The 57,671-nt window shown below is 29.8% G+C and carries 59 protein-coding genes (2 of these 59 cut by a window edge); 25 read left to right on the top strand and 34 right to left on the bottom strand.

Annotation, left to right across the window (positions count from 1 at the left end; all coding sequences use genetic code 11):
* From CHB63_RS11730 to tsaB, 6 genes are all read left to right on the top strand, one after another.
* Positions 1–548, top strand: the 3' portion of a protein-coding gene (locus CHB63_RS11730; protein ID WP_089378672.1) for a hypothetical protein. The gene continues 100 nt to the left of window position 1, outside the view; the window shows 548 of its 648 coding nt (coding positions 101–648); its start codon lies off the left edge, out of view; its stop codon occupies positions 546–548.
* A 5-nt stretch (positions 549–553) separates the two neighbouring features.
* Positions 554–1,180: an SCO family protein gene (locus CHB63_RS11725; protein ID WP_089378671.1), complete on the top strand. Its 627-nt coding sequence runs from the start codon at positions 554–556 to the stop codon at positions 1,178–1,180.
* Positions 1,180–1,695, top strand: a complete 516-nt coding sequence (locus CHB63_RS11720; protein WP_089378670.1) for a DUF420 domain-containing protein — start codon at positions 1,180–1,182, stop codon at positions 1,693–1,695. Before CHB63_RS11725 ends, CHB63_RS11720 begins: the two co-directional genes overlap by 1 nt.
* A 1-nt stretch (position 1,696) precedes the next feature.
* Positions 1,697–1,906, top strand: a complete 210-nt coding sequence (locus tag CHB63_RS11715; protein WP_089378669.1) for a hypothetical protein — start codon at positions 1,697–1,699, stop codon at positions 1,904–1,906.
* Between the two features lie 169 nt (positions 1,907–2,075).
* Positions 2,076–3,404 carry a TolC family protein gene (locus tag CHB63_RS11710; RefSeq protein ID WP_089378668.1) on the top strand — a complete coding sequence of 443 codons (1,329 nt, stop codon included), beginning with the start codon at positions 2,076–2,078 and terminating at the stop codon, positions 3,402–3,404.
* A gap of 97 nt (positions 3,405–3,501) precedes the next feature.
* Complete coding sequence (gene tsaB, locus CHB63_RS11705; protein WP_089378667.1) at positions 3,502–4,176, top strand: tRNA (adenosine(37)-N6)-threonylcarbamoyltransferase complex dimerization subunit type 1 TsaB; 675 nt, start codon at positions 3,502–3,504, stop codon at positions 4,174–4,176.
* A 9-nt stretch (positions 4,177–4,185) separates the two neighbouring features.
* Here the strand turns inward: tsaB and CHB63_RS11700 are convergent, their stop codons facing one another.
* The 4 genes from CHB63_RS11700 to CHB63_RS11685 form a co-directional block, all read right to left on the bottom strand.
* Entirely contained in the window at positions 4,186–4,992 is an 807-nt protein-coding gene (locus CHB63_RS11700) for a mechanosensitive ion channel family protein (RefSeq protein ID WP_089378666.1), read from the bottom strand.
* 3 nt (positions 4,993–4,995) lie between these two features.
* Entirely contained in the window at positions 4,996–5,358 is a 363-nt protein-coding gene (locus CHB63_RS11695) for a DUF1304 domain-containing protein (protein ID WP_089378665.1), read from the bottom strand.
* A gap of 2 nt (positions 5,359–5,360) precedes the next feature.
* Positions 5,361–7,406 carry a thioredoxin domain-containing protein gene (locus CHB63_RS11690; RefSeq protein WP_245856940.1) on the bottom strand — a complete coding sequence of 682 codons (2,046 nt, stop codon included), beginning with the start codon at positions 7,404–7,406 and terminating at the stop codon, positions 5,361–5,363.
* Positions 7,407–7,561: 155 nt separating this feature from the next.
* A complete protein-coding gene (locus CHB63_RS11685) occupies positions 7,562–7,762 on the bottom strand; it encodes a dodecin family protein (RefSeq protein WP_089378663.1) in 201 nt (66 codons plus the stop codon).
* 109 nt (positions 7,763–7,871) lie between these two features.
* Here CHB63_RS11685 and CHB63_RS11680 point away from each other — a divergent pair, with 109 nt between their 5' ends.
* The gene (locus tag CHB63_RS11680; protein ID WP_089378662.1) at positions 7,872–8,372 is read left to right on the top strand and encodes a DUF2490 domain-containing protein; all 501 of its coding nucleotides are present in this window, start codon (positions 7,872–7,874) and stop codon (positions 8,370–8,372) included.
* 275 nt (positions 8,373–8,647) lie between these two features.
* On the opposite strand, the gene CHB63_RS11675 is transcribed toward CHB63_RS11680, so the two are convergent.
* The 5 genes from CHB63_RS11675 to CHB63_RS11655 all read right to left on the bottom strand — a co-directional run bounded on the left by CHB63_RS11675 (position 8,648) and on the right by CHB63_RS11655 (position 13,748).
* Positions 8,648–9,100, bottom strand: a complete 453-nt coding sequence (locus tag CHB63_RS11675; RefSeq protein ID WP_089378661.1) for a GNAT family N-acetyltransferase — start codon at positions 9,098–9,100, stop codon at positions 8,648–8,650.
* A gap of 11 nt (positions 9,101–9,111) precedes the next feature.
* A complete protein-coding gene (locus tag CHB63_RS11670; protein WP_089378940.1) occupies positions 9,112–10,401 on the bottom strand; it encodes a phosphoribosylamine--glycine ligase in 1,290 nt (429 codons plus the stop codon).
* Positions 10,402–10,627: 226 nt separating this feature from the next.
* Positions 10,628–10,939, bottom strand: coding sequence for a hypothetical protein (locus CHB63_RS11665; protein ID WP_141107304.1), 312 nt, complete (start codon positions 10,937–10,939; stop codon positions 10,628–10,630).
* A 511-nt stretch (positions 10,940–11,450) separates the two neighbouring features.
* Positions 11,451–12,638 (bottom strand): pyridoxal phosphate-dependent aminotransferase, encoded by a 1,188-nt coding sequence (locus tag CHB63_RS11660; RefSeq protein WP_176420357.1) that lies wholly within the window; start codon positions 12,636–12,638, stop codon positions 11,451–11,453.
* A 12-nt stretch (positions 12,639–12,650) separates the two neighbouring features.
* Positions 12,651–13,748, bottom strand: coding sequence for a fatty acid desaturase family protein (locus tag CHB63_RS11655; protein WP_089378659.1), 1,098 nt, complete (start codon positions 13,746–13,748; stop codon positions 12,651–12,653).
* 149 nt (positions 13,749–13,897) lie between these two features.
* Between CHB63_RS11655 and rsmG the strand changes: the two genes are divergently transcribed.
* Positions 13,898–14,524 (top strand): 16S rRNA (guanine(527)-N(7))-methyltransferase RsmG, encoded by a 627-nt coding sequence (gene rsmG / locus CHB63_RS11650; protein WP_217898411.1) that lies wholly within the window; start codon positions 13,898–13,900, stop codon positions 14,522–14,524.
* A gap of 61 nt (positions 14,525–14,585) precedes the next feature.
* Positions 14,586–14,765 carry a hypothetical protein gene (locus tag CHB63_RS11645; RefSeq protein WP_089378657.1) on the top strand — a complete coding sequence of 60 codons (180 nt, stop codon included), beginning with the start codon at positions 14,586–14,588 and terminating at the stop codon, positions 14,763–14,765.
* A gap of 365 nt (positions 14,766–15,130) precedes the next feature.
* On the opposite strand, the gene pruA is transcribed toward CHB63_RS11645, so the two are convergent.
* Positions 15,131–16,756: an L-glutamate gamma-semialdehyde dehydrogenase gene (gene pruA / locus CHB63_RS11640; protein WP_089378656.1), complete on the bottom strand. Its 1,626-nt coding sequence runs from the start codon at positions 16,754–16,756 to the stop codon at positions 15,131–15,133.
* Positions 16,757–16,863: 107 nt separating this feature from the next.
* Between pruA and CHB63_RS11635 the strand changes: the two genes are divergently transcribed.
* Positions 16,864–17,574: an NRDE family protein gene (locus CHB63_RS11635; RefSeq protein WP_089378655.1), complete on the top strand. Its 711-nt coding sequence runs from the start codon at positions 16,864–16,866 to the stop codon at positions 17,572–17,574.
* Here CHB63_RS11635 and CHB63_RS11630 read toward each other — a convergent pair.
* The 12 genes from CHB63_RS11630 to CHB63_RS11575 all read right to left on the bottom strand — a co-directional run bounded on the left by CHB63_RS11630 (position 17,554) and on the right by CHB63_RS11575 (position 30,402).
* Complete coding sequence (locus CHB63_RS11630) at positions 17,554–18,720, bottom strand: DUF3667 domain-containing protein (RefSeq protein ID WP_089378654.1); 1,167 nt, start codon at positions 18,718–18,720, stop codon at positions 17,554–17,556. The two genes, CHB63_RS11635 and CHB63_RS11630, sit on opposite strands and share 21 nt — an antisense overlap.
* A gap of 3 nt (positions 18,721–18,723) precedes the next feature.
* Positions 18,724–19,110, bottom strand: a complete 387-nt coding sequence (gene apaG / locus CHB63_RS11625; protein ID WP_089378653.1) for a Co2+/Mg2+ efflux protein ApaG — start codon at positions 19,108–19,110, stop codon at positions 18,724–18,726.
* Between the two features lie 178 nt (positions 19,111–19,288).
* Positions 19,289–20,353: a ribosome small subunit-dependent GTPase A gene (gene rsgA / locus CHB63_RS11620; RefSeq protein WP_089378652.1), complete on the bottom strand. Its 1,065-nt coding sequence runs from the start codon at positions 20,351–20,353 to the stop codon at positions 19,289–19,291.
* 107 nt (positions 20,354–20,460) lie between these two features.
* The gene (locus CHB63_RS11615; protein WP_217898410.1) at positions 20,461–22,089 is read right to left on the bottom strand and encodes a glycoside hydrolase family 43 protein; all 1,629 of its coding nucleotides are present in this window, start codon (positions 22,087–22,089) and stop codon (positions 20,461–20,463) included.
* Positions 22,090–22,164: 75 nt separating this feature from the next.
* Positions 22,165–22,542: a PH domain-containing protein gene (locus CHB63_RS11610; RefSeq protein ID WP_089378651.1), complete on the bottom strand. Its 378-nt coding sequence runs from the start codon at positions 22,540–22,542 to the stop codon at positions 22,165–22,167.
* A gap of 142 nt (positions 22,543–22,684) precedes the next feature.
* Positions 22,685–23,140, bottom strand: coding sequence for a GNAT family N-acetyltransferase (locus CHB63_RS11605; protein WP_089378650.1), 456 nt, complete (start codon positions 23,138–23,140; stop codon positions 22,685–22,687).
* 101 nt (positions 23,141–23,241) lie between these two features.
* On the bottom strand, positions 23,242–23,838 hold the full coding sequence (locus tag CHB63_RS11600; protein ID WP_089378649.1) for a TPR end-of-group domain-containing protein: 597 nt from the start codon (positions 23,836–23,838) through the stop codon (positions 23,242–23,244).
* A 109-nt stretch (positions 23,839–23,947) separates the two neighbouring features.
* Positions 23,948–24,367: an MFS transporter gene (locus tag CHB63_RS11595; RefSeq protein WP_089378648.1), complete on the bottom strand. Its 420-nt coding sequence runs from the start codon at positions 24,365–24,367 to the stop codon at positions 23,948–23,950.
* A gap of 72 nt (positions 24,368–24,439) precedes the next feature.
* Positions 24,440–26,488, bottom strand: coding sequence for a hypothetical protein (locus CHB63_RS11590; protein WP_089378647.1), 2,049 nt, complete (start codon positions 26,486–26,488; stop codon positions 24,440–24,442).
* A gap of 165 nt (positions 26,489–26,653) precedes the next feature.
* The gene (locus CHB63_RS11585; RefSeq protein WP_089378646.1) at positions 26,654–27,775 is read right to left on the bottom strand and encodes a PDDEXK-like family protein; all 1,122 of its coding nucleotides are present in this window, start codon (positions 27,773–27,775) and stop codon (positions 26,654–26,656) included.
* 154 nt (positions 27,776–27,929) lie between these two features.
* Positions 27,930–28,712, bottom strand: coding sequence for a hypothetical protein (locus CHB63_RS11580; protein ID WP_089378645.1), 783 nt, complete (start codon positions 28,710–28,712; stop codon positions 27,930–27,932).
* A 445-nt stretch (positions 28,713–29,157) separates the two neighbouring features.
* On the bottom strand, positions 29,158–30,402 hold the full coding sequence (locus tag CHB63_RS11575) for a type IX secretion system plug protein (RefSeq protein WP_176420355.1): 1,245 nt from the start codon (positions 30,400–30,402) through the stop codon (positions 29,158–29,160).
* Positions 30,403–30,591: 189 nt separating this feature from the next.
* On the opposite strand from CHB63_RS11575, the gene CHB63_RS11570 reads away from it, so the two are divergent.
* The 8 genes from CHB63_RS11570 to CHB63_RS11535 all read left to right on the top strand — a co-directional run bounded on the left by CHB63_RS11570 (position 30,592) and on the right by CHB63_RS11535 (position 40,087).
* The gene (locus CHB63_RS11570) at positions 30,592–31,941 is read left to right on the top strand and encodes a Na(+)-translocating NADH-quinone reductase subunit A (RefSeq protein WP_089378643.1); all 1,350 of its coding nucleotides are present in this window, start codon (positions 30,592–30,594) and stop codon (positions 31,939–31,941) included.
* Positions 31,942–31,943: 2 nt separating this feature from the next.
* Positions 31,944–33,167: an NADH:ubiquinone reductase (Na(+)-transporting) subunit B gene (locus CHB63_RS11565; RefSeq protein WP_089378642.1), complete on the top strand. Its 1,224-nt coding sequence runs from the start codon at positions 31,944–31,946 to the stop codon at positions 33,165–33,167.
* 2 nt (positions 33,168–33,169) lie between these two features.
* Entirely contained in the window at positions 33,170–33,916 is a 747-nt protein-coding gene (locus CHB63_RS11560; RefSeq protein ID WP_089378641.1) for a Na(+)-translocating NADH-quinone reductase subunit C, read from the top strand.
* A gap of 3 nt (positions 33,917–33,919) precedes the next feature.
* A complete protein-coding gene (locus CHB63_RS11555; RefSeq protein ID WP_089378640.1) occupies positions 33,920–34,567 on the top strand; it encodes an NADH:ubiquinone reductase (Na(+)-transporting) subunit D in 648 nt (215 codons plus the stop codon).
* Between the two features lie 5 nt (positions 34,568–34,572).
* Entirely contained in the window at positions 34,573–35,283 is a 711-nt protein-coding gene (gene nqrE, locus CHB63_RS11550) for an NADH:ubiquinone reductase (Na(+)-transporting) subunit E (RefSeq protein WP_089378639.1), read from the top strand.
* Between the two features lie 2 nt (positions 35,284–35,285).
* A complete protein-coding gene (gene nqrF, locus CHB63_RS11545; RefSeq protein ID WP_089378937.1) occupies positions 35,286–36,596 on the top strand; it encodes an NADH:ubiquinone reductase (Na(+)-transporting) subunit F in 1,311 nt (436 codons plus the stop codon).
* Between the two features lie 90 nt (positions 36,597–36,686).
* A complete protein-coding gene (locus CHB63_RS11540) occupies positions 36,687–39,638 on the top strand; it encodes a T9SS-dependent choice-of-anchor J family protein (RefSeq protein ID WP_089378638.1) in 2,952 nt (983 codons plus the stop codon).
* A 71-nt stretch (positions 39,639–39,709) separates the two neighbouring features.
* On the top strand, positions 39,710–40,087 hold the full coding sequence (locus tag CHB63_RS11535; RefSeq protein WP_089378637.1) for a Na(+)-translocating NADH-quinone reductase subunit F: 378 nt from the start codon (positions 39,710–39,712) through the stop codon (positions 40,085–40,087).
* A gap of 72 nt (positions 40,088–40,159) precedes the next feature.
* Here CHB63_RS11535 and CHB63_RS11530 read toward each other — a convergent pair whose 3' ends face one another.
* The gene (locus CHB63_RS11530; protein ID WP_089378636.1) at positions 40,160–40,999 is read right to left on the bottom strand and encodes an OmpA/MotB family protein; all 840 of its coding nucleotides are present in this window, start codon (positions 40,997–40,999) and stop codon (positions 40,160–40,162) included.
* A 142-nt stretch (positions 41,000–41,141) separates the two neighbouring features.
* Between CHB63_RS11530 and CHB63_RS11525 the strand changes: the two genes are divergently transcribed.
* Positions 41,142–42,137, top strand: a complete 996-nt coding sequence (locus CHB63_RS11525; RefSeq protein ID WP_089378635.1) for an FAD:protein FMN transferase — start codon at positions 41,142–41,144, stop codon at positions 42,135–42,137.
* Here the strand turns inward: CHB63_RS11525 and CHB63_RS11520 are convergent.
* Genes CHB63_RS11520 through map form a run of 3 tightly spaced genes read right to left on the bottom strand, consistent with a single transcriptional unit; the run spans position 42,130 to position 44,055 of the window.
* Positions 42,130–42,894 carry a class I SAM-dependent methyltransferase gene (locus CHB63_RS11520; protein WP_089378634.1) on the bottom strand — a complete coding sequence of 255 codons (765 nt, stop codon included), beginning with the start codon at positions 42,892–42,894 and terminating at the stop codon, positions 42,130–42,132. The genes CHB63_RS11525 and CHB63_RS11520 overlap by 8 nt on opposite strands.
* 23 nt (positions 42,895–42,917) lie before the next feature.
* The gene (locus CHB63_RS11515; protein WP_089378633.1) at positions 42,918–43,235 is read right to left on the bottom strand and encodes a cupin domain-containing protein; all 318 of its coding nucleotides are present in this window, start codon (positions 43,233–43,235) and stop codon (positions 42,918–42,920) included.
* Between the two features lies 1 nt (position 43,236).
* A complete protein-coding gene (gene map / locus CHB63_RS11510; protein WP_089378632.1) occupies positions 43,237–44,055 on the bottom strand; it encodes a type I methionyl aminopeptidase in 819 nt (272 codons plus the stop codon).
* A 163-nt stretch (positions 44,056–44,218) separates the two neighbouring features.
* Here map and CHB63_RS11505 point away from each other — a divergent pair, with 163 nt between their 5' ends.
* On the top strand, positions 44,219–45,487 hold the full coding sequence (locus CHB63_RS11505) for an acetyl-CoA hydrolase/transferase family protein (RefSeq protein ID WP_089378631.1): 1,269 nt from the start codon (positions 44,219–44,221) through the stop codon (positions 45,485–45,487).
* A gap of 66 nt (positions 45,488–45,553) precedes the next feature.
* On the opposite strand, the gene CHB63_RS11500 is transcribed toward CHB63_RS11505, so the two are convergent.
* The 7 genes from CHB63_RS11500 to CHB63_RS11470 all read right to left on the bottom strand — a co-directional run bounded on the left by CHB63_RS11500 (position 45,554) and on the right by CHB63_RS11470 (position 53,163).
* Positions 45,554–47,617, bottom strand: coding sequence for a gliding motility protein RemB (locus CHB63_RS11500; protein ID WP_089378630.1), 2,064 nt, complete (start codon positions 47,615–47,617; stop codon positions 45,554–45,556).
* Between the two features lie 10 nt (positions 47,618–47,627).
* A complete protein-coding gene (locus CHB63_RS11495) occupies positions 47,628–48,203 on the bottom strand; it encodes an acyltransferase (protein WP_089378629.1) in 576 nt (191 codons plus the stop codon).
* Between the two features lies 1 nt (position 48,204).
* Positions 48,205–48,948 carry a deoxyribose-phosphate aldolase gene (deoC, locus tag CHB63_RS11490; protein ID WP_089378628.1) on the bottom strand — a complete coding sequence of 248 codons (744 nt, stop codon included), beginning with the start codon at positions 48,946–48,948 and terminating at the stop codon, positions 48,205–48,207.
* A gap of 112 nt (positions 48,949–49,060) precedes the next feature.
* On the bottom strand, positions 49,061–49,792 hold the full coding sequence (locus tag CHB63_RS11485; RefSeq protein ID WP_089378627.1) for an energy transducer TonB: 732 nt from the start codon (positions 49,790–49,792) through the stop codon (positions 49,061–49,063).
* 205 nt (positions 49,793–49,997) lie between these two features.
* Positions 49,998–50,723 carry an energy transducer TonB gene (locus tag CHB63_RS11480; protein WP_089378626.1) on the bottom strand — a complete coding sequence of 242 codons (726 nt, stop codon included), beginning with the start codon at positions 50,721–50,723 and terminating at the stop codon, positions 49,998–50,000.
* A 204-nt stretch (positions 50,724–50,927) separates the two neighbouring features.
* The gene (locus CHB63_RS11475) at positions 50,928–51,947 is read right to left on the bottom strand and encodes a hypothetical protein (RefSeq protein ID WP_089378625.1); all 1,020 of its coding nucleotides are present in this window, start codon (positions 51,945–51,947) and stop codon (positions 50,928–50,930) included.
* Positions 51,948–52,104: 157 nt separating this feature from the next.
* Positions 52,105–53,163, bottom strand: coding sequence for a hypothetical protein (locus tag CHB63_RS11470; RefSeq protein WP_089378624.1), 1,059 nt, complete (start codon positions 53,161–53,163; stop codon positions 52,105–52,107).
* 129 nt (positions 53,164–53,292) lie between these two features.
* Between CHB63_RS11470 and CHB63_RS11465 the strand changes: the two genes are divergently transcribed.
* The 3 genes from CHB63_RS11465 to CHB63_RS11455 all read left to right on the top strand — a co-directional run bounded on the left by CHB63_RS11465 (position 53,293) and on the right by CHB63_RS11455 (position 55,547).
* Positions 53,293–53,874 carry an RNA polymerase sigma factor gene (locus CHB63_RS11465; protein ID WP_089378623.1) on the top strand — a complete coding sequence of 194 codons (582 nt, stop codon included), beginning with the start codon at positions 53,293–53,295 and terminating at the stop codon, positions 53,872–53,874.
* Between the two features lies 1 nt (position 53,875).
* Entirely contained in the window at positions 53,876–54,643 is a 768-nt protein-coding gene (locus CHB63_RS11460; protein WP_089378622.1) for a tetratricopeptide repeat protein, read from the top strand.
* 136 nt (positions 54,644–54,779) lie between these two features.
* The gene (locus tag CHB63_RS11455; protein ID WP_089378621.1) at positions 54,780–55,547 is read left to right on the top strand and encodes a TatD family hydrolase; all 768 of its coding nucleotides are present in this window, start codon (positions 54,780–54,782) and stop codon (positions 55,545–55,547) included.
* A 2-nt stretch (positions 55,548–55,549) separates the two neighbouring features.
* Here CHB63_RS11455 and CHB63_RS11450 read toward each other — a convergent pair whose 3' ends face one another.
* Positions 55,550–55,912: a hypothetical protein gene (locus CHB63_RS11450; RefSeq protein ID WP_089378620.1), complete on the bottom strand. Its 363-nt coding sequence runs from the start codon at positions 55,910–55,912 to the stop codon at positions 55,550–55,552.
* A 144-nt stretch (positions 55,913–56,056) separates the two neighbouring features.
* Between CHB63_RS11450 and CHB63_RS11445 the strand changes: the two genes are divergently transcribed.
* Together CHB63_RS11445 and CHB63_RS11440 are read left to right on the top strand one after the other, a co-directional pair.
* On the top strand, positions 56,057–56,554 hold the full coding sequence (locus CHB63_RS11445; protein WP_089378619.1) for a methylated-DNA--[protein]-cysteine S-methyltransferase: 498 nt from the start codon (positions 56,057–56,059) through the stop codon (positions 56,552–56,554).
* Between the two features lie 33 nt (positions 56,555–56,587).
* On the top strand, positions 56,588–57,671 hold the start of the coding sequence (locus CHB63_RS11440; RefSeq protein WP_089378618.1) for a hypothetical protein. It continues 2,306 nt past the right edge of the window; only the first 1,084 of its 3,390 coding nucleotides appear in the window; the start codon lies at positions 56,588–56,590; the stop codon falls past the right edge of the window.

The raw sequence follows: 57,671 nt of genomic DNA, 5'->3' as shown, positions 1-57,671 counted from the left end.
TAACTGAAAATGTATTAGATTTAAAAGATATCAACCCATTATCTACTGCCTCTTTTTCTGAAAATTTATCAATCGTTTGCTTTTTAGGAAATGAAATAAACACTGCAAAAGGAAGCATGTTTAATTTAAATCAAACAATTTACAAACGATTTTACCAAAAACCCTTTTTCCAAATTGTTGTAATTTTTCCAGAAGGTACTGAAACGGAATATAAGGGTGCTATTGAAGAACTTTCTGCCTATACCGATATTAGTAAATGGAATTTTGTTTACACAAACGCTACCAACATTAATACGTTATTTAACAGTTTTGAGACTCCATTTAAACTGAATGAAAACTTCTATTCAGAAAATGCTTATATAATTGATAAGGAATTACGTTTGCGCGGTAGAAAAGATGATGATGATTCAACAGATGGTAAATTATATGGTTATAATATGAAATCTATTTCGACGTTAAAAAATAAAATGATTGATGACATTTCTATTATTTACTATCAATTAAAAAAATCTGCTGAAAAAGAAAAACGAAGAAAAAGAGAAATCTAATTAAAATGAAAAAATATTCATACGTAGGAATTGCGTTTATTATTTTAATTTTTGGAATTTATGTAATCCCAAAAATTGTAGATAAATTTAAAACTCCAACTTTAGTTAAAATAGGAGAAGTCCCAAATTTTGAATTCACCAATCAAGATAACAAACTTATTTCGAATTCATTTTATGAAGGAAAAGTGTATGTTATAGAATTTTTCTTTACTACTTGTCCAACTATTTGTCCTAAAATGAATGCCAATATGGTGAAACTTCAAAATGAATATTATGGTAATTTAGATTTTGGAGTCGCTTCATTTAGCATAAATCCAGAATATGACACGCCAAAAATATTGAAAGAATATGCAAAAACACACGGTGCAACTTTAAAAACCTGGAACTTTTTAACAGGTGACAAAGCTAAAATATATGAATTAGCCAATAAAGGTATTGCCTTGTATGCGGGTGAAAATAGTGAAGCCGAAGGCGGTTTTGAACATTCTGGAATGTTTGCTTTGGTTGATAAAAAAGGAATTATTAGATCGAGGTTAGATGATCTTGGAAACCCAATTGCCTTTTATGATGGACTAGATCCAAAAGGAGTTCAAATGATTAAAGAAGATATTGCCGTTTTATTAAAAGAATAATGAATTTAGAAGCTAAAAAATATAATAAATGGATTGTTATTTTATCAATAGCAATACCTGTAGTTGTAGCTGTTTTATTTGGCGTAAAAATAGATATTAAGCTCCCTGTTTTTTTACCTCCAATTTACGCTTCAATTAATGCGTTAACTGCGTTACTTTTAATAGTTGCTTTTTGGGCAATTAAAAATAAAAAAATAAAATTACACGAAAAATTAATGAAAACAGCAATTGTGTTTTCAGTACTGTTTTTAGTTTTATATGTAGCATATCATATGACTTCAGAATCCACAAAATATGGTGGTGAGGGAACAATTAAAACAGTTTATTTTATTGTACTGATCTCTCATATTCTTTTATCTATTGCTGTAATTCCATTTGTTTTAATAACATTTGTTAGAGCAATTACTAACAATATTGAGCTTCATAAAAAAATTGCCCGTATAACATTTCCTTTATGGTTATATGTTGCTATTATCGGTGTAGTTGTATATTTAATGATTTCACCATATTATTAAAATGAAAAAATTACTTGTTCCATTTTTTATTTTAGGCTTTCAAATAGTTAATGCACAATGCGCTATGTGCAAGGCAGTTGTTGAAAGTGGCAACGCTTCAGAAGCAGAAGGATTAAATACAGGTATCTTATATTTAATGATATTTCCATATATTTTAGTAGGCACACTTTTATATTTCATTATAAAATATAAAAGAAAGCAGAAAATTTAACATTTCTATAAGAGACTAAATGTGTAACAAATAATAATTTTAGTCGTCATATAACAAAATCACCTAAACCGAATAAATTTGAATTGTTCTAATTTGAGCAAAATAGTTAATAATTTCGGTAAAAATTTATTGATGTTAATTAAAAACTAATAAAACTCAAATATATATAATGAGAACAAAAATTGTTACTATTTTGGCATTTGCATTATTTATTTCTTTAAATGCACAAGATAAAAAATGGACACTTCAAGAATGTGTTGAATACGCATTAGACAATAACATTTCTATAAAACAAAACAAACTAAATGTTGCTATAAGTGAAGAAAATGTTATAAACGCTAAAGGGAATTTTTTACCAAATTTAAACGCTTCTACAAATGGAAATTTAAATTTGGGTTCAGGATTTGACCCGGTTTCTCAAGATAGGGTTTCAACAAGTACTTTTGGGGGATCTTTTGGTATTAATTCTGGGATAACTGTTTTTAATGGCTATAGAAATTTAAATACGTACAAACAGGCTCAACTTGGGGTTGAATCAAGTAAGCTTGATTTAGAGAAAATTCAAGATGATATTTCATTATTTGTAGTTAATTCTTATTTAAACGTATTATTTGCTAAAGAGAATTTAAATGTTGCAAAAGTTCAATATGAAATAAGTAAAAAACAAATTGAAAGTGCGAAAGCGCTATTTGAAGCTGGAGATAAACCTAGAAGTGATTTGTTAAACACTCAATCTACAGCCGCTGCAGACGAACAATCTGTTATTTTAAATGAAAATACACTAAGTTTAGCTTTATTAGATTTAGCTCAATTATTACAAATCAATCCTACAAATTTTGATGTACAGGTTCTTGAGATTGATTCTCCTTCATTAGCTATGTTATATAAAAATGCAAATGAAGTTTATCAAAAAGCATTAACAAACAGACCTGAAATTAAAAGAGCTGAATTGGATATAGAATTATCTGATTTATCTGTTGAAATTGCTAAAGCTAGTTTTTTACCTTCAGTGAGTCTTGGAGCAAATGTTGGAACAGGTTATGGTTACAATCTTAAAAACAACTCTCATATTCCATACTTTACTCAATTAGATGATAATTTGGGTTATGGAATAAGTTTTAGCGTAAATATTCCTATTTTCAATAGAAACCAAACTAAATCGAACGTAAATAGGCAAATGATTAATTATGAGATTTCTAAATTTGGTTTAGATAATGCAAAATTACAATTACAGCAAACTATTCAAAAAGCCTTTTACGATGCCAAAGCTGCCGCAAAAGCGTACGAATCTGCAGAAAAATCTTTAATAGCCCAAAAGGAAGCATTTAAAAATGCTCAAGAAAGTTATAATTCTGGCGTTATGACATCTTTTGATTTTGATCAAGTTAGAAACAGGTTGGTAAATTCTGAAGGTGCTATAATTAGAGCAAAATATGATTATATATTTAAATCTAAAGTGTTAAAATTTTATTTTGGGGAACCTATAGTATTAGATTAATTTTTTATAAATAATAATTTCAAACATCCAGCTTTTAAGTTGGATGTTTTGTTTTATAGCTTTCAAATTAAGTATCTTTGCATTTAAATTTTAAGATTTGGCTTATATTTTAAATATTGAAACTGCAACAAAAAACTGCTCTGTAAGCTTAGCTCACAATGGAGAAACAGTTAGTTTAAAGGAAATTAATGATGGAGGCTATTCTCATGCAGAAAAACTTCATGAGTTTATTAAAGATGTAATTAAAGAATCAAAAATTAAAATAACAGATTTAGACGCTATAGCGGTAAGTAAAGGTCCTGGGTCTTATACTGGCTTAAGAATTGGTGTTTCGGCGGCAAAAGGCCTCTGTTTCGCTTTAAACATTCCGTTAATCTCCATAAACACTCTTAAATCTTTAGCTAATTCTGTTTCTATTTCGAATGGTATAACAATTCCTCTTTTAGATGCCCGAAGAATGGAAGTTTATAGTGAAGTTTTTAAAAATAATAACAGTATGAGAAATATACTTGCTGAAATTATTGATGAGACATCATTTAGTGAATATTTAAATGAGTACAAAGTTTATTTTTTAGGTGATGGTGCTGAAAAATGCAAAGAAATAATAACTCACAAAAATGCCAATTTTATAGATAACAAATTTCCTTCCGCAAAAGAAATGTCGTTACTTTCATATGAAAAGTACAAAATAAACGACATCGAAGATGTCGCTTATTTTGAGCCATTTTATTTAAAGGATTTTTTAGTAACTAAACCTAAAAAGATAATCTAACAAATAAGTTTATTTTCTTATTTCAACTTGGTGTGGATAAGGTATTTCTATTCCAGCTCTATCAAGTGCGTATTTACATTCTTCAATAATACCAAAATATACACTCCAATAATTTTCAGGTGTAGCCCAAGGTCTAACCGCAAAATTAACTGAACTATCCGCTAATTCGGAAACATTTACACTTGGTGCAGGATCTTTTAAAACTTTCGAATTATTTAACATTACATTCAATAAAACTTCTTTCGTTTTTTTAATATCCGCATCGTAACTAACTCCAAAAATTAAATCAACTCGTAACATACCAAGTTCAGTATAGTTTTTTATGTTTCCATTTGATAAGATTCCATTAGGTACAATAACTAATTTATTGCCAGGAGAAATTAATTTAGTTACAAAAATCTGAATCTCTTTTACCGTTCCAATTTCTCCTTGAGCTTCAATTAAATCACCAACTTTAAATGGTTTAAATATCATTATCAACGCCCCACCAGCAAAATTTGCTAATGCGCCTTGTAATGCTAAACCAACAGCCAAACCAGCAGCTCCCAAAATTGCAATAAAAGAGGTAGTTTCAACTCCAACTTGAGAAATTGCAGTTATAAAAATCAATATTTTTAATCCCCAACCTAGTAAATTCCCTAAAAACTTTTGGAGTGTTTCATCAACACCACTTTTAGACATTACCTTTTTAGTAATTTTTACAACTTTTTTAACTAACCAAAATCCTATTATTAGAATTAAGAAAGCTACAATAACGTTAACAGCATTTATTTCAATAAATGCAATAGCCAAATCTAAATACTTTTGAAAATTCATTTTTTACTTTTTAATTAAAATTAATATTATTCCTATTATTGCAGGTATAGATTGTACAAAAAATAGTTTTGTCATTTTTGTAGTATATGACCCGTAAATACCAGCAATTGTCACACAAATTAAAAAGAAAAGCGCTATTTGTTCAAAATTACTTTTACTAACGAGTGCCCAAATAAGGCCTGCCGCTAAAAAACCATTATACAATCCTTGATTTTTAGCCAGGGTTTTTGAAATTTTAGCTTCTTCAAGCTTTAAACCAAATGCTTTCAAACCTCTCGGCTTATCCCAATAAAACATTTCTAAAATCATAAAATAGATATGTTCAAATGCAACCAGAGCAACAATAAATATAAGTAGGTTGTTCATAATTAAAATTCAATTTTTAATTGATTTAATGCGTTTTTAACCTCATCTTCAGGTAATTGACACGCTCCATCTACACAAATAAAAATTAAAGTTTCATCTCGCCTAAAACGACCTTCCATTAAAGGAATCGTACTTTTTTTAGTGCTTCCGGCAATTAATTTATTCGGAATGTATTTTTGATTAATTTCTAACAATTTACCTTTTGCATTTGGTCCCGAAATTGCTATTTCATAAAAATCTCTCGAAAAATCACACATTAATTGTAACCAATTAGAATATCCAGATCCATATAATTCAGCTTTTTCCTGAACATTATGAAGCATTTGCTTACTTGTTTTCAAATAATAACTGTTAGAATAATAATGACTTAATTTAAATAAATTTCTTGCCATTATTGAATTTGAAGCTGGTATTACGTTGTCTTCAATTTCCATTTTACGAGTTATTAAATTCGTATCTTCATCTGAAGTAAAATAAAACATAGCTCTCTCTGGATCATAAAAATGATCAAAACTATAATCGGTTAATTTTTTTGCAGTATTTAGCCATAATTCATTAAATGTAACTTCATATAAAGAAATATATGCCTCAATTACAGTAGCATAATCTTCTAAATATCCATTTATTGTACTTTTTCCATTTTTGTAACTATGATTTAAATTTCCATTTTCCTGAAGTTGTTTTGTGTAAATAAATGTAGCGTTTTTTATTGCAACATCTAAAAAGTGAGGTTCATTAAAAACCTTATAAGCATCAATATATCCTTTTAACATTAAGGCATTCCAAGATGTTAAGGATTTATCATCTAAACGTGGTCTATCTTTTTTATCGCGTTCTTTTAATAATATTTTTTGCCAATTTTTAACTTTACTATTTAAATCATCTACTGAAATTGAATGCTTTTTCACAACCTCAGCATCTTCATTTTTTCTTATCAGTACATAATTATCATGTTCCCAATACCCATAGTGATTTACATTAAAATAACCGGAAAACAACTCAAAATCAGCACCTAAAATAACCTTTAATTCTTCTTGTGTCCAAACATAAAAAGCTCCTTCCTCTAGTTTACCTTCGGCATTTTTACTATCCGCATCTAAAGAAGAATAGAAAGCACCTTCTTTTGCTGTTAGTTCTCTATCAATAAATTCTAATGTTTCAAAAACAGTTTTTTTATACAATTCATTTTTAGTAGCTTGATACCCTTCAGAATATAAACTTACCAATTGTCCGTTATCATAAAGCATTTTTTCAAAGTGAGGCACATGCCATTTATTATCAACCGAATAGCGTGAAAACCCCCCGCCTATCTGATCGTTTATTCCACCAAAAGCCATTTTGGTAAGCGAAGTATTTACATAATCTAATATATTGCTATCTTTAGCCTGAATTGCATATCTTAAAAGAAAACTATAATTATTTGGCATTGGAAATTTTGGAGCTCCTTTTCTTCCTCCCAAATCAAAATCCATATATTGATTCCATTCTTCAACTGCCAACTTCAGATTTTCCTTTGTAAATTCTTTAGGGTTTACATTTAATGGAACTAAATCGGAATTTTTAATACCCTCTGTTAATTTTTCAGCATAAGAAATAACATCTTCTGGCTTTTCTTTATACATTGTACTTAATTGTTCCAATGCGCTTATCCAGTTTTCTTTTGGAAAATAAGTCCCACCCCAAACAGGCCTTCCATCTGGCAAAGCAATACAATTTAAAGGCCAGCCACCTCGACCCGTCATTAATTGAACGGCATTCATATATACCTGATCAATATCTGGTCTTTCTTCTCTATCAACCTTAATATTAATAAAATTTTTATTCATAATTGCTGCCACAGAATCATTCTCAAAACTTTCATGTTCCATTACATGGCACCAATGACAAGAAGAATATCCAATAGAGATTAGTAATAATTTATTTTCTTTTTTAGCCAATTCGAGCGCCTCATCATTCCAAGCATACCAATCTACTGGATTGTGCGCGTGTTGAAGTAAATAAGGACTTGTTTCGTTAATTAAACTGTTAGTGAATTTATGATTTGCCATTTTTTTTTCGGTTTGGGTTTTACAGCTTATAAGTACAAATACAATTAGAAAATAGAATAAACGATACATTATTTTTTTATAAAGATAAAAGATATTGATTTTAAACAAGAAAAGCGCTTTTAATAAAAGCGCTTTCTAATAATTTTAAACTGAGATTATTTTACTTCAAAAGTAATTTTAACATTTACTCTAAACTCAGAAACTTCACCATCATCCACAACAACACTTTGTGACTGAACAAATGCAGATTTTATATGCTTTACACTCTTAGATGCGTGTGTAACTGCATTTCTTGTAGCTTCTTCCCAACTTTTGTTAGAACTAGCCATTACTTCAATAACTTTCATTACTGCCATACCTTTTTCTTTTTTAATTAATAATTATTTAAATGTACAAAAAAATCTTTAAAACTGATAAATCTCATATTTTCTCTATTTGATAATTTTACCTTTGCCGATTAAAAAAATGAAAAGCCTTATTTTAGGTATATTTTTTTTGTTTACTTTTAATACTTTAAATGCTCAAACTGAAATTTTAAAAGATAACGGCTCCTGGTTTACATTTACAAACAATATTAAACTTTCAAATAAATTTTATTTTTTAAATATTACACAACAACGACTCGTTCATTTTTTAAAAAGTACTCAGGCTTTTTTATATTCTCCAAGTATCAACTATAATTTTACTAAAAACACAAGTATAGGAGTTGGGTATTTACATTGCAGATCTTTTCCTGAAGGGGTTTCTGCTCCTTCAATCCATAAAAATGAAAATAGATTTTTTCAACATTTAACAATTCGTTCCACCTTAGGTAAATTTAAACTAAGCCAGTGGTTTTGTTTTGAAGAAAGAGTGATTGAACTAATAAACTTAAGTGTTAGCCCAAATGTTATAGATGGAGATAAATATGTAAACCGATTTAGATATAGACTCCAAGCAACTCCAAGCAACTACCAACTTATTTAAACTAAAAAATAATAACTATATACTTGGTAAACTTTCTAATGAAATTAGAATTCGTTTTGGAGGTGGCGGAATTTCCAATCCAGATTTTGATCAAAATAATTTTGCTGCTTTACTAGGTTATAAACTATTGCCAAACTCAACTATATGGATGGGATATGGTAGCTATTATTATAGAAAAACCTCATTATTCTACGTTTCAAACGATATTTTACACGTTACCTTAAGTTATAATATTGATTTATCTAAAAAGAATTAATTAAAATATATAATCATAATTAAGGTTTAAAAGTAAATATCCATTCTTTTGAAATGACATTTTTACTTTCAGCAATCAATTTAAAACCATTTTTTTTATAAAAATAGGTTAAAGACTCCTCTTCAATTGTAAGCCAATACTTTTGCTTTTTATTTTCTTCTTTAAGTTTAACCAACCATTTAGAAGCTAGTTGTTGGTTTCTTTTTTCAGGAATCACCCAAACAAAACCTATATAAAAATAATTTTCATCATATAAATAGTTATGGCTTTCTTCAAAAGCAGTCATATTTGGATGCCCTTTTTTAAATACAATTCCACCTGCAATTAGCTCCTCAAGTTCTTTAAAAACATAAATAGATGCGGTGCTCTTATATTTTTCCCATTGAGAAACTACTATTTCTTGCCAATCTAGTGGTAAAATATCAAAAAACTTCTGCGGAGTTTTGTTGAAGTTGGAAAATTTTAAGTCCATTTTTTAACTATTTATAATAATCCCCAAGACATTAATTTATCCGATTCGTCAAACCACCTATCACCAATATCTGTTCTATAATAGCTGTTATTTACAATTATATTACTTACCCTGCCATACATTGTTTTTTGAGCATCTCTCATTGTTATTCCGGTTCCTGTTACTAACAATGCAATTCCGGTATTTCCAGTAATAAGCCATTCTCCATTAATGTTTTTCAAATGCATTGGATGAATTCCTTCTTTCACTTCCTTTTTAAAAATTACAACAGAATCTTTTGAAAACAATTCAAAAGTCTTTTTATCATCAAAAGGAAATGGAGGCACCACCATAAAAACGCCAATTTGAAAACCCTTCTTCACATTAATTGTAAAGTTTTCTCCATTAGCAATTTTATATAACATATTTCCAATTGGCTCGTGAATTCCAGCCCTTTGAATAAAAATTTGTGGAAATCCAAACCGTGAAGTAAATTCCAACGGAAATATACCATGGCCATTTACAATGCAATTTATATCTATATGTCCTCTAAAATCCTTTTTAGCTAAAGTGCTTTCAAATTTTTGAAGTGTACTTTTAAAAATAGGTGATTCTTTAGACCAAAACATACTCGACCCCATCTCTCCTGTTGAAACACCTAATTCTTTTGGAAATAACTTTTTATGTTCAAAAGTAATGTTTACCGGTTTTATAAACTCTTTTCCATTAAAGAAGGCACTAACAGAAATTTCTACCCCTTTTACCTTTCTTTGAAGCTGAAAATTTCCAAAATTATTTCCCCAAGATTTCTCGTAGGCTTTTAAAACACGAATAACATCTTTGCCTTCATCATCATTACCCACAAAAAGAAGTTGTTTTAACTCTTGTATTTCTCCACAAGGTTTAATAACATATGAATCTGGGTGTTTTTCAATATATGTAATTGCTGATTGAAAATTTTGAAATTCTTTTGATGGAATAATTTTTACTTTGTGCTTTTGAAGTTCATCATGACCAAAATTTCGATCTAATTCTAATTGATCCGTATATTCACTTCCTCCAAAAACAATTTTTCCAGATGCTCTTAGTTGTTGACAAATTTTACCATAACCAGTATAATCAAAAATGATAATATCTGCCCAATCTTTGTGCTTTTTCCAATCTTTTACTTTTGTTACAAAGCCAAAACCAATTTCTTTTGAAGGCTTGTCTTCAATAAACATTTTTACTAAGTTACCTTCTAAAAGAGTTGCATAGGCAATGTCTAATGATTCGCCCCATCTTGAAATAAATAAAAAATTTCTTTTTATGCCGCTCTCCATTTTTAAATGAGCCTGTTTTTTGTTCACTTACAATATGATCTATTTTAACAAATAAAAATGGTGTCTGAAAATACTAAAAACAAGTTTTATAGTACTGTAAAACATTAATATTCAAAAGATAATAAATCGTTTTTACCGATTTTAAAGATCATATAAATGTTCTTTTTTGAATACCCTCTTTTTGATAAATTGAGTTGAATTTTACTTTTCAGACACCTTTTTTATTTTATTCTTCTTCAATAAGAATTAATTTCACAATGCTATAGGATTCGTATTGCTCTTCAAACTCATCCGTTTTAGTTTCAATTTTATAAGTTACTTCAAATGATCTTCCAATAAACTCTTCTCCTGAAAGTTTATATTTTTCTAAAGATTCTTTATTTACAGTTTCAAAATAAAAGTTATTATCTTCCTCATCTGTAAAATAATAAAATCCGTCTTCATAACCATCAAAAGACGCATTCATAGTTATAGTTTCTTGAGTGTTTTTCCCAAATGATAATGATACGATTGTAAAAAGTACTAATAGTGTTTTCATTTTAATAAATTTTTAATAATTGTTTTGACTTAATATTTTATAACATAAACACATTTAAAATTTAACATGCTATAAATTGGATTTTACACACCTTCTTATAGGCGAAAAACTCAAATTTAAAATCTGAACTTTTTTAATTAAAAAATAAATATGAATTTAATAATCTCATAAATAGTTTAGATGCTATTATGAATTATTTCTAGAAGTTAACCTACGACTCAAGGCTATAATACTTAGCCCGCTTTTGAATATGACTTCCTAATTATCAAAAGATTGAGTCTTAATAGTATTTTATTTCATCCTATAAAACGGTTATTTATATTCTATAAACCATAACAAATGTAATTTAAATTTAAATATCTTTTTCATAAATTTTTCTAAAAATTACAAATTCAAAAAAGTGGATTTTACTTCAAATTAAAGAAAAAGTATTCCTCTAAAATAGAGGTACTAAAAAGGGCTTTTCAAATTAATGAAAAGCCCTTTTTATAAGTATTTAATTGAAAAAATATTAAGCTAATGCTTTTTCAATTCTAGAAACAGCCTCACGCAATTGTGCTTCAGAAGCCGCATATGAAATTCTAATACAATTTGGAGATCCAAATGATTCTCCACTTACAGTTGCAATATTTGCCTCAGCTAATAAAAACAATGAAAAGTCTGATGCGCAATTAATTTTATGTCCTTTAATTTCTTTTCCAAAAAATGCAGATATATCTGGAAAAACATAAAATGCTCCACCTGGAATATTCAATTTAAACCCATCTATTTTTCCAAGTAAATCCAATATCATATCTCTACGTTTATGGAATTCATCTACCATATATTTAATTTTCGAAATTGGAGCTTCTAAAGCAGCAATTGTTGCTCTTTGAGCAATACAATTTGCACCAGAAGTTATTTGACCTTGTAATTTATTACATGCTCTTGCAATCCATTCCGGACCACCAATATATCCAATTCTCCAACCGGTCATTGCAAATGCTTTTGCAACTCCGTTTACAGTAATTGTTCTATCATACATACTTTCAATTGCAGCAAAACTAAAGGCTTTTTGACCATAATTTATATGCTCATAAATTTCATCTGACAGCACATAAATATTTGGATGTTTTTCTAAAACTTTAGCCAATGCTCTGTATTCTGCTTCACTATAAATAACTCCACTAGGGTTATTAGGTGAGTTAAAGAAAATCATTTTAGTTTTAGGCGTAATTGCAGCTTCTAATTGAGCCGGAGTTATTTTAAAATCCGTATCAATAGATGATGGAATTTCTACAGGTGTTGCTTCTCCTAAAATTGCAATTGCTGAATAACTTACCCAATATGGAGCTGGCAATAAAACCTCATCTCCAGGATTTAATAATACCATTGCAATATTTGCAATAGATTGTTTTGCGCCTGTTGAAACAACAATTTGGCTAGGTTTATAATCTAATCCATTATCACGTTTAAACTTTGTGATAATCGCATCTTTTAAATCTGCATATCCATCTACAGGACTGTATGAACTGTAATTATCATTAACTGCCTGAATAGCTGCTTCTTTAATAAAGTCTGGAGTATTAAAGTCTGGCTCTCCTAAACTTAAACTAATAATGTCTTTTCCTTCGGCTTTTAATTCTCTTGCTTTAGCTGCCATTGCTAAAGTTGCTGATACTGGTAAACTGTTAATTCTGTTTGATAGTTGGTCCTTCATAACTTAATTAATTTAAGCATAATTAGGCTTTACACCTAAAGATTTTAGTTGATTAAAATGTTCTATAATTGCTTTTCGAAATGTTCTGTATTCGTTATACGGCAAATCAAATTCTTTTGCTGTCTCCTTTACTATTTTTGCAATTTTTCCATAATGAATATGAGAAATATGAGGAAAAATATGATGTTCTACTTGATGGTTTAAACCTCCGGTATACCAAGAAATAAATTTATTTTTTGGAGCAAAATTTGAAGTTGTATATAATTGATGTACTGCCCAAGTGTGTTCTAAATTACCTTCTTTATCTGGTAATGGCATTTCTGTGGTAGGAACCACATGTGCTAATTGAAAAACAACACTTAAAATCATACCTGCAGTATAATGCATTACAAAAAATCCAAGTAATACTTTCCACCAGGCTATATCCAATACTAATAAAGGCAACACTATCCAAAGTAAATAATATCCTATTTTAGTGATTACTAAAACCGTCCATTCTGTTGCTGGGTTTGGAAATTTTCCATAAGAAAGTTTACGCTTTAAATACTTACTCATTTGTTTAAAATCGGTTGTAATTGCCCAATTTATTGTTAACAATCCATAAAGGAATATTGAATAATATTTTTGAAATTTATGTATTCCTAACCATTTAGCATGTTTAGAAAAACGAATAATCCTTCCCGCATCAATATCTTCATCGTACCCTTGTATATTTGTAAATGTGTGGTGCAATACGTTGTGTTGCACCTTCCAGTTATAAACATTTCCAGCTAAAATATAAATGCTACTACCCATTAACTTATTAACCCATTTTTTACTTGAAAATGATTCGTGATTGCTATCGTGCATTACATTCATTCCTACTCCAGCCATTCCAATTCCTATAACTACAGTTAATAAAAGTAGCGCCCATTGAGGCATTGGAACCGTTAAAATTAAAACCAAAGGAACTAAAAACACACTAAACATTATAATGGCTTTGGTGTATAATTTCCAATTACCTGTGCGTCTAATCTTATTCTCTTTAAAATAAGTATTCACTCTTTTATTAAGAGTTCTAAAAAATTTAGCTTTTTCAGTTCTTGAAAAGCTTATTGCTTCATTATCCATAATATTAATTATATATGAGATATTTATGCTCCAAAATTAAGCCATTTATATTATGTAAAAGAAGTTTTAGGAAAAAAATAACATTTTTACAAAAGATGTTATTTTAATTTTGGAATTGTATTTTTGCAAAATCAATGTTAAAAACAACTATGGAAACAATTTTAAATCACTTCTCTGATTTATCCGAAACTCAAATAAAGCAATTTTCTAAATTAGAAGAATTGTATAAATTTTGGAATGCACAAATAAATGTAATCTCGAGAAAAGACATTGACGAACTATACACAAAACACGTTTTACACTCGTTAGGTATTGCTAAAGTGCAACCTTTTAAACCGAACGCTTCTGTGTTAGATGTTGGTACAGGTGGTGGTTTTCCTGGAATTCCATTAGCAATATTATTTCCTGAAACCAATTTCTATTTAGTGGATTCTATTGGAAAAAAAATAAAGGTTGTAAAAGAAGTTGCTGATGCTTTGGGTTTAAAAAATGTAAAAGCAGAACAAATTAGAGCTGAAGATGTAAAAGGTGAATTCGATTTTATTGTGAGTAGAGCTGTTACCAAAATGGATGATTTTGTAAAATGGACTCGAAAAAAAATTGCTAAAAAACAACACCACGAAATTAGAAATGGCATTTTATATTTAAAAGGTGGTGATTTAATTGACGAATTGGCAAATTTTCCAAATGCAACCCTTTATAATCTTACAGATTATTTTAAAGACGAATTTTTTGAAACAAAAAAAGTTGTTCACATCCCTTTAAAAAAGAGATGACATTTGTTAGTTTTTATTACTAAAGTAAAAGATATCTTTGTCCTTTATTAAAAAAACAATTATGAGCAATATTAAAGAATGTTTAGTCTGTAAAAAACCATCAACAGAAATACCTGTAACAAAATTTTACTATCAGGAAAGTGAATTTTATATCTGTCCTCAACATATGCCAACAATTATTCACAATCCACAAGAATTAATTGGGTTATTACCAGGAGCTGATAAATTACAAGGAGGATAATATCTTTCAAATTAAGAAATTATAACTTAAAATGTTAGCGTGACAAAAGTTACATTTTTATATAAACTAATGCTTAAGTTTATACTTTATTTCATTTAATATTAGGAATAAAATTTAAGGAGTATCATTGTTTCTGAAATCCCTTAGCCCCAATATAATGAAGTTTTATTGTCCCCGAAATCAAATTTTATTTTAATCCGGAACAATGTTTCAATTTTAATACATAACCCCAATTATTAATTTTGAAAATTTTTATCGCGATTACCCAAAATTAAGAACCCTGGATAATAAAATATTAAAAAGCGCTCCAATTGGAGCGCTTTTTCTTTAGTATGTTTTTCTTATTTCTTAAACTAAATATAGTCTTATCCTAAGAATGGATATCTATAATCTGTTGGAGTTACAAAAGTTTCTTTAATTGTTCTGTTACTTACCCAACGTAATAAATTCCAAACTGAACCAGCTTTATCATTTGTTCCAGAACCTCTAGCTCCACCAAATGGTTGTTGACCTACAACTGCTCCTGTTGGCTTGTCATTTATATAAAAGTTTCCAGCTGCATTTTCTAATTTGTTAGTTGCAATGTCAATTACATATCTATCTCCACTAAAAATTGCACCTGTTAATGCAAATTCACTTGTAGTATCAATAACATCTAATATCTCTTCCCACTTTTCATCTTCATATACATAAATAGTGATAATAGGCCCAAATAATTCGGTACACATAGTATCATATTTAGGATTAGTTGTTACAATAATCGTTGGTTCAATAAAGTAACCAACAGCATCATCATAACCTCCACCAACTATAATTTCAGCATCTGTATCTTTTTTAGCTTGATCTATATAACCAGATAATTTTTTGAATGCTCTATTATCAATAACAGCATTAACAAAGTTTGAAGTATCTTCTGGAGTTCCCATTTTAAAAGATTTTACATCTTTTATAACAGATTCTTTAATTGCTGGCCATAAACTTTTTGGTAAATAAGCACGGGATGCAGCTGAACATTTCTGACCTTGAAATTCAAAAGCTCCTCTTGAAATAGCCGTTGCTACTTCTTGTGCATTTGATGATGGATGCGCCCATATAAAATCCTTTCCTCCTGTTTCACCAACAATTCTTGGGTACGTTTTATATTTTCCAACGTTTTTACCAATTGTTTCCCAGAAACTATTAAATACTGGAGTTGACCCTGTAAAGTGAACCCCTGAAAAATCCGGACTGTCTAATAAAACATCTGTAATTGTACCTGAATTTCCTGTAACCATATTAATTACACCATCAGGTAAACCAGCTGCTTTAAATAATTCCATAATAACTTGTGCAGAATATACCTGAGATCTTGCAGGTTTCCATATAACAACATTTCCCATTAACGCAGGTGCTGCAGGTAAATTACCAGCAATGGCTGTAAAATTAAAAGGTGTAATTGCATATACAAATCCTTCTAACGGACGGTATTCCATACGGTTCCATATTCCTGGAGAAGATTGTGGTTGATTGCTGTAAATCTCAGTCATAAATTCTACGTTAAAACGTAAAAAGTCAATCAATTCACAAGCCGCATCAATCTCAGCTTGAAACACATTTTTAGATTGAGCAATCATTGTTGCCGCATTCATTTTATAACGGAAAGGTCCCGCTAATAAATCTGCTGCTTTTAAAAATATTGCTGCTCTGTGCTCCCAACTTGTAGCTGCCCATTTTACACGTGCTTCAGCGGCTTTTTCAACTGCTAATTCAATGTGTTCTCTATCTGCAGTATGATACTTTCCAACACAATGTTTGTGATCGTGTGGCGGATGAATATCTACTGTATTTCCTGTTCTAAATTCTTTTCCTCCAATGTAAAAAGGGATATCAACCTTTTCATTGTACATTTTCTTGTAAGTATCCAATAATAACTTACGCTCTGGGCTACCTGGAGCATATGATTTTACTGGTTCATTTACTGCCTTTGGTACATTATAAAATCCTGAAGCCATGATAGTGTTTTTTTAGTTTTTTTTACTTTAAATTTGTTGACAAAGTTACAAAATTCGATTTGTTTTTTGTTTCCTAAACTAATACTTAATAAACAGATTTTAGTATCATGTGTACTGTTACCTTCTTGCCTTTAGCAAATAATAATTTCATATTAACCTCTAACAGGGATGAACAAAGGCAGCGCGAAACATATCCTCCAAAAAAGTATGAAGAAGATGGCATTGCTCTTTTTTATCCAAAAGATAAATTGGCTGGCGGAACCTGGATTGGAACAAGCTCTAAAAACAGATTGGTGTGTGTTTTAAATGGTGCATTTATTAAACATAAACGAAAAGATTCTTATAAAAAAAGTAGAGGAGTTATTGCTAAAGAAATTTTAACAGCACCTGATTTTCAAAAGTATATTAAAAATTTAGAACTGAAAGGTATCGAACCTTTTACAATGGTTATTATTGACTGGAATAACAATAATTTAAACCTTTTTGAACTTATTTGGGACGAAAACCAACAACACTTTGCAAAATTGAAAAATGAACCAAAAATTTGGTCTTCAGCAACTTTGTATACTCCTGAAATGACAGAAATTAGAAAAAAATGGTTTCAAAATTATTTAGATTCAAATGAATTTTCTAGTGAATCTATTTTAGAGTTCCATCATTCGGAAATTGGTGATAAGGAACAAGCTGTTTTTATGAAGCGTCCTTATGTAGAAACTGTTAGTATTACTTCAGTAAAAAAGGTTGCTACTGAAATTGAAATGCTATACGAAGATGTGGTACATTTAAAAAAAAGTTGCTTAACCTATAAAAACAGATAAAAATGCAACAATTAAAAGCCCAACTGATGCTAAAAACATATAATAAGTATTCAGTAAAATAAATTTCAAAATTGTTTTAAACCTTCTTTGTTGGTAAAAATTGCGCATTGCTTTGTATAAATAAATTAAAAACAATAGTACAAATGCACCTGCAACATTATCTAAATCCACCACAAAACCTATCAATAAAAAAATACTCAACAATAAAAAGAAAACCGTTTGTGTATTAAATACAAATACCAAATGTTCCATATAGGTGAATTTTTTACGCCAATAAATTATCATTAAAAAAAGTGTAAAAATTGGCAGAAAAATAAATAGGGAAATTGATACATATGAAACTAATTTATTTACATATTCCTTTCCGCCATCTTCTTTAAATTTTTCAATATTTTTGTTTCCATTTATAACTTGCTGATAGTAAAATGTATTCCAAAAAGTTTTTTCATATCCCAAGTTATCCAATGCTATATCATTTAATAAATCAGGTTGTTTGGTATAATATTTTTGAAAATCTTCTATTCTATTCCAAACATTAATCGTTTTTGTAGTATCGGTATTAATATGATATCGATACGCTTTTTCTTCTTTTTTAGCTTCGTTACTCCTTGTTAATTTAAAAGCATCTCCTAAACTTGTAATTATTTTTGTTGAAGTAGAATCATTTGGTGAATTTTTATCTATTTCGTTTTGTACATTAATTAGCAAAGAATCTAGTTGTGGTTGGTTGACCTGTTTTAATGAATCTATTTGTTGTGTTGCTGTAACAATATTATTAACTGGCACGGCAGCTTTATCTATACTGTTTGAAATTCCTAAAATTAAAAAGAAAATTATGGAAACGTGTAAATACAGCTGAAAAGGATTTACAAATCGAACTCGTTTGCCTTCAATATAATCTTTTGAAACTTTTCCAGGTCGTGTTAATAAAGGAATAAAGGTGGTCCAAAAACGAGAATCGTACGATAAAAAACCATTAAATAAATTGTTTAAAAAATGACCAAAACTCAGTTTTTTTGTGCTGTTTTTTTGACCACAATATGAACAAAAATTTTCGTTTCCTGCTAAAGGCTGCTTACAATTTAAACACTCCAAACCTTTAAATTGTTTAGGTTTAGTCTTAAATTTTAATAATTTAAATTGCATAGATTAATTATAAATACTCGAAACCATTAATTGAAACGTAGGAATGTAAACTTTAAAACTTTTTGAAGTTGTAAAATTAACCATATTGTAATACCCTTTCATAGAACCAATAGGCGAAGTCAAAAAGCAATTGGAGCTATATGTATGTATTGCAGAAGGTTTTAAAATTGGTTTTTTACCAATAACACCAGAGCCTTCAACAATTTCGGTATTGTTTAAAGAATCAAATATTTTCCAATGCCGTGCTAATAATTGCACCGTTTCGTTGCTTTGGTTTTCTATGGTAACCTGATAACTAAACGCATAATACAACCTGTAATTTCGATAGTTTGTTCCTTCAAAATTAGATGTTACTGAAATTTTTATACCGTTTGTTACTTGTTGCACCATAACAACTTATTAGTAGATTTATATCAAAGATACTAAATTTCTATATAAAATGTAAATTGTTCAATTTAATAGGTAGTTAGTTTTAACCGTTTTATCAAATATAGAAATCTAAGATTTTTAAACTTTAGAAATATGTTTCCTTTTTGAATTTAGTAATTTTCTATTATTATTGTTGCATTTAGAACTTATCAAATTTTCGTTGTTTTTTCACATTCTTAATCATTTTTCCAAAATTTTTATCTTTCTTTTTTCTTTCTGCAATACTTGAATCAAAAAAATATTTTTCACGTTCCATTTTCTGAAAATTATCATACGATGCTGCATCAATTTCTCCTGAATCAACCGCTTTTAAAATAGCACAACCTTTTTCATTGGTATGCGTACAATCATTAAATTTACAATTGCGTGATAGCTCCACAACGGTATCAAATGTAATTGCTAAACCTTCATCAGAATTTATAATACCAACTTCTCTCATTCCCGGATTGTCAATTAAAATTCCATATTCAGAAATTATTAATTCTCTGTGAGTAGTTATATGTTTTCCTCTATCAATACTTTTGCTAATTTCTCCTGTATTCATTAACTGTTTTCCAACCAAATTATTAATTATCGTTGATTTTCCAACACCTGAAGAACCCAACAAACAATATGTTTTACCTTTACTTAATTTTGATTTAATTTTATCAAGTCCAATTTTAGATTGGTTACTTAGCGCCACAATTAAAACCCCTTTTATTCTTTTATTTAGTTGCGCTAATAATTGCTCTAATTCGTGTTTTTCAATTAAATCAATTTTACTTAATACAATAATCGGTTCAATTTTAGTCGCATTACAAATAGTTAAATAGCGCTCTATTCTATTTACATTAAAATCTCTATTTACAGACTGAACAATTAAGCCTACATCAATATTTGTTGCTATAATTTGTGTTTCCCCTTGTTTCCCAACTGCTTTTCTTTGAAGAATTGAATGCCGTGGAAAAACGGAATGAATTAATGCCTTACCTTCATCATATTCAGAAATTGCAACCCAATCGCCAACAGCAGGTAAATCCTTTTTACAGTTCGCTGTAAATCTCAAATTTCCAAGAAGTTCAGCTTCTAATTCGGCTATAATAGTTTTAACAATAAACCGTTCCTTATGTTCTAAAATTACACGGCCAACTCCAAAAGATTCTAAATTTTTTTCCTTTCTAAAGTTTTCTAATTCAGCAGTATATCCTAATTCCTCAAGTGTCATTATTGTTAATTTTAGCAATTAAAAAAATTGGTGATTAAATATAACAATTGATCAACAAAATAACTACTATTTCACTAACTTTTAAATTCTTATTTTAGTTAAATAATTTATTTGCCTATATAATCAAACCAGTCAAATACGGCTTTTGCCTTGCTTGTTTTTCCAGAACTTGTTGCATACATTCCAATATAAGGACCGTTAAAGCCATCAGCCATTTCAAAAGAAATAACATTCATGTTTTGTACGTTTCCAATAAGTTTCATAGCATCTTCTGTTACACCATAACTAAATTGCAAATCCAGATTGTTAGCGCTTGCTTTAAGGATTACCGACTTTCCTTTAAACGGTGCACGCGCTACTTCAGTTTCTACTCCTTTTAACGTTTTAATAACCACTAAGGCGCCTTTTTCCTTTAGAAATTGATAATGACATCCACTTCTTCTATAAATAATCATCCCAGCTTTTTCATTTGACTTTCTGGAATTAAAATCGAGTTTTAAACTAGTAGTAAATTTAAAATCTTCAATTCTACGTGCAATTAGAGATGGGTTTGTTAGTTCACTCAACGTATTTGGGCGCAATTGCAACTCTAATTTTTCATCATTTAAAGCATACCAATCCGATTGCGGTGTACGCAACATATTCCATTCTAAATCTAGTTTTCCTGAATCAAAATTATCACGTGCTGGTTTTATAGGAAAAGGCGACCAAGGTAAATCCGGACGTTTATCTTCCGCCAATACTTTACCAACTCCAGGGTTAAAAATAGGTGTTTGTCCTTCAAAAGTTACAGGAGTAAGAAAAGTTTCACGCGCTAAAAGTGTGTATCCATCCACATAACGTTTACCCAACATAACTGCCCACCAATCTCCTTTTTGAGTTTGTACTAAATCGGTATGACCAACAGAATGAATAGGATAGTCTTTACCCAAATTGCGATGCGCTAAAACAGGATTCACCTGATCGGCAATGTATGGGCCGAAAATAGAATCGCTATGATGCACTACTGTTGCATGATTATAACCTGTGCCACCTTCGGCGTGCATTAGCAAATACTTTCCATTAATTTTATAAATATGCGGACCTTCGCTCCAAACAGCATTGTTGGCGTGGCCGTGTGTAAGCTGCACTCGCTTTCCAACTAATTTTTCTTGTTTTAAATCCAATTCCTGAGCCCAGACTCCTTGTTGGTCTGGCCATTCTTGTTTTTCTTTTAAATTACCATGACCAACGTAATAACAGGTTCCATCATCATCCCACATTAATGAAGGATCTATACCGGGAGCATCTAACCAAACGGGCTTAGACCAAGGGCCTGCCGGATTTTTGGCAGTCATATAAAAGTTACCTCCTTTTTCACAATTAACACAAGTAGTGATGATATAAAATAACCCATTATTATAGCGAATGGAAACTGCAAAAATCCCCATATAATCGTCCAATCCTTCTTGAAGGCTTAACTGTTCTGGGCTGTGAAGCGCATACCCAATCAACTCCCAATTTACCAAATCTTTACTGTGATGAATTGGCATTCCCGGAAACCATTCAAAAGTGGAGTTTACCATATAATAATCATCTCCAACACGGCAAATTGATGGATCTGGATGATATCCTGGTAAAATGGGATTTTTAAAAGTTGTTATATCAGTTGTTTTTATAGCTGTTGCATTGTCAAGAACTTGAGCACTTAATGTGATGCTGCATAAAAGTAACAGCATTATAATTTTGGTTTTCATTATAGTTGGGTTATTTTATCAAATATTTGTGTTGTTTACTCCTATTTAGTTTTGGTAACGGAAAGTTAATTCAACTTACATTACTTTTGCTGCAAGATATTTTTGAACCTCATAAACATCAATACTTTTATTGAATTTCTTACTAACTGTAGGTGAATTTTCACTTGAAATCCAAATTTTCAATTCGGCATCTAAATCAAAAGTTCCAGCTGTTTCAAGTGAAAACCTTGAAATACTTTTGTAAGGCATCGATTTATACTCAATTTTACTTCCTGTTATTCCTTGAATATCGATTAAAATTAATCGTTTATTCGTGAACATAAATACATCTCTAAATAACTTAAATCCTAATTCTACGTTTTCATTTTCAATTAATAATCGGCTATATTTTTCATTTAATTGCTCTGAAGAAACTTCACTTGCGTTTCCTAACAATTTATTAAATAATCCCATTTCTATTTATTTTGTTGTTTAAATTTATGTTTTTTATTTTTTTGAAACAATCTACTTTACTGAATTAAGCAAAGCAATAATTGAATGTTTGTCGGTTTGTATTTAGTTTAAATTTAAGCATAAATTTTATAAATTGTTGTGCTTAGTTATTTATTCTTCGCTCAAATTTTATTTTTCTAACTCCGTGGTCAGTGTTCCATTGTTTAACTTCTTTGAAATTAAATTTCTTATACAATTCAGTAGCTGGTCCATTCTCTAATCCAGTTTCAACAACAAAAAGTTTCGAATCAAATGTATTAAAAACGAATTCCATTAATTTTCTTGCAATTCCTTGTCTAAAAAAACTTGGAGCTACAACTAAGCTTTGAATATGAGTAAAGTTATTGTTATGTTTAATTTCAATAACTCCGGCAAGTTCTTTATCTTTTAAGTATCCGAAAAACGCTGTTTCACTATTTACATAATTTTCAAGGGATCTTTTTAAGGGAGGAAAATTAGTAGCATTTAATAATTTTGCCTCTATTTTATATGATAATTGAAAAACTGAACGTATTTTTTTAGATACTTCTATGTCATTATTTTGGAGTTTTTCAATCATTTTTTGTAGTAGTTTGTTTTAATTAAGCACAACAAGTTTTTATAAGATTTATGCGACTGGATAATCTGTTTTTTTCATTTTGATTAATCAAATTATTTTATTTAATTAAGAATTTTTCCTTTTTGAATTTCAAATTCGGTTTCAGTTATTAAACCTCTTTCTTTTAGGTTGCCCAGTTCTTTTAATTCCTCTATGTAATTACTTTTAATACCCTTTGTTTTATCAAATTTGTATCCGTTTGTTATAAACTCATTATAGTCAGGTTGTTCTCTTAACCATTCTAAATCATTTGAAGTGGCTATTTTATTAAAATTTCTGTATCCAAATTCGATTGCTTTTTCTAAATGAGTGAAAGCTTTTTCTTTATTATTTAATTTTGAATATAACAAGGATAAATTAAAATGAGTTCCTAAGCTTTTTGCATTATAGGATAAAGCCTCTTTTAAATAAGATACTGCCTCTTCATAGTTGCCCTCATCATCTGCTTTAACAGCGCTTTTTGTCAATTCAATAATTTTAGGATTGATTTTTTTTACTTTTACTTTCGGAGAAGAGCTAATTACAAATAATAATCCTATTAATGGGCTAAAAAATAAGGATATAAAAAAAGCTCCTGTTCCACCAATTGATTTTGAACTTCCCATACTACCAACTAGAATACTGAGAATTAACCAAGCTAACACTAACAATTCTGTCATCTTTTTCTATTTTACTTTATTTTTTTTCCTCTAGGCATATGTCTCGTCCTAAAAAAAGCTACAGTTAAAATTCATTTTTAAACTGATAATTAGAACCCCAAATACAAGTTTATTTCCCTAAATACAAGCTATCCAAATCTCTTTTAATTCTATCTTCTGTGGGTACTAAAAGAACAAGATAAATTATAATAAGTATTCCAAAAATTAAATAGTCTATGTTATAAAACAATATGATAAAAGCAGCTCCTTCCAACACAGCCCAACGGACCAATGAGGCAGTTTGGTACGCACCAAATTTATCTTCTAAACTTAGTTTTGGGTCTATATTTTTTAATTGAGATTTAAATAAAAAATTACTTAAAAAGAAAGCAATAATTGGAATGGCCAAATAAACAATAGACGTAGAATCAATGGTTGGCATTTTTAAATTATCCAAGGAGTATAGTTCTCCAATCATAAAATAAGCAAGTATTGTACCTGCACAAATTGCCAGATGAATAATTTTAATAGTTTTTAATTTTTCATTCATTGTTATTTGTTTTTTATGATTTATAAAATTGCTGTTTTATTAAATTTAGCAATTTTTTAGACTTATTGTTAGCTACTGAGCTTTGTTCAATTCTTTCAGATTCTCAGGTAACTTTAAACCTTTTTTGAAATTTTGAATATTAGAATGACTTCTATATTTTGCATATAAGGTTTTTATAGTAAAATAGTTCCAAATAAATAAAATCAAAGTAATCAATGCACTTACAATAATATTTGCTTTTAACACTTTGAAATATTCAATCGCCTGTGTTAAATTCCAATTGGATTCAAAAAGTATATAAAGAATGCCCGCAATAAAAATTAAAGCAAAACAAAAGAATTCAATCCAAGTTTTCCTTCTCCATTTAGTTAACTGTTTCGAGTACCAATTATCTCTTAATATTTCCCTGTTTTTATTTTGTTCATTTAGTAGTCTTTCTTCTAATTCACTTTCTTTAGACTCTTTTTCTTTTATAATAGAATCAATATTTTTTGATTTTTCACGAAACTCGTACTTTGTTTTCTCTAATTCGTTTGTCCTTACCGAAATATCTTTAAATACTTTTTCTAGTTTTTGAATTCTTTTTTCTTCGATTGTTTTTTGTCTATTTGCTTCGTCTTGAAGCCTTTTAACAAATTCTTCTTTGTCATTTGTAGCTAGTAAGTTTAATTCTTCAATATTTTTTAGCTGCTTGTTTGTTATTCGTGTAGCAACTCTAATAATATCTGTATCGCTAATTTCTTCTTTAGCGTATTTATGAATGTTATCATCTAATTCACGAATTATTTTTGATTTAGGCAAGTCTTTGCTCAAGGTTAATGAGATAGCTGAAGTCAAACCGATTTCTGCTAAATCGTTTGTGTCAATAGATTTGTTAACTTGAGGATTACTTAACCATAAAATATTTAATAAATCATCTGCTTTAATTGTTTCTGGTTGAAAACCATTTTTTAGAAAAATTGAATCTCCAACAACTGAAGATGAATTATTTACAAACCAAGCATTTACTTTATCAAATTCTTTGATTTTCTTTTTACGCTCTTTTTTAATGTAAAGAATAGCAGTAGCATCGTGAAGAGCAGATTTTTTTGAATTTCGAACTTTCTCGAAAATTTTATATACATCAGTATATCTTGCTTCATTTTTCAGTTTATCAGTACTATGTAAAATACTAATTCCTAATTCAGCTATTGTTTTTTCTAAATTATCTGCTATACGTTCTAAATCTGTTCTTGATAAATTTCTTCTCTCACAAGCATTGTAAACATCTTCTGCATTTATTTTTTTCTGCAAAAAAGATTTGTCGAAATATTCTGCTTTCGCCTCTAATAAATTAATGGTTTCTTCAATTGTATCTTTAAGTATGCGAATTTTAAATTTTTGTTTTTGAGCAATTTTTAATAAAGTGTTACAAGTATGTGTTGATTCAGGTGTATTTAAGTCTATTAAACCAATTATAAAATTAGTGTCTAGAAGTAATATTATCTCTCTTTGTGCATTATCAGTATTATACTCTATATATCCTGCTATAATTGAACCTATATAGATGTTTTTGATTCTGTCATATATTGTTGGAAATCTCTTAAAAAAATCTATAAATTGTGCTTCTTTAGTATAATCAGACCCATTTGCTTCTTGGTTATGTGATATGTATTTAGAAAGGGTAAATTTATTTTTTTCAATAAAATTGAATATAGAGTTGCTATTTTCAATCTCCAATTCGGAGGAATTACAAAAATTTTTAAATAAATCTTCTAATTCATTAATTTCATTTGTTTGAGTTTCAATTAAATCTTCATAATCAGTAAAAGAATATTGATTTAAAGCGAATGAACCATCTTGATATAAAATGAAATGTTGAATTTCATCTGTATTTATTTCATTACAAATTTCTGTTAGAATTTTTTTTAAGACTGGAATAGGAAAATCAATTTGATAGAGTTTCTCACTTACAGTTTTTATTTCTAAAATACTTTTCCCTTTAAAAATTCCTTCCATATTCATTTTAGAAAGTGTTCTTTTAATCAAGGGAATAAAAATATCAATTGGACCTTTTGCTAAAGTTCCATTATTTCTAATATGAGATAATAAACTATATGTAATTGCTCTTTCTTTATTCATTTTTGGTTTTCAATTTTTGCCTTGCAGCTAACGGGTTAGAATATGAAAAGTTGTGTTTTTGAAAACACAATTTTCAAATGTTTAAATTTAGTTTTTTTATGTTTTAGAAACATTCTATTTTACTTGATTTAGCAATTTTTTATAACCATTGTTGGCAACTGGCTTTTATTCATTTTCTTTTTGCTCATCATAAATTCTAAAACTTTCGTTTGCAACCTTTACGTGGTTCAAAAATATGTTTACTAATTCAGATATACTCTGATTGTAATTTATTTCCGTATTAGCAGTAAAGTTTAATCCCGTTAGAATTTCTTTAAAAACTGAATCTGTTCCTTCTTGCAGATAATAATTTAAGTAAAGGTGTATTTCTTCTTTGACAAATTGAACCCAAATCTTATTTCCATTTTTAGAAATTGAATATTTATAAACTCTTGAACCATTCCAGTTAAAAAGTCCACTTTTACTTATTTCCACTCCAAAATTTAAATCCGCTTGACTTTTGTCCAATTCCTTTCCTACCGAATTCAATTTACTCAAAATATCATTCTCAATTCCTTTATATTCATTAACTAAATGTTGAACTTCCCTTTCGTTTTCGTGAATTATAGTTCTTAATTCTTTTGACATGTTTAATGTGTTTTTACCGAGAAATTTAATCTCTAGATATTTCTTAAATTCTTTTAGAAAGTGTGAAACATTATCGGCTTCACAAATCACTAACCAATTGTTTATTAAGCTAATTATATCGTCTTTGTAGCTTATAATTTTTAACTTTTTCTGTTCTATTAAGTTCTCTTTTAGTTTTTCCTTAATGCTATTTGTTGTTGGTTCTAAACCATAAGGATTTAAATAAAGCAATAAATAGTTTCCTTTCGATTTTTGCTCTAAAAATGTTGAATAGTCTTTAAGTTGATTTTTTTGGTCATCTGCCCAAATTTTATTTTCAATTGCAATCGTTAAACCTTTAAGTTTGATATAAATATCGATTCTTCTATTTTCTGTAATTATCTTTTCACAGATGTTTTCTAATTGCTGAACTTCTATTTCTTTGTCGTAGAAAGTTTTGACAAACTCTTTTAAAAATATATTTCCTTGTCCGTGATTTTGATTTTCGTCTAAAAAATATGCTAAAACTTGGCTAATCTTGTTTTCTCCGATTGTAAAAAATTGAAAAAGACTAAAATCAAATGCTAACTGCTTATCGTATTCCTTTTTAAATTTAAGATGTGCATCAATTCTTGATTTTACAATATTTAATAGATTTTCAATTTCCTTAAATTCGTTCATTTTTTTTTATTTTTTCAGCTTGTTGCCAACAGGTTTTTATAAGATTTATGCAACTGGAAAATCGGAGATTTTTTGGTTGTAGCAAATTGTTAGTTGTATGCTTTTCGTATGTATTAGTTCATAAGCATACATTTTTGCGCTCTTGTCTACTGTTTTATATTTTTTTGAATTCATTTACAAATTTCTGGATATCTGGCCTACCATAAAATACCTCTTCCTCTTCGTCTGCTTTAAGAAAATCAGAAGCTAATTTGTTGTACTTATTTTTCATCCAACCAAATTTCGCTTTTATTCCAGGTGATTTAAATTTTAAACCATTATTAATACTTTTTCGTAAACTTTTGTAATATTCAAATAAATCCTCATTTCTATAATAATATGCTGCTCTAGAAAAAAAATCAACATAAAGTTTATCGTCTAAATCAAATTTTAAATAAGATTCAATTGTTCCGTCAAATCTAATTGCTCTATAGCTATCATTTTTATTAAATGAGTAATTATTTTTCATTATATCAATAATCGATTTGTCAAATATAACTCTAGGATAAATTGCTGCTTCACTTTCTGTTAAATAAGCATCAACTAAAGCTGGTCCAAAAACAAAATCTTTAGTGTGATATATTTTTCCATAAGAGATTGCTCCTCTACAAAATATATTTTTCATTGCTAGGTTTGCAATAAGTTTATGAATATTAGTCAGAAAAATAGGAATTTCTTTTACATCATCCTCTTTAAAGGATACAACAATTGAATCAGAAAACTGTGTTACTATTTTAGATGTTTTTTTAGGCATTCGAGAAACGATTCTTTTCATTTCAGTTAATGCCTCAATTAAATTTTCGATTTTTTCAGTTTGTCCTTTTTCGTTTTCAGTTTCTTCAATTATTTTTTTGAAGCCTAAAATGTCTAGGAATAGTACATATCGATTTTCGTACATAGTTTTGTTTAAATTATAGCCAACCCGTTTTCCGGTAATAAAACCGCTAACACATATGAATTTGAACTGAAAAACAGCAAAAAAAGGTAACTAATTTATACTAAATATTTTTTGGTAAAAGCAATTTTTACAGTTTAAAGATACGTAAAAAAATTATAGTAACGTTTTGATTGTATGCTGATTATAAAATAACGAGGCTAATAGCTTGTGATTTTCTAAACACTAATTGTATAAATAGCTAACTATTATTGTTATTTCTGTAAAGGCAGGAGCCTATTAAAAAAGTTGTATATGGATTCCCGTTTTCACGGGAATGACATTTAATTTCAATTAAAAAACAGTTACTAATTGAAAATGAAAAGAAACTAAATCAACTCAAGTTACAGCTTAAACAGTTCTCGATACACCTTCGCTGCGCTGCGGCACTCGAACTGACGTAGCGATTTTAATTATTTAATTTTTTGGAATTTCCATAACCAACACCAATTACACGTGTATATCTGGCGCCATATTTTTTGTAATAAACCAGTACGGTATAATCGTTTTCGGTTTGGTAAAAAGAACCATCAATATCGCTATTGCTAATAACGCCATCTTGGTTTTTTGTTACAAATTGATAATTGTAAAAACCTTGTTTTAGTAGTAATTTGGCTTCATACAAACCTGTATCTTCATTGTAGTTTAATTTGTTAGTGTCATTTAGCTCCCAGTTATTAAAATTTCCACTTATGTAAACATCCTTTCCGTCTAAATCTTCTAAACAACTTAAACTAAAATGAACCCAACCATAATCTGCATCTGTATCGCTATTGCCACCATTTAAGGTACGCACTACAAAGTTTCCGTTTATATCTTCCAAAAGCGTGTAGGGTTGGTCTATTCTTTCTTCATTGGTATATAAATAAGCGTGGTATAAATCGCGGCCTAATTCTACTTTGGCAATGTTTAATGTGGTGTTTCTAATTGATTTGGTATCTAAATACAAAAACTCGTTTCCTGCCTTAAAACTGGTTTCTTTATTGTATTTATAAAGTAATTGAGTGCCTCTGTAAAATTGTGGTTTTAATCCTTCAATAGCAGTTTGCCAATTGTTATTTTGCAACACAACAGGTAAAATTTCTTCTTTTGGGTTGTTAATTCTAAAATCGGGGTGGTTTATAATAAATTGAACAGATTGGTTGGTATCTATAGTTGAAATATCTCTACTTTTATAAACGGTAACTCCTACGGTAACTTTAGATTCAAACACCACAAATTTGCGCTCAAAAACAACCTCATCGTAATCGTTAATTACATAAATTTTATAATTTCCAGAGATTTTTAGTCGGGTATCTTCGTTGGGAATTGTTAACGAATAGTGCGTATATGGCTGCAGCGTATTAAAGGAATTTTCAAAATCTCTAATTCTATCTTCAGCATAGCCATCTATAAATTCAGAATCCGATAAATTAGAGGAATTCCAATCGTAATCGCAATGCACAATTTTATAGGTGTAATCGTGTTCGTCGGCATTTAAATCGTCAAAACTAAGCACCAACCGATCGTTTAAACTTATAATTGGCGCATATAAATTTGTGGTACCCGATCTTAAAATTACGGTTTTAATATTTTCAGGGTCAACAACTTTGCTTTGTGAATACCCAAGTTGAACTAAAAAAAAGATAAAAAGATAAAAAGATAGTTGTTTCAAATTTAATAGGATTTATTACTGCTGTTTTGCAAAATTAATACCAAAAATATAAATGTAATTTTAATTATAACGTTTTCGTTTTTAAAAGTTGACAAAAGTTACACAAATATTTGTTAAAATATGGTTAATAGTACATTATAAATTCTTATTTTTGCACCGTTTTTAAAGACTATTAAACAAACTTAAAATATGTCACAGGACATCCGAATTAAAAAAGGTTTAGACATTAAGCTAAAAGGTGCAGCTGAAAAAGTTACCGAAAAAGCTAATTCTAGCAGTGTGTACACACTAAAACCTGAAGATTTCCACAGTATTATCCCAAAATTATCAAAAAAAGTTGGCGAAAAAGTAAAAGCTGGTGAAGCCGTTTTTTACAATAAAGCTAATGAAGAAATGAAATTTCCATCGCCAGTTAGTGGTGAGTTGGTTGATATTATTCGTGGTGAAAAGAGAAAAATTTTAGCTGTAAAAATTCAAGCTGATAATGAGCAACAATTTGTAGATTTTGGAGTAAAAGATCCAAAAGGAATGCAAGCAGATGAAATTAAAAATCATTTGTTGGCATCTGGTTGTTGGTCATTTATTAAACAAAGACCTTATGATGTGGTTGCAAACCCTGCAAATACACCTAAAGCAATTTTTGTTTCTGCGTATGCAAGTGCTCCTTTAGCTGCCGATTACGATTATGTATTGGCTGGTAAAGAAAAAGAGTTGCAAGCTGCAGTTACTGCTTTAAGTAAATTAACATCTGGTAGTGTTCATGTTTCAGTTGGTAAAAGCTCAAATTCTCCTTTATCAGGTTTAAACAATATTACTTTACATAAAGTTTCTGGTCCACATCCTTCTGGAAATGTTGGTACTCAAATTGCTAAAATTGATCCTGTTAATAAAGGTGAAACAGTTTGGACAGTAACGCCACAAGATTTAGTAATTATTGGTGAATTATTTTTAACTGGTAAGTTTAATGCAGAGCGAATTATTGCTTTAGCAGGATCTAGAGTTGAAGCACCAAAATATTACAAAACTAAAATTGGAGCTTCAATCGCTTCAATTGTTGATGGTAAACTTAAAGGTGATAACAATAGAATTATTAGTGGTGATGTGTTAACAGGAACTACTAAAAAAATAAAAGAAAACTTAGGCTATTATAACAATATTCTAACCGTAATTCCTGAAGGGGATGATTATGAGTTCTTTGGTTGGACAATGCCGGTTTTTAATAAATTATCAATTTCTAGAGCAATTACTTTTTCTTGGTTATTTCCTAATAAAAAATACGATTTAAACACCAATACCAATGGAGAGCACAGAGCTTTTGTTGTAACTGGTAATTATGAAAAAGTATTTCCTTTAGATATTTATCCAATGCACATTTTAAAAGCTTGTATGTATCAGGATCTAGACGAAATGGAAGCTTTAGGGATGTATGAAGTGGCTCCTGAAGATTTTGCCTTAACTGAATTTGTTTGTGTTTCTAAACAACCACATCAGGAAATTATTAGAAAAGGTTTAGACTTAATGTTAAAAGAAATAGGATAATTATGGGATTAAAAGAAAAATTACATAATATAAAAGGAAAGGTTGAAGGTACAAACTGGCAAACTATGTTTGGTGCTGTACATACACTTTTTTATTCTCCAAATGAAACTACCCATTCAGGTGGTCACTTAAGAGGAGCTGATGATTTAAAGCGTACAATGATGAATGTTGTATTGCCTTTAATTCCATTATTCATTTTTGGAATGTTTAATGTTGGTTTTCAGCATAACGCAGCAATAAATGGTTTTCCGGAAGGGATGGGCTTTTTTAGCCCTGAATTTTGGAATTTAGACAACTTATCTATTGGAGCAATTAAATTATTACCACTATTAGTAGTTTCTTATGTTGTTGGTTTAGGTATCGAAATATTTTTTGCAACCATTAATAAACACGAAGTAGAAGAAGGTTATTTTGTAACTGGTATGTTAGTTCCACTTATTATTCCTATTGATACTCCTTTATGGATGCTTACAGTTGCCATTATTTTTGGTGTTGTAATTGGTAAAGAAATTTTTGGAGGTACTGGAATGAATATTTTGAACCCCGCTTTAACAATTAGAGCATTTTTATTCTTTGCGTATCCAACTTGGATGAGTGGAGATAAAGTATGGGTAGCTGGCGCAAAGGAAAGAGCTAATGAAATAATGGCTGGAGCCGAATTAGATGCCATTTCTGGTGAAACTATTTTAGGTGCTTTAGCACAAGGACAAGATTTTGCTTATTCTGTTTCAGATATGTTCTTAGGTTTTATACCGGGTTCTGTTGGTGAAACATCTACCTTATTAATATTACTTGGTGGTTTATACTTAATCTATACCAAAGTTGCAAGCTGGAGAATTATAGTATCATCTGTAATTGGTGCCTTAGTTATGGGACTAATTTTTAATGGTGTTGTAAATGCTGGTTGGATAAATGAAGGAAGTAAATTTTACATTTTAATGAGTACTGAATTTTGGCATCACTTATTAATTGGTGGTTTGGCTTTTGGTATTGTATTTATGGCAACCGATCCTGTAACAGCTTCACAAACAAATAAAGGAAAATGGATTTACGGATTCTTAATTGGATTTATTTCAGTTATGATTCGTGTATTTAATCCGGCTTACCCAGAAGGTGTAATGTTAGCAATTCTATTAATGAATGTATTTTCACCTACTATTGACCATTATGTGGTTCAAGGTAACGTTAAAAGAAGGTTGAAACGTTTAAAAGCAAAAACAGCATAACAATGGCAAAGAATACTGAAAGTAACGTTTATACAGTTTTGTTCGCAACAGGAATGGTTCTTGTTGTTGGTGCATTATTAGCGTTTTTAGCATCGTCGTTAAAAGATAAAATAGCTGAAAACAAAAGAATTGAAAAACAACAAAATATTTTATATGCAATGGGTATTAACGAAAACGACGAAAGTAGTGTTGAGTTTGTATCTAAAAATATTGTTGGAGAAGAGTTTAACAAATATATAACCAAACAATTAGTAATTACTGGAGCTAATGCTGTTGAAAATGACGAAGCTTATTTAATAGATTTAAAAAAAGAATCTGCATTAGCAAAAAACAACAACTACCAAAGAAGATTGCCATTATTTGTTGGAAATAAAGATGGTAAAGAATCATACATTGTTCCAGTAAGAGGAAAAGGTTTATGGGACGCCATTTGGGGTTATATTGCTTTAGATAATCAATTAGTAATTCAAGGAGTATATTTTGATCACGCCGGTGAAACACCAGGATTAGGGTCTAACATAAAAGAACGTTTTTTTATGGATGATTTTATAGGTGAGCATATTATGGATGGTGATACATTTAAAGGTGTTGCTGTCTCTAAAAGTAATGCAGATCCTAAAAACATAAGAAAAACAGATTTTGCAGTTGATGCAATTTCTGGTTCTACAATTACAGGTGATGGTTTAGCTGCAATGCTTAAAAAAGATTTAAGAATGTATTTACCTTATTTAAAAACATTAAACCAATAATTTATGGGACTTTTATCAAAAAAAGATTTAAAATTAATAACAGATCCTTTAGCAGATAATAACCCAATTACTATTCAGGTATTAGGTATTTGTTCTGCATTGGCAATTACAGCTGAGCTTAAAGCATCAATTGTAATGTCTGTTGCAGTATTATTTGTAATGGGTTTAGGAAACGTAGTAATTTCTTTAATGAGAAATATTATTCCTTCAAAAATTAGAATTATTGTGCAACTTATTGTTGTTGCCACTTTAGTAATTATAGTTGATTTAGTATTAAAAGCTTTTGCTTATGAATTAAGTAAAACATTATCCGTATTTGTAGGGTTAATTATTACCAACTGTATTATTATGGGACGTTTTGAAGCTTTTGCTCTGGCAAATGGACCTTGGAAGTCTTTCTTAGACGGAATTGGAAATGCTTTAGGATATGCTGTAATATTAGTTATTGTAGGTTTTTTTAGAGAATTATTAGGATCTGGAACTTTATTAGGAATTAAAGTGTTAGGTGATCCTATTGAAAAAACAGGAGTTTATGCTTATGGCTACGAAAACAACGGTTTTATGTTATTAGCGCCAATGGCATTAATTACTGTAGGAATTATTATATGGGTACAACGCTCGAGAAACGAAGCATTAATTGAAGATAACTAGATAATATGGAACATTTAGAATTATTTTTTAAAGCGATATTTATTGATAACATGGTGTTTGCAACATTCTTAGGAATGTGCTCTTACCTAGCAGTATCTAAAAAAGTAACTACAGCAGTAGGTTTAGGAGCCGCAGTAATATTTGTAATGGCTATTACAGTTCCTCTAAACTGGTTGTTAGATCAGTACATTTTGCAAGAAGGTGCACTTAGTTGGTTAGGCGAAGAATATGCCGCATACGATTTAAGTTTCTTATCATTTATTATGTTTATTGCAACCATTGCAACAATGGTTCAGTTAGTAGAAATTATTGTAGAGAAATTTTCACCGGCTTTATACAATTCATTAGGTATCTTTTTACCATTAATCGCCGTAAACTGTGCAATTTTAGGAGGGTCATTATTTATGCAGTCTCGTGAAATTCAATCTTTAGGATTGGCTTTTAATTATGGAGTTAGCTCAGGTATTGGTTGGTTTTTAGCAATTTTAGCTATTGCAGCCATTCGTGAAAAAATTAGATACTCAAATGTACCTGCCCCTTTAAGAGGTTTGGGAATTACGTTTATTATTACAGGTTTAATGGCAATTGGATTTATGAGTTTTGGAGGAATGCTTACTGGAGGAGATGAGGAAGAAGCTCCTGAACAAACTGTTCAAGTTGAGGTTACCAAAGAGGCTAATGATTTAGCTAATAACGAAAAAGAAATTATAAAATAATGATCATATTAGCAGCAAATACTTTAGGTACAATTGTAGCAACAGTAGTAGCATTTTTAGTTATAACACTATTATTGGTTGCACTATTATTATTTGTAAAACAAAAATTATCACCTTCTGGTCCAGTAAAAATCAGAATTAATGGTGAAAAAGAAATTGAAGTAGCTTCGGGAAGTACTTTATTAACAACTTTAAGTGCTCAAAAAATATTTTTGCCGTCTGCTTGTGGTGGTGGTGGAACTTGTATTCAATGTGAATGTCATGTGCTTTCTGGTGGAGGTGAAGCTTTACCTACTGAAACACCTCACTTTACACGTAAAGAATTACAACATGGTGCGCGTTTAGCTTGCCAGGTAAAGGTAAAACAGGATATGGATATTACCATTCCTGAAGAAGTATTCGGTATCAAAAAATGGGAAGCAACAGTTGTAAGAAATTATAATGTTGCATCGTTTATTAAGGAATTTGTTGTTGAAATTCCAGAAGATATGGGTTACAAAGCGGGTGGATACATTCAAATTGAAATTCCTGAATGTGAAGTTGACTTTAAGGATATAGATATTACAGCACATCCTGAAGAACACGAAACTCCAGATAAATTTCAAGTTGAATGGGACAAATTTGGTCTTTGGGATTTAAAAATGAAAAATACTGAATTGGTTGAGCGTGCGTATTCTATGGCTTCTTATCCTGCTGAAGGAAGAGAAATTATGTTGAATGTTCGTATTGCTACGCCACCTTGGGATAGAGCTAAAAACGGATGGATGACTGTAAACCCAGGAATCGCATCTTCATATATTTTCTCTCGTAAAAAAGGAGATAAAGTAACAATTTCTGGTCCTTATGGTGAATTCTTCATCAACGAATCTGATGCTGAAATGTTATATGTTGGTGGTGGAGCTGGTATGGCACCAATGCGTTCTCACTTATATCACCTATTCAAAACCTTAAAAACTGGTAGAAAAGTAACTTATTGGTATGGTGGACGTTCTAAACGTGAATTGTTCTATTTAGATCATTTTTACGAATTGGAAAAAGAGTTCCCTAACTTTAAATTTTACTTAGTATTATCAGAACCTGCACCAGAAGATAATTGGGTGAATAAAAAAGATGCAAACGATTTAGAAGGAGATGGTTTTACGGGGTTTGTACATCAATCTGTTATAGATGAGTATTTATCTAAACATGAGTCGCCAGAAGATCTGGAATTGTATTTCTGTGGACCTCCTTTAATGAACAAAGCTGTTCAAAAAATGGGTGAAGACTTTGGTCTTGCAGATGAAAATATTCGATTTGATGATTTTGGAGGATAACATTAAATTATTTAAAAAAAAGTCAACATATGTATGTTGGCTTTTTTTTTTAAATTTACAATTGTAATAAATAATTACAATTAAAATGCTATGACCTTATTTATAAAACATTACCTTATTTTAATAGCGTTATTAATTAATTTCTCATTTGTTCACTCTCAAACAAAAAAAAATAGTAGTGCCTCCACTCAACATCAAAAATCTTCTTCATTTAAAATATCTCCAGAGAATAAAATTTCATTAGAAAAAACAGGTGTTATTAGATGTGCAACTGTAGAAAATGAATATTTTCTACAAAAAAAATATCCAAATAGATTAAGTAATTCTCAATTTGAAAAGTGGCTTGGTCCTAAAATAGAAGATTTTAAAAAATCTAAAAATTCTGGAAAACTACAAAAAACTACAATAGAATTTAATATCCCAGTTGTTGTTCACGTAATCCATGATGGCGATCCAATTAACACTCCTGGAAACATTAATGGCGAAAATATTTCAGATGCTCAAATAATCTCTCAAATTAAAGTTTTAAACGAAGACTTTAGAAGGCTTACAAATACCAATGGTGGTGCAAACACTACCGGATTGGCTCAAGATATAGAAATTAATTTCTGTTTAGCAAAACAAGATGCAAACGGTGATATAACAACTGGTATTGTAAGACACAACATAACTCCTTATACCAACGATGAACCCAATGGTGCTGGAGGTGCTGATTGGGAAACCTTTGAAACTGTAGCCGATTTAAAAACAAACACAATTTGGGATCCAACTAAATATTTAAATATTTGGACTATGAGATTTGGAGGGTTGAGTTTAGATGATGGTGGATTAAGCGATTTATTAGGATTTGCTCAGTTTCCAGGTAGTTCAACATTGTCAGACCTAAGTACAAATTCTGGAATAGCTAATACAGACGGAGTTGTAATTAATTTCAATGCACTAGGAACCGAAGATGAAAATGACACCTCGTTTACTTTAAATGGTACCTATAATTTAGGAAGAACAACAACCCACGAGATTGGACATTGGCTAGGTTTAAGACATATTTGGGGAGATAAAGCGAATGATACAGATGATGGATGTTTAGTAGATGATTATTGTAGTGACACTCCTAATGCAGAAGATGCAAATTATAGTTGTAATTTAACTAATGATTCTTGTCCTGATTTAGTTTTTGACATGGTGCAAAATTATATGGATTACACACCTGATGCTTGTATGGATACCTTTACACAAGACCAAAAAGACAGGATGGTTACTGTTATGCAAAATTCTCCTCGTAGAAAGGAATTAGATAGTTCTATTGGCTGTGACACTGCCATTCCAGCAATTCGATTTATTAATTCTAATTTATCAATTAACGAAGGCACAAATTGCAGTTATGTAGATTATGAAATTCCTGTAAGAATAAGCGCTCCACCCTCTCAGAACGCCACAATAACTTTTACAATTAATAGTACTACATTAACCGAAGGTGATGATTTCGATATTATAATACCAAGCGTTCAATTTAATTTAGGTGAAACTATAGATAAAAATTTTATAGTTAGAATTTACGCAGATAGCTTTACAGAAGTAGATGAAAGTATAACTATTGGAATGTCTATTTCTACCACAGGAGATGCCCTCATTACAACAACAAGTAATACCACGTTTACTCTAAACGTAGCTGATGATGATACTCGTTACAATGGAATAACTACTATTTTTACTGACGATTTTGAAAGTTACGAAGACTTTAAAATTGACCCAATTGGTGGTTGGACAATGAATGATTTAGATGGTAATTTTACCTATAGTGTTGATAATACTACGTACCCAAATCAAAACTCTAAAGGAACTTTTATTGTTTATAATCCAAGTCAAACATCACCATCAACGTCTCCTAATTGGGATCCACATGGCGGACAAAAAGGGTATTATTGTTTTGATGCTACATCTAATCCTAGTGGAACTGCAGTAAATAATGATTATATTTTCACTCCTCAAATAAATTTAAATGGTACAGTAAGTGAACTCAAATTTTGGGCTAAATCAATTACGGATACTTATGGATTGGAACGTTTAACCATAAAAGTTTCAAATTCTGATACTTCGGTAGGCAGTTTTACAACTATAAATCCTGTTTCTCCAACTCCAGGTCCAAATAGCTATCAGGAAATACCAACAACTTGGACAGAATACACCTATGATTTGTCAGCATTTGATGGTCAACAAATTTATATTGCCTTCCATGTTACCTCAGCAGATGCGTTTGCTTTAATGCTGGATGATGTTTCTATAGCAACAGATATTCAATTAGTTGCACAAACAGATATAAACACTCCTGATGAAAATCAATTAAATAAATCAGGAACTATTTTGACTAAAAATGATGCCAATGACAATTTACTAGTTGACATAACCAATGTAAATGGAAAAGATTATGATTGTGTAAGTACAAATGTTTCCAGAGCTTTTAGCGTTGCAACTCCAGCTTTACAAGAAACAACCCCAGGAATTAGTAATTATGTAATGGCAAAACAATTCTCAATTTCTCCTACTACAATTCATTCCGATGGTAACGCAACATTGATTTTTTACTTTACTGAACAAGAAATAAGCGCCTGGGAAGCTGCTACAGGTAACGTTAGAGGTGATATAACTGTAATTAAAAATAATGGGGGAACAAAAGAATCAGTTGCACCAACATTAGGTAATTTAGGCTCGAACATTTCACTTTCTGCTAATTTTTCAACAGGAATTAATGGAACCTATAGCTTTGGTAAAGCAAGTGCATTAAGTGTTTATAAATCCGAATTTAAATCGTTTAGCATATATCCAAATCCTACAGAAAACAAAATAAACATAGAGGTTAGCACTAGTGAAGATGTTTCAATTAAACTTTTTGATTTCTTAGGAAGAAAAGTATATGATAAAATACTTAGCAATAATTCACTATTTTTTAATGCTTCAATTAATCTAAAACTTTCTAAAGGAATTTATTTATTATCTATAGAAAGTGATTCTAAAAAATCCGTAAAAAAATTAATTATAAACTAAATTTTTAAGCATTCATAAATTTTAAAAAATCCGATATCTTTGTATCGGATTTTTTTATACCCAATAACAGAATGAGTAGACCACTTTCAAACCAAGAATTACACAATTTAGCAATGAATATTGTTGGAAAGGATTTAGAGTCTAAAGGATTTGAGTTTATTGCAATCAATAGTCAACTAAGAAAAACCCCTCAATTTGTTTGTGTAGATAAGAAAAATCAACGCTATTTTGTAATTGTAAAGGCAGCACAAGTTTCAGACTTAGCAATAGAATATGATGTAATTTGGATGGAAACTTTTAAACTGCACGCTCAAAAAAATGACGCTAAAGTTATTTTTGCCGGAGTAGGATTGGCTGATAAAAATAATAATCTTCTACCTCCTTTTTTAAATGAAGCATATCTGTTACAATATGAAGGTTTGCAATTTTTAGAAATAGCACTAAACTAGAAAAACATCATATTATTTATAAAACAAAAAACCACGCAATTGCGTGATTTTTTTATAATTAAATCTTAAAATCTATTCAACTTTGTTTTCAAGTAACTCAAAAAACTGTTCTAGTTTTGGCATTAAAACAATACGTGTTCTTCTATTTCTAGATCTACCTTCAACTGTTTCATTGCTCTCAAGAGGCTTATATTCGCTTCTACCAGCTGCAATTAAACGTTCTGGTCTAATACTAAAGTCATCTTGCAATACTCTAATAACTGAAGTTGCACGTTTCACACTTAAGTCCCAATTATCTTTTATTCCAGCTGTACTAATTGGCTTGTTATCTGTATAACCTTCAACCATAACTTCTAAATCTTTTTGAGCTGCAATAACTTCAGCAACTTTACCTAACACTCTTTTAGCATCAGAAGAAATAGTTGCACTTCCGCTTTTAAATAATAATTTATCAGCAATTGAAATGTAAACAACTGTTTTTTCAACATCAACCTGAATATCCTCATCATTAAATCCATCTTTCAACACACTTTTTAACTGGAATCCTAACGCTAAATTTATAGAATCTTTACGAGTCATTGCTTTTTGGATATGCTGAATATATTCATCCTTTTTACCCATTTGAGATAATGTTTCCTTAATATTATCCATTGAAGATTTAGACAATACAGTTAAATTATCAACATATTCTAAGGTTTTTTCCTTATCCTTTTTTAAATCTGCTACTCTTTGTTCAAGTGTAGAAACTTTATTTTCACCTTCTATTTTACATTTCATTAAATCAGCTTTGGCATCAACCAGCTCCTGACTTTTCAAATTGAAATTATCCTCTAATTCTGTATATACCTTTTTTGATACACAAGAACTCAACACTACTGACACCGTCAATATTAATAAAATACTTTTTTTCATAATTAAACTAATTTAGTGCATCAAAGTTATAAAAAAAGTAGCTTAAATAAGCAAATAAATTCTATTTTAAGATGAATTTATGATATTTTAAATTAATATATTTGCAACAGACTTTTTTATCTAAAAAACATTAAACAATTCAATGAAAAATCTTCTATTCCTTTTGCTAATTTTTACACTGATTTCTTGTAAAAACAATGAACCAGAATTAGAAACAATTCAAGGAAATGCTATTGGAACAACATTTACAATAAAATATTTAGACAACAAAAATGTCCATTTTGATTCTAAAATTGATAGTTTAATTAAAGCTGTAAATAAATCGACCTCAACATACATTCCTAGCTCAGATATTTCCAGGATTAATAAAGGAGATACTACTGTTATTATTGATGATATTTTTGAAGAAGTTTTTATAAAGTCTGAAAGAATATTTAACGAAACTGATGGAGATTTTGATCCAACAATAGGAGTTTTAGTAAATGCCTGGGGTTTTGGTCCTGGTGAAAAAATTGAAAATTTAGATTCTATTAAAATTAAGGAGTTATTGAAATTTGTTGGATTTAATAAAGTGAGTATTCTTGATTCTAAGATTAAAAAATTATATCCTGAAATTTACTTTGATTTTAATGCTATCGCAAAAGGTTACCTTGTAGATGTAATTGGAAGACTATTTGAACGTAATAATGTTGAAAATTATATGGTTGAAATTGGTGGTGAAATTAGAGCTAGAGGCAAAAATCACCATAACGAGTATTGGCGAATAGCAATTGAAAACCCAAATTTTGATGGTTCTCGATCATTTGCAACTACTATTCAATTGCAAAACGAATCTATAGCAACCTCAGGAAATTACAGGAAATTTCGTGCTACACCTGATGGTAAAAAATATGTGCATACCATTAATACAAAAACCGGATATGCAACAGAAAGCAACTTGTTAAGTGCATCTGTAATCTCAAAATCTGATTGTGCAGATGTTGATGGTTATGCAACAGCTTTTATGGCAATGGGATTGGAAAAAACAATAAATTTTTTAGAAAACCATCAGGAATTAAAGGCCTTTTTAATTTATGTTGATGAAGATGGCAATATGAAAACATTTTCTACAGCCAATTTAGAAATGGAAACTATTTAGTACAAACTGGTAAAATTTCACCTTTAACTAAACAATATTTCGTAATTAATTCTTCTGAAATAGTTTTTGAGTAATCGACTTCATTTACAATAAAACCAACTTTTCTTAAACGCTCAAAATAATCTTTTCCATAAACACGAACGTGGTCATATTGTCCAAAATGTTTAGCACGTTCTTCAGGTGAAGTTATAGAAAAGTCTTCGTAGGTTTTGTCTAAACTTAAATCTTGTGGAATTTGAAAAATCCCCATTCCTCCAGGTTTCAAAACCCTGAATAATTCACTCATTGCTTTTGTATCATCAACAATATGTTCTAAAACATGATTGCAAAAAACAACATCAAAAGCATTTTCTTCAAACGGTAAATCACAAATATCTGCTTTTACATCGGCAATTGGAGAATACAGATCTGCAGTAACATAATCTAAGTTTTTTTGACTTTTAAACAGTTTTAAAAAACACTGTTCTGGCGCCATATGCAATACTTTTTTTGGTGCTGTAAAAAAATCAGTTTCGTTTTTTAAATACAACCAAATCAGCCTATGGCGTTCCAATGAAAGTGTACCTGGAGCTAATACATTTGACCGCTGACTCCCATAACCATAAGGTAAAAATTTTCTAAAACTCTTTCCATCAATAGGATCTGTGAATCTTGTTCCTTTTAAATAAAAAGAAACTAATGGTGCAATCCAATAACTAGCTTTAATTAGAATTGGACGCGGAATGTTATTTAGAAAAAATTTAAAAAGCTTATTCAAAATTAATTTTAAAAAGTAAGGTGTTATTTATAATCCTCTCTAACCGGACAAAACGTATCAGTTAATTTACATGTAGTTAAGGCTTTGCCACTATGTACAACATTTGAAGGAATTGTAACAATCATACCCGGTTCTAAAACAACCATTTTATTATTAATGGTCATTTCAAGTTCCCCCTCAATTACTTGAGTAGTTTGTTCATGAATATGAGAATGTTCCGGTAAAACAGAACCTTTTTCTATTTCCCAAAACGCAATTGTAGAACTATTTGTATGTACAAATCTTCCCTTAAATCCAGGTAAGATTTCTTTTTGTTCAATATTTTTAATTTCTTGAAGCATCTTATATTGCTAATGGATTTTGTCTAAATTCATCCTCTTCGTTACTTTCAATTCCAAGAGCATCATAAACATATTTAAACGTTGAAAGCAATTCTGGTTTTCCATTTACAATTGCTACATCGTGCTCAAAATGTGCGCTAGCCAGTCCATCTTTAGTTAAAATAGTCCAACCATCACTTAATTGATTTATTTTATGGGTACCTAAATTAACCATTGGTTCAATTGCAACCACCATACCTTCTACAAACTTTTTTCCTCTTCCTCTTCGTCCATAATTAGGCATTTCCGGATCTTCATGCATTTCTCTTCCTAAGCCATGACCAACCAATTCTCTTACAATTCCATATCCTCTTGTTTCACAATAATTTTGGATTGCAAAACCAACATCTCCTACTCTATTTCCTGCTTTAAATTCTCGAATACCAACATACAAGCTTTCTTTTGTAACCTGCAGTAATTTTTTAATTTCCTCAGCAACTTCACCAACTTCAAAAGTATAGGCATGGTCACCATAAAATCCATTTTTTAAAGCACCACAATCAATTGAAATTATATCTCCCTCTTTCAATGGTTTGTTATTTGGAATCCCATGTACAACTTGAGAATTTGGACTCATGCATAAGGTATTTGGAAAATCATACAGACCTAAAAACCCCGGAATTGCACCTTGATCCCTAATAAATTCTTCTGCCAATTTATCTAAAAATAATGTAGTTACTCCTGGTTTTACTTCTTTTGCTAATAGCCCTAAAGTTTTAGATACTATTAAAGCACTTTCGCGCATTAGTTCAATTTCTTCAGGTGTTTTTATTATTATCATGCAATGAGTATTTTATGTATGCAAAGATAAATCAAAAAAAGAAAACATTGGCACGTGCTTAAGATTATACGAAAATTAATATTACCGCAATAAAAATGACATTAAACAGTCTTTTTTTAGTAAATCCTTATTAAATTTGCATAATAATTTTTAATTATTCATTATGTATAAAGCAGTAACAGCTGAAGAAGCCGTAAAAGTTATTAAGTCAAATGATCGAGTTTATATTCAAGCGGCCGCTGCTGCATCACAAATCCTAATTAATGCCATGTCGGCCAGACATGAAGAACTGAGAGATGTTGAAGTTTGCCATTTGCATATAGAAGGTGAAACGCCATATGCCGATCCAAAATATAGAGATAGCTTTCATGTAAATTCATTATTTATTGGTAAAAATGTTCGTCATACAATAAAGGCTGGAAATGGATCTTATACTCCGGTTTTTTTAAGTGAAGTTCCAAATTTATTTAAAAGAAATGTGTTACCGGTTGATGTTGCCTTAATTCAGGTTTCTACCCCAGACAAACATGGATACTGTTCATTAGGCGTTTCTGTTGAGGCGATTTTAGCAGTAATTGAAAACGCAAAACATGTAATAGCTCATATAAATGATCAAATGCCAAGAGTACATGGTGAAGGATTAATTCATATTTCTGAACTAGATACATTTGTTGAAGAAAGCACTCCAATTCATGAATTCCATATAACTGAACCAACTAAAATTGAAAGTAAAATTGGAGATTACATCGCTCATTTAATAGATGATAGAAGCACCTTGCAAATGGGAATTGGTTCTATTCCAAATGCAGTATTAACTCGTTTAGGAAATCATAAAGATTTAGGATTGCATACCGAAATGTTTTCTGATGGCGTGATAGATTTAATTTTAAAAGATGTAATAAACGGCAACTATAAAGGTATAAATGCCGGGAGAGCTTTAACAACATTTTTAGGAGGTTCCAAACGTCTTTATGATTATGTAGATGACAATCCTTTTATTGAAATGCGATCTTGCGATTATACCAATAACGTGGTTAATATTAGACAAAATCCAAAAATGGTTGCCATAAATTCAGCAATTCAAGTAGATTTAACCGGCCAGGTTTGTGCAGATTCTATTGGTGCGCATATGTATTCTGGTGTTGGTGGTCAAATGGATTTTATTAGAGGAGCTTCTTTAAGTGAAGGTGGTAAAGCAATTATAGCATTGCCTTCAGTTACAAATAAAGGTATTAGTAGAATTGTTCCTTTTTTGAATAAAGGTGCTGGAGTTGTTACTACAAGAGCACATGTGCAATACATTGTTACCGAATATGGGGTAGCAGATTTATATGGAAAATCTATTGACCAGCGAGTTAATGAATTAATAAAAATATCACATCCCGATCATCAAGAAAAAATTGAAAGAGAATATTTTGAAGCTCTTAAATAATATTATTTTGAATTAATAATTTTCTTGAATTAAGAAATGGAGCTATCAAGCTCCATTTTTTTTATTTTAAAAATCAAAATACCAATTAAAAACATCTGTTTTTAAACCAAATGATATCCATGTAGTATTTGTTTTATCAAATGTATTCGTAGGTACATTAGGATTAAAATTACGGTAAGTAAAACCTCCAAATAATTTTAAATTTGTTGCAGGATTCACCAAGTATCCCGCTTGTAAATCAGCTATAAATACAGCGGCATAATTTCCCTGTCCAACTTCATTTCCAAAGTCTGAAACTCTGTCATCATTATCTCTATAAACATTTCCGCCATAACTAAAAGTATCACTTCCATCATAAAAGTCAAATCCTTTTTGTCCAAAAACAAATTTAGCATTTGAATACCATCTATTTTTGGAATACCTTACTATACCAATGGTTTCATTAAAATTTGCACCCCATAAGTGCGCTAATGATTGATTGTTATGACCGTAATTATAGTTCAATTCATCATGAGAATAGGTATAAGGTCTAACAGAATTATACTCTACTTGTAAATATAAATTTTGAACATTGAATGCATTGTAAATCTTTGCTCCTATTTGAACACCATTTTTATTTCCCCACCAACCATCTGAACTTGTTACTTCCGAAAATCTAAATTCATCAATTAATAATTGAGAGTATAGAGATACATTTTTATGCTTATACTTTAAGCTTAACCCAATTAAAGAATTACCAGCTCTAGATCCTCTTGAAAATTCTGCAGCGGTATAAAAAATTAAAGGATTTAAATAATTCGCATTAAAACTACCTCCATTTGCATCATCCCAAATGACTGACTCAAACAAACCAATATTTAGTTTTTTAGTTACATTCCAACTTAAATAATGGATTGCCATAAACTTTTGTTTATATGCACCATCTACTGTTAACTCAGGTCGAACATCTTGTAAAGACATCCAAAGGTTGGTATATTTAATTTTCCAAAAATTAGTATTTATTTTAAAATAAGGATATGGAGAAGCAACATCAGATAAAAATAATGAACGATACCCATCTCCAATAAAGTTTTTACCCGTTCCAAATTGAAAGTTAAAATGACTACTAGGTGTATACGATAAATATGCCTCAGCAACAGGATAATCGTATGCATCCGATTTAAAACTTTTCGCAATTCCCCTACCGGGAATTATTGCTGGGTTTCCTCCATCTGGTTTTATTAATTCTGCATAGTCATTATAATATTTTGCAAATCGCCCCTGACTTTCATAAAAGCTTGTTGAAAAATTAAGATTTTTACCGAGCCCACCATTAATTTGAATTGCTCTAGTATTATTAAATGTATTAACCCCTTTACTGTCTCTTCCAACTTGTAAGTCAACCATTGGATCAATTGTAAACCAATAATCTTTCCCACTTACATTTGCCATATGTTCATTCAATAACTTTTTTCCGAACCAAGTGGATTTTGGTTTTATCAATTCATTCTTTTTTTTATCCAAATCTAAATATTGATTTACATCATAATAAACATAAGGTTTCATTGAAGTATGTGAATTTCCTGCTTGATCCAAATAAGAATCATATCCATTATATTCAGCATGTGTGTAGGGAATATTTAATGAACTCCTGTGTTCAGGAAATAGGTTTTTTACCGTTGAAATATCAACTGCTGTTTTTAAAATTTCAACTTTTTCAACTTCTTCTACAATAACCTCCTCTATAATTTGATTGTTATTATTTAAAGGAATAGCTATTGGAAATACAAATTGCATTTCAATATTATGGTTGTTATATTTTGCAGGTGTAATTGTTGGTAAGGTTTTAAAAACACGCTCAACTTCAGCCTTTAATTCTTTGTATGGTGAATTGACGTATAAAACTTTAAAATTCCCTGAATCATCAACTAAAAAAAGCACTTTTATAACACCTTTGAAATTTTCTTCAGAAACATTATTTGGAATCTTAAATTCCGATAATACTGCATCTTTTAATTCACTTTTAAAACAAGAGGCTATTTTTGAAACTTGTTCTGATTCGCAATTTTTAAAAACGGGATACTTTTCTGCTTGCGAAAACATTGAAATTGAAAACAATAAAAGTAGAAGGCTTAAAAAGAGGTTTTTCATTGTATTTAAATTATCCTATTTTCACAACAGTATTATTACTTAATTTATATTTTTCTTTACTTTCTAAACAAGTAGCAACACCATCTTTGTCAAATTTAAGTCTGTGACCATATTCACTAATCCAACCAATTTGTTTTGAAGGATTACCAACAACTAAGGCATAAGGCTTTACCTCTTTGGTTACAACAGCTCCAGCCCCAATAAAGGCATACTCCCCAATATTATTACCACAAACAATAGTTGCATTTGCCCCAATACTTGCTCCTTTTTTAACCAATGTTTTTTGATATTCACCTCGTCTTACAATTGCACTTCTGGGGTTTATAACATTTGTAAAAACCATAGATGGTCCTAAAAACACATCGTCTTCACAAACTACACCAGAATAAATTGACACATTATTTTGCACTTTTACATTGTTACCTAATATTACATTAGGAGAAACAACTACATTTTGCCCTAAATTACAGTTTTTTCCAATTATTGAATTGGGCATAATATGGCAAAAATGCCAGATTTTTGTTCCATCACCAATTTCACAACCTTCATCAATAACCGCTGTTTCATGTGCAAAATATTCACTCATTTTAATATCCTTCTTTAGAGATTTTGCCTTCTATTATAGCTTTTGCTGAAGAAGTTCCAATACGTGTAACTCCCATTTCAACCATTTTAACTGCATCTTCATAGTTTCTCACTCCACCTGCTGCTTTTGCCGGTAATGGATTTGCATTTTCAACAATTAACTCCATCGCTTCAAAAGTGGCTCCATTTGGCTTTCCACCTTCTGTTTTAAAAAATCCTGTTGATGATTTTACAAAAACATCAGCTGCATTTTCTTCTCCAAAATTTTCAAGAACAACATCTCTAATTAACTGTGTTAAAGCTACTATTTCCTCATTTGTTAAGGCTGCTATTTCAATAATCCATTTTGCAACTTTATTATTATCAAGTGCCAACTTAGTTCCTTTATAAACTTCAGCTTTTACTAAGTTTATTTTCCCCTCTTTAAAAGCATTATAATTAACTACATAATCTAACTCATCAACATCATCATTTATTGCTTGTTGAGCTTCAGCCAATTTTAAATTAGTATCATTCGTTCCTTCGTGAAAGCCAATAACAGTTCCAATTAAAGTATTCGAATTTGCCTCTTTTACCATATCCCTTGCCATTGCAACAAATTTAGGCCGAATCATGGCTAACTTAAAATTATTTTCAATTGCTTCATTCACCAAATCAATTACATTTTGTTTGGTTTCACTTTCTGAAATATTAGCCTGCTCTGCAGTTTTTAAATATGTTGAATCTAAATATTGATTGATATCCATTTTTTTAATAATTATTCTTATCTCATTTTATATAACAAATATAGTTTTTTATAAACCATAATTATATAAAAAATCCCGCAAGAGCGGGATTTTTCTATTAAAAACAATTATTTTATTGAATTTTAAAAACTATTGGTAAGCCATATTTAACCCCAACTGGTCGACCTCTTTGCTTTCCAGGTGTCATTTCTGGTAACAAACTTACAACTCTTAAAGCTTCATCTTGTAATTTTTTATGAGGAGCTCTTGCTTGAATATTTGCAATTTTCCCATCTCTATCAATTTTAAACATTACAAATATTTTTTGAATGCTTCCTACTTGTAAGCCTAAATCTGACGCTAAATCTGAATTAAACCTTTTTAAAACAAATTTTGAAATTTGATCTGAAAAACAATTTCTTAGTTCCTCTCTATTTCCTTTGCATCCAGGGAATATTGGAACTTCTTCAATTATAACAAATGGAACATCTTCAAAAACCTCTTCTTCTTCTTCAACTGCAACAATGTTCTTATTCATATCAACGATTACCGCATCTGACTCATCAATTTCAGTGCTTTCTATAATGGTTTCCTGTATTTCAATATCATCTTCAACTTTAACAATTTTATCAGGAATTGCGACATTGGGGGCTGGAGGAACTTCGACCTCAATAGGCACAATTTCAATCAATTCTTCATCATCATCTTCATTTAAAACTATTGCAGAAAACGCTTCTATAGGCCTAGGGTATGATTTCATCTCAATGAATTCATAGACTATAAAAAGTGCTAATACTAAACCTAGTTCTGTTAAAATTTTACTGTAATTTTCAAGAATGGCGTCTGGGTTTTTTTTAATTTCCATAACTACCGTATTTAAATGAGACAAAAAAAATAATTGTAAACTGTATTTAAACAGCCTTATTTATAATGTAAGAAACTGCAAGAATATAAATTTGTAAAACTGAAGTTTCTTACAAGATATTCGTCATATTAAATTTACAAAATATAACATTGAAAAACAATTAATTAGGCATAAAAAAAGCCAACCAAAAAGTTGACTTTTTTTACTATTCCACTTTAAATAAAATTGGCATCGAATATCTTACTTTAACAGGTTTTCCTTGTTGTTTTCCTGGCTCCATTTTTGGTAAAAGATTTATAACTCTAATTGCTTCTTCCTTTAATTTTAAATGCGGTGCTCTTGCTTCAATATCAATAATATTACCATTTTTATCAATTTTAAACATGGTATGAATTCTTTGAATTCCAGGTTTTAATCCTAATTGTTCTGCTAAACCTGAATTAAATTTTCTACTGATATACTTACTAATTTGTTTTGAAAAACAAGCTTTTCTTTCTTCGTTAGTCCCTTTACATCCTGGAAATAATGGAGCTTCTTCTAAAAAATCAAAGCTAATCACATAATCTTTCGGATCAATAATCTCATCTGGTTTTACATCAACCATTTTAGATAGATCAACTGGAGCATCTGGATCAATTGGGTTTATTATACTTTCAATAATATCAGTCTCATCAATAACTTGATCAATTACATCTAAAATCACCTTTTTTTGGGGCTGATGCTCATTTTTTGGCTCTTCTAGTTTAATTTCAACCAGAGGAACTGTATCATCAATTAATGACCTATCTTGATCTGATAAGATTGCAATTTGATTGTCAAAAGTTTTGTTTTGAATTAAAAGGTAAACAACAAATAGTGACAATACTAAACCTAATTGTGCAAATAATTTACTGTAATTCTCTAAATTTGCTTTTGGATGTTTTTTCTTCATAATATATAAGTTTTATTTCATCCTTTTTTACTGATTTCTATATTAAATTAATCCTATTGAGTGGAATTGAGAAGATTAATTTGACGAAATCAATAATATCAGGATAAATGTTAAAATTATGTTAAAGCAAAAAACATACCAAAAAAAAGCTGCCCAATTGGGCAGCTTCTTCATTTATAAACCAACTAATTAAAATTTTTAATTTTAAGGTAAATTATTAATTAATACTTCTAATTCCGATTGTGTAATTGGAATTAAACTTGATATTAATTCTATATGATTATCAACCATTGTTGTTCCTTGCATTGCATAATGTAATTGACCATCAATTTCTGCAACCATTATTATATGCACTTCTAATCCAATTGGAATTAATCCGTAATGTTCTGTAAACATTTCTTCATCTTCATTCCAAGTATCCATTCTTGCAATTGCAGTATCCTCATTGTCGTAATATAAATACACAGCACAATTATCTCCATTATATCCCTCTGGAACATCTACAAAAAGTTGTGTTTTTGGACCAGCAAAACTATACCATCTATCTAAATTAGACCACCCAAAATTTCCTAAATTAAAACTATAAGTAACCGATATACCTATACTTCCATCTGCTTCATTTATTTTTACTTCTTCTTCAGCTTCAACCCAATCCTCAGTATCATTTAAATCTTCGCCGGCTGTAAAAAGTCCCATTCCAAAATCTGCATCCGCTAAATCTATATTTCTACTTGTTACTTTTGCAGCAGTTAATAAATCAAGTTCATTAGCTCCTTGTTTCGCATTTATAAAAAATTCTCCGGCAGATTTTAAAGCTTCTTTATCACCATTTATTCTTTCTCCAAGTGTAGATTTATTATTAAAAACTATGGAAGCCTTATCATAAATTTCAATTAATTGAACTGTTACGTTTCCAGTTACTGGCGAACCACTAATCCCAAACGAATTTGCCGCAAATTCAACTTTTGTTCCTTGAGTTCCTGTAATTATTCCTCCTGTTGCAGCATCTAAAGTAAATTCTTCTATCGCATCGGCTCTATTGTTTTCAAATCTGTTATTTAAAGCAGTTCCATTTGGCTGAGGCTCATAAATTTCTATATCTCCACCATCGGGAACACAACTTGAAAAAATTGCTATTATTGACAATCCTAATACATTCTTTAAAATTCTGTTCACAACTTTACTGTTTTTTAAGTTTGTGAATTTTTGTGTTTGTGCCTTCATAATATTTTAAATTTTATTGTTTTTCAATTAGTTTTACATTTATATATAAACAGGCACACTATTTTGTTACCCCCTTTTAAAAAAAAAGACTACCAAAATTGATAGTCTTTCCCAGTTATTAACCTATTTTCTAACTGTTCACTAACTGTAATATTATTTATGGCAATCCATTTATTAAACTTTCTAAAGCAGGTTGAGATATTGGACTTAAGCTTGAAATTATTTCAACGTGATCATCAACAATTGTTGTTCCCTGAATTGCATAATGTAATTGCCCTTCAATTTCAGTTACCATTATAATGTGAACTCCAATTCCAACAGGAATTAATCCATAATGTTCTGTAAACATCTCTAAACTTGTATTGTAAACATCCATTCTTGCCAATGCTGTTGGCTCTCCATCATACGATAAGTAAACCGCACAATTATCTGCATTATAACCATCTGGAACATCAATAAAAATTTCAGTTGTTGCGCCTGCATAATTATACCATCTATCAAGGTTTGTCCATCCAAACGTTCCAATATTATAATTATAAGTTGCAAATGCACCATCTGCACCTTGAGCATCTCTAATTTGCGCATCATCTTGTTCTCCATTCCCATCTTCATCAGCTGCTACCCAATCACAATCGTCATCAATTCCATCACAATCATTATCTTCACCACCTCTAAAAATTTGCATTCCACCATCTAAATCTGCAAAATCTACTGGTCTACTTTCAACAGCGGCCATTTCTAATAAATCTAATTCATTAGCTCCTTGTTTTGCATTGATAAAAAACTCTCCCGCCGATTTTAATGCTTCTTTATCTCCGTTAACTCTCATTCCTAAAGTAGATTTGTTTTTTAATAACATTGAAGCTTTATCGTAAATTTCAATTAATTCTATAGTTACATTTCCAGTAATCAAACTTCCATTTATTCCAAAAGAATTTGCTTGAAAAGTTACATTTGTTCCTTGAGCTCCGGTAATCATTCCTCCAGTTACAGCATCAATTGTAAACTCTTGTACTGCATCAATTCTATTTTCTTGAAATCTGTTGTTTAATGCAATCCCATCTGGTTGTGGTTCTAAAATTTCCAAATCGTTTCCTCCATCTGGAACACAACTAGCAAAAATTGCTACTATTGATAATCCTAATACATTTTTTAAAATCCTACTCACTACTTTACTATTTTTTAAGTTTGTGAAATTTTGTGTTTGTGTTTTCATTTGTTTCTGATTTTATTGTTTATATTTTTGTTTTTAAATTTGTATTACACTTACATATCAAACCTCTTTTAAATTTGTTACCCCTTATTGTGAAAAAAATTTTAAATTAGCTACAATTAACAATTGTAAATGAATAAGAAACCACACGCAGATCATATATATATAGAGGCACTACTTAAGAATGACAGCAGGGTGCTTTCTAAACTATATGAGAAGTTTTCGCATAAAATAGTGGCCTATGTTAGAAAAAATAATGGAAATGCAGACGATGCACAGGACATTATTCAAGAAACATTGGTAACTATTTACAACCAAGCAAAAGAGAAAAAATTTATACTTACGTGTCCGTTCGATGCCTACTTTTATTTATTATGTAAAAGAAGGTGGTTAAATGAACTTAAAAAAAGAGGAAATAATAGGGTAACAATTTTAGAAGATGAAGCATCTATTAAAGACGAGCACGAACAACAAGTTGAAGAAACTGAAATTTTTGAACAACAAAGTCAGCTTTTTGAATCAAAGTTTAAAGAATTAGGTGTAAAATGCCAGGAATTATTAAAAGCTACATTCAAAATAAAGTCGATGGAAGAAGTTGCTGAGTTTTTAGGCGTAACTTATGGTTATGCTCGTAAGAAGAAATCGCAATGTATGGGTAAATTAACCCAGCTTGTGAAAAATTCAAATGAATTTCAACAACTAAAAGGGTACTAAAATGGAAGAATTAAAATATTTAGAGTTTGATAAGTTTTTAAACAATGAACTCACCGAAACAGAAAAAATATCTTTTGAAGAAAGATTGAATTCTGATGCTGATTTTAAACAAGAATTTGAAATTTACAAAGCTCTTGAAACTTCCCTTTCATCAAAATTTGAAAATGAAGAAGCTGAAAAAGAACTAAGAAATACATTAACAGAATTAGGTTCAACTTATATTAAGGATAAAATTCAGACCGAGACTAAGACCATAACGAAGACCAAGACTTCTGAAACAAAGGTAATTTCGTTAAAACGTTATCGTAATTTAATGATTGCAGCAAGTATTGCCTTATTAATTGGTTTTTTCATATTTAAAAATGGGAAACCTGTTTATAGTGATTTTTCAAAACATAATAGTTTAGAATTAGTTGTAAGAGGCGATAATAATGAAACCATTAATAAAGCTGAAGAAGCTTTTAACAACAAAAATTATAAAACTGCTTTTGCACAATTAACTATTTTAGAAGAACAATTACCGAACGATGTTGAAATACAATTATACAAAGGGATTTGTTTAACCGAGATGGATCAATTTAGCCAAGCTGAAACTATTTTTAATTCAATTTCTGAAGGGGACTCTGCTTTTAAATACAAAGCAACTTGGTACAAAGCATTGAACTTACTAAAACAAGAAAATTTTGAAGCTTGTAAAGAAGTATTAAAAACCATCCCTGAAAGTACTGAGGAATTTGAGCAAGCGAAAAAGTTATTGAAGAAATTGTAAAAACTACACTATTTTCAGCCTAAATTTATTTCAGGTTCACATAATAATTGATAAAAAGTAAGGTGAGATTCTGAAACAGTTCAGAATGACGCTTTTTTTCTTTTTAGACCAACTTGTTTTTAGTTATTTTTGCCCAATGATAATTACAGATACGCACACCCATTTATATAGCGAACAATTTAGCGAAGACAGAGATGAAATGATTCAACGTGCAATTGATGCGGGGGTTTCACGTTTTTTTATTCCTGCAATTGATTCTACTTATTTAGATGCTATGTTAGATTTGGAAAATTCCTTTCCAAACAATATATTTTTAATGATGGGTTTGCACCCAACACATGTAAAAGAAAATGTAGCTGAAGAGCTTGCTTTTGTGAAAAAAAAGTTAGATAAAAGAAGTTTTTATGCAGTTGGAGAAATTGGAATCGATTTGTATTGGGATAAAACATTTTTAAAACAACAGCAATATGCTTTTAAAACCCAAATAAGTTGGGCTAAAGAAAAAAACCTGCCAATTGTAATTCATTGCAGAGATGCTTTTGATGAAATTTTTGAAATTTTAGAAGAAGAAAAAGATGATAAACTATTTGGAATATTTCATTGCTTTACGGGAACTTTAGAACAAGCCAAAAAGGCTATTTCCTACAATATGAAATTAGGAATTGGTGGTGTAGTTACTTTTAAAAATGGAAAAATTGATCAGTTTTTAAATGAAATTCCTTTGGAACATATTGTACTAGAAACAGATGCTCCTTATTTAGCTCCAACACCTTTTAGAGGAAAAAGAAACGAAAGTAGTTATATTACCAAAGTTTTAGATAAATTAGTAGAAATATATAAATTAAGTCCACAAGAAATTGCGGAGATAACTACACAAAACTCAAAAGACGTTTTTGGAATCTAATACTATTCTATTCTTATAAACGGTAAATCCGAATAATCCTTTAATATAAGTTCTCCTTCTGAATTAAAGGAAAAGGAAGTTGTAATTGCTTCATCCAATTCACTAAAGGTTAAAATATTCTCATCTGTACTCCAATTAAAATGAATAGCAGAAGAAGTTATTTCAGTTTCACTAGTGGCCGTTTTAAAGGTTCTATACCCAACATTATCAGCGTTAAAAATTAGTTTAAACTCTATCTCATCACTAAAATCAGTTCGCAACCATTCCCCAACCAACTTATGCGATAAGCTAATTTCATCATCACTTTTACAAGAAAATATTGTTGAAACAAAAAATATAATAATACCAAACTTCAAATTTTTCATAGCTACGCAATTTAAAATCAAATATTAAATTAACACTGTAAAGTTAGTTTAATTAAATTTTATAAATCTTTTTGCATAAAAAAATACATTTTTTCTTAACAATTGGTAAGTTCTTTTAAATAAATGTATATTTAAATTTAATAAATGAACTTTAGCGAGCTGGAACAAATCCAAATAACATATTACAAAACACCAATTGGAACCGCAAAAATTATTGGAAATGAGAACGGAATTAGTTCAGTTTCTGTTATTGATGAAAAAATTGATAACTCACAAGAAATTCCTGAATGTTTGAAAGATTGTGTGTTGCAATTAGAGGAATATTTCAATAAGAAACGAACTGATTTTAATTTAAAATTAAACCCAAAAGGAACCGAATTTCAAAATAAAGTTTGGAATGAATTATTAAAAGTTCCCTATGGAAAAACCCGATCTTATTTAGAGCAAAGCAAAAAATTAGGCGATGTAAAAGCGATTAGAGCAGTTGCTTTTGCTAATGGAAAAAATCCAATTTGGATTATCATTCCTTGTCATCGAATTATTGGAAGTGATGGTTCTTTAACCGGTTATGCTGGTGGAATATGGCGAAAAAAATGGCTGTTAGAGCACGAAAATCCATCCACACAACAATCATTATTTTAAACTATTTTTGTTAAAATATCGTTAGTTTAAAAAATGAAAAAAGGATTACTCTTATTGTTTCTTTTGGTTAGCGTTATTTCCAATGCTCAAATTCAGTCCAAAAACATTCATAAAAAATCCTTTTTAGTTAAAAATGATACTATTAGAATAGATTCCGTTAGTATTGCCCCTTTCAATTTCAAAGTTTTTACTAACGATTCAATTAAAATTGACACCTCAAATTATATAGTTGACTTTTCTAAAGCTCTTTTAATTTTCAATCGCAAAAATGATACAAAATTTAATGAAGTTATTGTTAAATATACGAAATACCCAGATTTTTTAACTAAAAAATATTTTAAGTTCGATGAAAAATTAATTGTACCAAATTCTTCAAATTTATCGCAACTTTATAGTTTAACCACCAACATACAAAAATTACCTTATAAACCATTTGACGGGTTAAATACTGTTGGAAATATCACTAGAGGACTAACTGTTGGTAATAATCAAAATGGCGTTGTTAATTCAACTTTAGATTTGCAAATAGCTGGTAAATTATCTGATAAAGTAACTCTAAAAGCATCTATTATTGATACAAATTTACCGGTTCAAGAAAATGGAAATACGTATAAATTAAATGAATTTGACAGAGTTTTCATTGAACTTTTTAGCGACAACTGGAGTATAAATGCCGGAGATATTTATTTAAATAATAGAGAAACTTATTTTTTAAATTTTAATAAAAAAGTATCTGGCTTAGCAGTTAAAGCAAAAATTAAAAATGAAAATTCAGAAATAAATGTGCAAACCTCAGGAGCAATTGTACAAGGGAAATACAAAAAAGTACAATTTAATGGACAAGAAGGGAATCAAGGTCCTTACAACTTATCCGACCTTAATAATACATACATTTTAATTTTATCAGGCACTGAGCAAATTTATGTGAACGGACAACAATTAAAACGTGGTGAAGACAACGATTATATTATTGATTATAATACTGCAGAAATAACCTTTACAACTACATATCCAATTACTGGGAATATGCGAGTTTCTGCAGAATACCAATATACCGACAGAGTATATACGCGTTTTATAACTTATAATAATGTTGATTATAAAAGCGAGAAACTTT

This window comes from Lutibacter flavus (assembly GCF_900188355.1).
Taxonomy (GTDB): Bacteria; Bacteroidota; Bacteroidia; order Flavobacteriales; family Flavobacteriaceae; genus Lutibacter; species Lutibacter flavus.
Note: the sequence above shows the minus strand (reverse complement) of the source record. Positions and strands in the feature narration are given on the sequence as shown.

What these genes read in the sequence shown, in the direction of transcription:
- apaG (WP_089378653.1), bottom strand. Translation starts at nt 19,110, where the DNA reads ATGGTGCAACAAGTAACAAACGGTATAAAAATTTCAGTAACATCTAAT.
- CHB63_RS11475 (WP_089378625.1), bottom strand. Translation starts at nt 51,947, where the DNA reads ATGAAGGCACAAACACAAAAATTCACAAACTTAAAAAACAGTAAAGTT.
- CHB63_RS11675 (WP_089378661.1), bottom strand. Translation starts at nt 9,100, where the DNA reads ATGGACTTAAAATTTTCCAACTTCAACAAAACTCCGCAGAAGTTTTTT.
- CHB63_RS11445 (WP_089378619.1), top strand. Translation starts at nt 56,057, where the DNA reads ATGAACTTTAGCGAGCTGGAACAAATCCAAATAACATATTACAAAACA.
- CHB63_RS11505 (WP_089378631.1), top strand. Translation starts at nt 44,219, where the DNA reads ATGTATAAAGCAGTAACAGCTGAAGAAGCCGTAAAAGTTATTAAGTCA.
- CHB63_RS11600 (WP_089378649.1), bottom strand. Translation starts at nt 23,838, where the DNA reads ATGACAGAATTGTTAGTGTTAGCTTGGTTAATTCTCAGTATTCTAGTT.
- CHB63_RS11590 (WP_089378647.1), bottom strand. Translation starts at nt 26,488, where the DNA reads ATGAATAAAGAAAGAGCAATTACATATAGTTTATTATCTCATATTAGA.
- CHB63_RS11630 (WP_089378654.1), bottom strand. Translation starts at nt 18,720, where the DNA reads ATGCAATTTAAATTATTAAAATTTAAGACTAAACCTAAACAATTTAAA.
- CHB63_RS11670 (WP_089378940.1), bottom strand. Translation starts at nt 10,401, where the DNA reads ATGGAGAGCGGCATAAAAAGAAATTTTTTATTTATTTCAAGATGGGGC.
- CHB63_RS11585 (WP_089378646.1), bottom strand. Translation starts at nt 27,775, where the DNA reads ATGAACGAATTTAAGGAAATTGAAAATCTATTAAATATTGTAAAATCA.
- CHB63_RS11500 (WP_089378630.1), bottom strand. Translation starts at nt 47,617, where the DNA reads ATGAAAAACCTCTTTTTAAGCCTTCTACTTTTATTGTTTTCAATTTCA.
- CHB63_RS11460 (WP_089378622.1), top strand. Translation starts at nt 53,876, where the DNA reads ATGGAAGAATTAAAATATTTAGAGTTTGATAAGTTTTTAAACAATGAA.
- pruA (WP_089378656.1), bottom strand. Translation starts at nt 16,756, where the DNA reads ATGGCTTCAGGATTTTATAATGTACCAAAGGCAGTAAATGAACCAGTA.
- CHB63_RS11615 (WP_217898410.1), bottom strand. Translation starts at nt 22,089, where the DNA reads ATGAAAACCAAAATTATAATGCTGTTACTTTTATGCAGCATCACATTA.
- CHB63_RS11455 (WP_089378621.1), top strand. Translation starts at nt 54,780, where the DNA reads ATGATAATTACAGATACGCACACCCATTTATATAGCGAACAATTTAGC.
- CHB63_RS11485 (WP_089378627.1), bottom strand. Translation starts at nt 49,792, where the DNA reads ATGGAAATTAAAAAAAACCCAGACGCCATTCTTGAAAATTACAGTAAA.
- CHB63_RS11595 (WP_089378648.1), bottom strand. Translation starts at nt 24,367, where the DNA reads ATGAATGAAAAATTAAAAACTATTAAAATTATTCATCTGGCAATTTGT.
- CHB63_RS11580 (WP_089378645.1), bottom strand. Translation starts at nt 28,712, where the DNA reads ATGTACGAAAATCGATATGTACTATTCCTAGACATTTTAGGCTTCAAA.
- CHB63_RS11450 (WP_089378620.1), bottom strand. Translation starts at nt 55,912, where the DNA reads ATGAAAAATTTGAAGTTTGGTATTATTATATTTTTTGTTTCAACAATA.
- CHB63_RS11610 (WP_089378651.1), bottom strand. Translation starts at nt 22,542, where the DNA reads ATGGGATTATTTAATAAATTGTTAGGAAACGCAAGTGAAGTTTCTTCA.
- CHB63_RS11555 (WP_089378640.1), top strand. Translation starts at nt 33,920, where the DNA reads ATGGGACTTTTATCAAAAAAAGATTTAAAATTAATAACAGATCCTTTA.
- deoC (WP_089378628.1), bottom strand. Translation starts at nt 48,948, where the DNA reads ATGGATATCAATCAATATTTAGATTCAACATATTTAAAAACTGCAGAG.
- CHB63_RS11685 (WP_089378663.1), bottom strand. Translation starts at nt 7,762, where the DNA reads ATGGCAGTAATGAAAGTTATTGAAGTAATGGCTAGTTCTAACAAAAGT.
- CHB63_RS11560 (WP_089378641.1), top strand. Translation starts at nt 33,170, where the DNA reads ATGGCAAAGAATACTGAAAGTAACGTTTATACAGTTTTGTTCGCAACA.
- CHB63_RS11720 (WP_089378670.1), top strand. Translation starts at nt 1,180, where the DNA reads ATGAATTTAGAAGCTAAAAAATATAATAAATGGATTGTTATTTTATCA.
- CHB63_RS11465 (WP_089378623.1), top strand. Translation starts at nt 53,293, where the DNA reads ATGAATAAGAAACCACACGCAGATCATATATATATAGAGGCACTACTT.
- CHB63_RS11700 (WP_089378666.1), bottom strand. Translation starts at nt 4,992, where the DNA reads ATGAATTTTCAAAAGTATTTAGATTTGGCTATTGCATTTATTGAAATA.
- CHB63_RS11535 (WP_089378637.1), top strand. Translation starts at nt 39,710, where the DNA reads ATGAGTAGACCACTTTCAAACCAAGAATTACACAATTTAGCAATGAAT.
- CHB63_RS11565 (WP_089378642.1), top strand. Translation starts at nt 31,944, where the DNA reads ATGGGATTAAAAGAAAAATTACATAATATAAAAGGAAAGGTTGAAGGT.
- CHB63_RS11470 (WP_089378624.1), bottom strand. Translation starts at nt 53,163, where the DNA reads ATGAAAACACAAACACAAAATTTCACAAACTTAAAAAATAGTAAAGTA.
- CHB63_RS11515 (WP_089378633.1), bottom strand. Translation starts at nt 43,235, where the DNA reads ATGCTTCAAGAAATTAAAAATATTGAACAAAAAGAAATCTTACCTGGA.
- CHB63_RS11665 (WP_141107304.1), bottom strand. Translation starts at nt 10,939, where the DNA reads ATGAAAACACTATTAGTACTTTTTACAATCGTATCATTATCATTTGGG.
- CHB63_RS11695 (WP_089378665.1), bottom strand. Translation starts at nt 5,358, where the DNA reads ATGAACAACCTACTTATATTTATTGTTGCTCTGGTTGCATTTGAACAT.
- CHB63_RS11645 (WP_089378657.1), top strand. Translation starts at nt 14,586, where the DNA reads ATGAGCAATATTAAAGAATGTTTAGTCTGTAAAAAACCATCAACAGAA.
- CHB63_RS11540 (WP_089378638.1), top strand. Translation starts at nt 36,687, where the DNA reads ATGACCTTATTTATAAAACATTACCTTATTTTAATAGCGTTATTAATT.
- rsmG (WP_217898411.1), top strand. Translation starts at nt 13,898, where the DNA reads ATGGAAACAATTTTAAATCACTTCTCTGATTTATCCGAAACTCAAATA.
- CHB63_RS11530 (WP_089378636.1), bottom strand. Translation starts at nt 40,999, where the DNA reads ATGAAAAAAAGTATTTTATTAATATTGACGGTGTCAGTAGTGTTGAGT.
- CHB63_RS11690 (WP_245856940.1), bottom strand. Translation starts at nt 7,406, where the DNA reads ATGGCAAATCATAAATTCACTAACAGTTTAATTAACGAAACAAGTCCT.
- CHB63_RS11635 (WP_089378655.1), top strand. Translation starts at nt 16,864, where the DNA reads ATGTGTACTGTTACCTTCTTGCCTTTAGCAAATAATAATTTCATATTA.
- nqrE (WP_089378639.1), top strand. Translation starts at nt 34,573, where the DNA reads ATGGAACATTTAGAATTATTTTTTAAAGCGATATTTATTGATAACATG.
- CHB63_RS11480 (WP_089378626.1), bottom strand. Translation starts at nt 50,723, where the DNA reads ATGAAGAAAAAACATCCAAAAGCAAATTTAGAGAATTACAGTAAATTA.
- CHB63_RS11605 (WP_089378650.1), bottom strand. Translation starts at nt 23,140, where the DNA reads ATGATTGAAAAACTCCAAAATAATGACATAGAAGTATCTAAAAAAATA.
- rsgA (WP_089378652.1), bottom strand. Translation starts at nt 20,353, where the DNA reads ATGACACTTGAGGAATTAGGATATACTGCTGAATTAGAAAACTTTAGA.
- CHB63_RS11495 (WP_089378629.1), bottom strand. Translation starts at nt 48,203, where the DNA reads ATGAGTGAATATTTTGCACATGAAACAGCGGTTATTGATGAAGGTTGT.
- CHB63_RS11570 (WP_089378643.1), top strand. Translation starts at nt 30,592, where the DNA reads ATGTCACAGGACATCCGAATTAAAAAAGGTTTAGACATTAAGCTAAAA.
- CHB63_RS11715 (WP_089378669.1), top strand. Translation starts at nt 1,697, where the DNA reads ATGAAAAAATTACTTGTTCCATTTTTTATTTTAGGCTTTCAAATAGTT.
- CHB63_RS11655 (WP_089378659.1), bottom strand. Translation starts at nt 13,748, where the DNA reads ATGGATAATGAAGCAATAAGCTTTTCAAGAACTGAAAAAGCTAAATTT.
- map (WP_089378632.1), bottom strand. Translation starts at nt 44,055, where the DNA reads ATGATAATAATAAAAACACCTGAAGAAATTGAACTAATGCGCGAAAGT.
- CHB63_RS11660 (WP_176420357.1), bottom strand. Translation starts at nt 12,638, where the DNA reads ATGAAGGACCAACTATCAAACAGAATTAACAGTTTACCAGTATCAGCA.
- CHB63_RS11525 (WP_089378635.1), top strand. Translation starts at nt 41,142, where the DNA reads ATGAAAAATCTTCTATTCCTTTTGCTAATTTTTACACTGATTTCTTGT.
- CHB63_RS11680 (WP_089378662.1), top strand. Translation starts at nt 7,872, where the DNA reads ATGAAAAGCCTTATTTTAGGTATATTTTTTTTGTTTACTTTTAATACT.
- CHB63_RS11710 (WP_089378668.1), top strand. Translation starts at nt 2,076, where the DNA reads ATGAGAACAAAAATTGTTACTATTTTGGCATTTGCATTATTTATTTCT.
- CHB63_RS11725 (WP_089378671.1), top strand. Translation starts at nt 554, where the DNA reads ATGAAAAAATATTCATACGTAGGAATTGCGTTTATTATTTTAATTTTT.